Raw genomic sequence first — 57,671 nt, forward strand, 5'->3', positions numbered from 1 at the left:
TGGGAATTGTTTTAATCTACATTTTCTTGGTTATTGTAGGAATTTCTCAGTTTGTTACTAACGTAACACCATAGGACTTGACTTTATGCTTTTTCGTACTTACAGTTGAATTATTGTAGGCTCTATCACAGCGGTCAAACACAAAAGGCTTCCTTAATTATAGGAGGTCTTTTGTGTTAGCGGTAGAAGTAGCTAGACAACAACTGTATGATCTCCAAAATAAACATGGCTTTGGTCACGCTAGTGTACTCAAGCAATCAATGGTTCTGGGCGAGAAACTTGTGGTGAGGTCGCTCGCCCATTTATTGTAACACCTAGTCTTACTTAGGGGGATCTAATTCAGTCGTCTTACTTTTAAGGAAAGAGACATAAGTTGGTGAAATCTTCAATAGCTGCGCGTAGGTTTTCATGGAAGCACCGGGATATTGTTTCATGAGGTCTAACAGGAGCTTAACCATTTGTGCATCAGATACATTTTGAATATCTTCTGATGTAGAAGGTAGCTGATTTTCTGGGATTGGGTACCCTTTGAGGCCATTTGCACAGTAGATACATACATAAGATTTTTTGAAGCGAATGAGTTGTTTGTTTTCCCCGCATAGGAGACATGATTCACTTTCTGATCTACGCATAACAATAGCGCTTTCAGTTATGAAAAACTCCATTTCTGTATTCTTGTTGATACCCAATCGATTTCTTATTTCCACTGGGATTACAACTCTCCCTAGGCTATCTAAATTTCTTTTCATTGCCGCGTCATTCAAAGTATACACCCCTCCAAGACATATGATCCTTATTTTCATAAAGATAGAAATATATGCCTTTGATGAGAGAAATTTTATAAACGAAAGGATAAATGTGGTAGTATGGTACCTTAGTATGATTTTACATTTTATTCAAAATAATTATACAAATGATTCCTTATCTATGTTACGGTTGTGTTTAGTAATGAAAGAAGTGGTTAGCGAAAAGGTCTTTGATAACTACTCAAAAGCTGTTGAATCTGTAAATGAACAACTTAAAAGCGGGATTTTGCAAACAAAAAAACGGGGAACTTGTCGCAAATCCTAACTACAAAGAGATTGGTACGAATATGCATGGTAATTGGTACTGGTGGGGGGATGCATTAACTCTCTCGGATGCTGCGTACCATCGGTAATACTTAGTAGTGGAGTTTCGTTGGTGCTAAATCGGTTGAAGGCTAACGATAACGGAAGAGGTGTAACTATTAATTTTCACCCGGATACTTCGAAGTAACAAGTAACTAAGAACTGAGGATCATAATTTATGAATATATATTTGCTTGTCCTTTTTATTGCAATCATTGCTGGCAACATACTATTTAATATCTTTAAGAAAAGACAAGGAGAAGGTAGTAAAGCGCCTGATGTAGTAACAATTATAGGATTAGTGATCGGACTGGCGTTAGGCATCACTCCTGTCTTTCTCAGTGGCATACAAGAGTGGACTTGGCACTATACAGTCGTTGTGCTTGGTTCTGCTCTTGTTATTGGACGCATCCTGTATGGCTGGAGAAAAGGCAGAGATAATAAAACAAAAAAATAGCTATTACAACAAAAAGTGGCTAACAAAGGGCTCTGGAAGATATAGTTTAGTTATTTTCTTTCAAGGTGTTGGGACAGTATACAGTGAAAGTGTAACTGGCTCTCATTATGTAACAATAAATTAGTTTTTACTGGTGGCTTCTAACACATCTTTAAGGGCCACCAGTATTGTTTGTAGACTTTACTTCATATAATACATAGACAAATAATTTCAAGGAGGTCCTTCATGGAGCTTTCTTTTTTATCAATATTGACGTACAGCATACAAGCCATTGCGATTTTACTAATTATCTTCAAATTGTTGAGGAAAAACGAAAAAAAAATAGGTTGGGGATCACTTTCACTGCTTTTATCTCTTCTTGGCATGGCTGTTTCTTTTGAATTTGGCAATTACATATTCGGGGACCAGTTGCTTTCCTTCTTAGGATTGCCCGCATGGTCTAACAGTGTTGATAATACTGGGTTTCACTACACCATTTTTCTATCCAGTATTTTCTTTATTCCTAGTTTGATCATTGGATATAAAAATCCTAAAGAATTTGGAGCTATGATCGGAAAACTGATTTCTATTATATATCTAACTTTGATAATAATTTCGCTTTTACTTTTTATTATAAGCTAAAAATATACAGTTCACATCGTCTCTGGTCTTTGCTTTAATGGCGGCAGTGCCTGGATTACAAGGAACGACTTTGCCAGCCGCTATCATCGAAGCCAACAACCAGGGACGAGGTGTAACCCTCAATTTACATGTCGGTTACTACGATATTTCAAGTAACTAAGGGGTGATTTAATGAATATCTATTTGTTTGTGATCCTTGTTTTAATCCTTGCTGGCAGTTTACTGTTTAACATCTTTAAGAGATCTAGAGGAAAGGACAGCAAAGCTCCAGATATAGTAACCATTATAGGACTTGTTTTTGCAGTCGCTTTGGGTGTAACTCCTGTATTCCTTAGCGGACTACAGGCGTGGACATGGCATACAACAGTCCTTATTGTTGGATGTGCAGTCGTTATCGTTCGCATCCTGTATAGCTGGAGTAAAAATAGAAGTCACTCAAAAAATGGCTGAGGGATAGTTGACTTTGCTCGATAATCGTACTTACTGTGCATTGAAGGGGGATTTTAAAATGATAGATACTGTTGGGATCGAGTTTTTAGAATCTAACTTGGAAAATGAATAAGAAAACTATTTTAATCATTGTCGTAGCCATTTTAGCGATCTTTATTCTCTGTTTCTTTTTAAACCTATGGGTGGTCAATAACCTACACGTGCCTCCACAATAAAACGTTGAACTATTGTAAGTCCTATAGGAGCTGATATTATCTATAATTCATTCACCTCCATATTTTTTGCGGCGCTGACTGCAATCACCCTCATAATGCTGCCAAAATTAGAAGCTAGGGTGAGTAAGAGAACAATGTTGAAAGTGAGAATTTCCATAATAACAACAGTCCTGCTGATCGGAGTCGTGTTGTATATCATTGACCCTCAGTGGTGGATCATTGTAGCCTTTGCAATTTTGTTTGTAACCCTTCCAATCTTTTTATTGAAACGTTGGCGCGAAAAAAGCTGATTCAGAAAAAAAGCCTTCCTTGTTGATAGGAAGGCTTTCCACTTTATCCCTTAATCGCTCCCTCCGCAATGCCCTCCATGATGAATTTTTGGAAGAACGAATAGATCAGGATAACCGGGATGGAGGTCAGCACAAGTGCAGCCAGAATGAGCGACCATTCCTTGTTATACTCCCCGAACAGCATGTTTGTCGAAAGAATCAGGGTGTAGTGGTTCACATCCGTCAACATCAACAACGGAAGCAAAAAGTCGTTCCAAATCCACAGGAAATCCAAAATCGCAATGGTGACAGTGATCGGCAGCAGCAAAGGAAATATAATCCGGAAGAACGTTTGGAACTCATTACAGCCATCCATCTGCGCCGATTCCTCCAGCTCACGCGGGATGGATTTGACGAATCCATGATATAAAAAGATCGCCATATTCACACCCAAACCGATATAGATCAGTGCCAAACCATACGTACTCCCTTGGACAGACAAATCCTTCGCCATCCGTGTAAGCGGTATCATAATGGAGTGAAACGGTACCAGCATGGATGCGACAAACAGGAAGAAGATCGCACTGCTCATTTTCCCTCGTGTACGAGAGAGCTTGTAGCCCGCCAGCGCCGAACAGATCACGATGCCGCCTATTCCAATAAAAGAAATGATCGTGGAATTGAGGGCGCTGTTCAGCAAATGAGTCTGGTGAAAAGCCTGACTGTAATTTTCAAAATGAAGCTTTGTCGGCAGCGACGTAAAGGATGTGAACATCTCACCCTGCGTTTTAAAGGAATTAATCACCGCCATGTAGATCGGGAAGAAGGACACCACAGCGCCCACGCAGAGGAGCAGGGTAATCAACAAGGAGTTGGCTTTTTTCAGACTCATGCCTCCACCTCCCTCTTCTTCATCACACGTAACTGGATCAGCGTGAAGATCAGCACGATGGCGAACAAAATAACGGATTTGGCGCTTGCATAACCATAACGGAAGTTGTTGGAAAACGCCTCCTCATAAATGTTCATCGTAATCACCTGCGTACTGCGCCCCGGCCCTCCGCCAGTAAGTCCATAGACGACCTCGTAGACCTTGAAGGCACCGTTCAGCGTCAGGAAGAAACAGATGGTAATCGCATGGGTAATCATCGGCAGCGTCACACTTCTTAACGTCTGGAACGCGTTCGCCCCATCAATAATAGCGGCCTCCTTCAAGCTTTGCGGTACACCCTGAAGCGCAGCCAGATAAATGATCATCATATAGCCGACACCATTCCAGAGCGACACAATAATGATGGAAAAGAAAGATACCTTCGGATCGCCCAGCCACGATTGGCCCAAAAAGGCGATAGCTGTCTTTTCGGCAATCTGCGGCAGCACGGAGGAAAAAACAAACGTCCACATAAATGCGCTAATAATGGTACTGATCATATTGGGCATAAAAAATATCGTCCGAAAAAATCCTTTGGTACGTGTACGTGATTCAATCAGCACCGCCAGAGCTAACGCCAGCACATTTTGCAGTACAATCATGACCAGTACATATTTGAGCGTGAACCAGAGGGAATTGAGAAAATCCGGGTCTTCCTTCAGCGCCTCGACAAAGTTTCCCAAGCCGATAAAGCTGTAATTCGGATTCAATCCGTTCCAGTCTGTAAAGCTGTAGTACATACCGCTGATCGTTGGAATAAGCAGGAAGATGGCGTAAAAGATCAGCGCCGGGGCGGTAAACGCCAGCAGCATCACGTATTTTTTATAGATTTTAAAGGGCATGGAGTCTCCCCCCTCCTGATGTAATTCTATAGGTTTCCGTTACTTGTTTACTTTGTTATACGATTTCCATGCCTTATCCAGCGCCTTAATCACGTCATCCTGCGAGAGCTGGCCTGCATAATAGGATTGCAGCGATTTGCCTGCTTCATCCTTGACCGCTTGCGGGATGGACGGATCTTGATACGACTTGCCTGCTTTCACATACTCGGTAGCGTCATTGACCCAAGGATAGCTTTTGAACGTATGCACTTTAGAGATTGGGTTGAATTTCAATGATTCATAGAACGCGCTGGAATCCTTGTCGTCCAACACATAGTTTACAAAATCGAGTGCAACCTCCTTGTTCTTGCTTGTAGAGGATACAGCCAGCGAAGTCGAAGTGGACAGATTGATCAGTGTCGCATTCGGATCGTCGTTGATCGGCAGCGGGGCTACCCCAAAATCCATCTTCGGATCAGATTTCAAAATCGTTTCTGCAAACCATGGCCCTTGAATCCACATCGCTGCTTTCCCCGCAGCAAAGGCCGCCGATCCATCATCCCCGCCAATTTCCAGCGCCTTGTCTGTACCGTTGCTGTTCACCAGATCAATAATATCGAACATACTCTTCATTTCGGAAAAAGAGCCTTTGTCCTGATTCATCCGTTCGATAAAATCCTTGTTCTGTGTATTCATCATCGCACCCGCTGTCAGTGGCACGAACAACTGTGGAATCCAGGATTCCTTGTAGGACAGCAGGAACGGCTTCACATTATTCGCTTTCAGCTTCTCGACCACAGCCTTCATTTCGGTCAGCGTTCCCGGTGGCTTCAAGTCCAGGTCCTTAAATATCTTTTTATTGTACAAGTAGCCCCATGAAATCGTTTCCAAAGGAACTGCCACGACCTTGCCGTCTTTCGTCGTCACCGAAGGCTTCACACTATCCATCAATTTGCTGACAAATGGCTGCCCGGACAGGTCCTCCAAATAGCCCGCTTTATAAAACGGAGGGATTTCATTCACCGCATGCAGGGCGAACACATCCGGGGCATCGTTGGATGCAAGTCTCGTTTTCAAAATTTGTGCTGCATTGTCGGAAGGCGGCATCTCCAATTGGACCGTAACGTCGATATTTTTATCTTTCTTTTCCTTCGCTACGAATGCGTTAATATATTTATCGTAATGCTCCTTCAAACGGGGCTGTGCGATAAACATTTTGAGATTAACCGTTTTACCGTCTCCACCGGAACCGCTGCTGTCACTACCTGAAGAATTCGCTCCACACCCGGCCAACAACGTGCCAACCAGCATTGTGCTCAATACACCTTTCCACATCTTCATGCAAAATGACCTCCCCTAAGTTGAAAATAACTGTGACCCACTGGCTGCTAATTCCTTTGTGCTACTTGTTTTGTATACGCTTTCATTATAGGGTGGGAGGTCACTTCTGCCATTGGACACCATTAGCCTGTTGGGTTGGATTTTTTTAAACTACGGCTGTTATCATCTCTACATCAGTGCTCCTTCCTCATTTCACCGGGCGCCATGCCAAAATGCTTTTTAAACACCCGGTAGAAATACGATACGTCCTCATATCCCGCCATCTCCGCCACCGCTTTAATCGAAATCTGTTTATCTGCCAGCCACTCGCGCGCTTTTTCCATTCTCCGCTGCACGATATAGTCCGTTACATTTTGACCATACTCCTGCTTGAATACCTTGCTCATATACTCCTTGCTGACAAAAAAGTTTTTCGCCAGTTGCTCCAGTGTAATCGGCTCGGCAAAGTGGCTGTCCATATAGCACCGCACCTCCTCCAGATTCAGCTTGTTCTTATACTTCCGCTGCCGAATGAGCTGCTCCAGCTCCTGCACATACCATGTCGATACGAACTCCAGCGCACGATCCGCAGAGGATAGCGTGTCCTGCGAAAGCGGAAATCCAGCCTTGGCAGTGGGCGTATCCAGCCCGTTGGACGCTGCCAGCTCTTTAAGCTGGGAAAGAAGCTCCTGCACCAGCCTGCCCAGCATATGTGGACCGGGTTCCCCGTAGCTCTCCAGCTCCTGCAAGATTTGCTTGCAGGTCATTTGTACGCCTTCCCGGTTCAGCTCATTAAAATAAAGCCGCAGCAGTTGCTTATACCGGGACAGCTTGTGGAAGAACTCATAGTCCAGCTCCGCCGCCTCCTGCTGCTGTTCCGCTGCCTTGGCTTCCAGATCGTCTTTGCATTTAAGCAGCACCGCATTCAGCTCGACGGGATTGACGGGCTTCAGCAAGTAATCAACGGCCTTGTACCGAATGGCATGTTTGGCATACGCGAAGTCGTCATAGCCGCTCACGACAATGATCTTCATATCGGGAAAATGGTTATTCAGCGCTTGCAGCAGCTCCACTCCGTCCGCGCCCGGCATACGCATGTCGGTAATCACAATCTGCGGGGATAATTCTCCGGCCAGCCTGAACGCCTCATCCCCGTCCTCAGCCTCACCAACCACCGACATTCCAAGCCTTTCCCATGCGCCGAACGTCTTTAGAATATCCCGGTTCCACGGCTCATCGTCGACAATTAATACCCGGATCATCCTTTTCCCTCCCCTGCTGATGTGAATGGAATGCGGATGGTGACACGTGTACCGATCCCCGGCTCACTGTCTATCGTCACCCCGTAATTCACTCCAAAATTCATCCGTATCCGTGAAGCCACATTGCTTAATCCGATATGGCTACCCTGTGCCCAGATCGGCTCCTCCGATGCATGTTCCAGCCGTGCCCGTACTTCTTCCAGTCTGTCGGGTGCCATGCCGCTACCATTATCGCAGACTGTAATGCATAGGTCTTCTTTCATAATCTCCACCCGGATTCCTACCCGCCATGCTCCAGCCTTACGATCCAGACCATGCTGAAACGCATTTTCCAGCAACGGCTGAAGCGACAGCTTGGGCAGACGAACATCCAGCGCCTGTTCATCCGTCTCCACCTGAAACACCAGTCGTTGCGGAAACCGCCGCTGCTGGATGCGCATATAGTGGCCTACATGGTCAATTTCCGCGCGTAAGGAGGCCATATCCTGCGGCTCCCGTACCACGTAGCGGAACATCTCACTCAGCGACCGAATCACCTCATACGTGTCCTCCGGCTTTTGGGAAAATACCATGCTACCGATCATTTGCAGCGTATTTTGCAGAAAATGGGGGTGAATCTGCGCCTGGAGCGCTTTTAACTCAGCCGTCTTTTTTTGCAAATTCATACTGTATTCCGTCTGGATATGCTCGCGGATTCGTCCTGCCATGCCATGCAGACTTCTTTCCAGCAACCCAATCTCATCCGGGCGTGTACTGGGTTCTCCGGCAGGTCCCTTGATCATATCCAGCTCCTGCACCGAACGCGCCAAATGGACAATCGGACGTGCTGTACGCCATGCGATGAAAACAGCAATGCAGATCGAAACCAATATGGAGATCCCGCCTATAATAATCCCGTACAGCATGGTCGAAAAAGCGCTGTGGTTAATGGAGGAAGTAGGTACGATTTTGACCAGCCGCAGCCCTACCACATCCAAATCATTATAAAATACATAATTACCGGCTGTCTTGATCATTCCCGGACCCGGCCGAACATCACGCAGTGCTGTTAGTACCTCCGCAGGAGGCGACTGGTGAACCTGCGACGGATACATCACCTTTCCATCTGAACCTGTAATAAAAACCTGATGCTGGTCTCCCCGCCCCAGCAAACCCAGCGTCTGATCAAATTGGGACCACAGCACATCCAGCGAAATAGCTCCCGTCTGCTTCTGATCCTCAAAACGGCGAATACTGCGGGTCAGTGTAAATCGTTCCGGGGCAGCGTGGCTTGTGCGAATCGAATAATCCTTATTCGCTTTCCACATCTCGGCATACTGAGGGGGTACACCGTTCACTGTCGTAATGGCATTTTGCATTCCATTGAAGGTAAACAGCGTTTGCGGCTGCTTCAAATAGAGCTGGATACCGATGACATGGCTCCCGGCCGAATAATATACATTCGCCAGCGTATTGAGCATTTTTCGCTGCGCATTAAATTGGCTGGAAAGATTGCCCGGCTCACGCTCATTCAAATAATCGCTCAGATCGGGGCTGATCTGAATGCTGTAAATCAGGTGGTTCAGACGATCTAACTGGTCGCTGATATAGACTCCTGTCCATTTCATATTGGACATGTTCGTCTCGACCACTTCGGTTTCCATCGACGCTCTGCTTTTTTCCGCAGCCAGCACCGTGACGGCGATGACTGGCAGCACAGAAAGGACGATCATCGTCAAAATCAGCTTGAGCTGAATGCTGCGTCGATACGGGGCTGTCAGTGCCCGAAACCAGCGGACTACTCGGGTTGGCATAGTGATGCTCTCCTCTGTTCAGCCATATGCGAAAACGCCCCGCTATACGCAGGGGCGCTCATTTTCCGGGTATTCCCGGCTGGACACATATATGATTTCATTTATATGTCGATTTCAGCTCATTACTCATCATTTACGCTTCTTCGATAATTATAACACTCCAAGGCTCTAATTGAAGCGTTTGTCCTTGAGTAACTGTCTGCTGTCCAATCAGTTCCTTGCCGTCTCCATGCGGATACACAACTGAGCCTGCTTGTTCAGAATAGTTAAAATAGTACCGGATCGTCCGTTCCAGCTCATTCGTACCGGATTTAACAATGATCGGATACGACGCTTCTTGATCCACTCCCCACACTCCCGCCTGCTTCGCGACAGAACGGAATAGCTCACGAATGACCGCCGGGCTTACGACACAGCCGATGTAGGTCGCCGTTCCCTGACCATAGCGGTTTTGCGTAATTGCGGCATATTTGCCCCAATGCGGATGGTCGTAATAGGCCAACACCTCGGCAGTTGTCGGTGTAATCAACTCCATCCACGTATCTACCTGATTTTCCTCCGGTGTTACCTCAAAAGGATTATCTTTAAGCGTTACATTCTTCGGCTCCACGAACAGGCTGTAATGAATGCCGCAGGCTTCACTAATCACACCAGGCTGCCGGGAGGTTCTCACCTGCACATGCTCATTGGTAAACCCGCTTCGGAACGTGTATACCACATGACCGCCGTTTTCCACATAACGGTTCAGTTTTTCCAGTAACGCATTCGGTGCAGAGTAGAGAACGGGTACGATCAAGAGATCATAGTCGTCAAATGACTCCGTACCCGGATGAACGATATCCGTACCGATATTCAGCTTATACAGCTCGTCATACAAGCGACGTACAATGTCATTGTAATTCAACGGACTATTCATATTGAACTTGAACCAGTCAATCGACGTTAACGCTTCGTTACTGACGAGGATCGCTGTCTTGTTTTTCTTTTTCAGGTTTACCAGATGAGGGGATAATCTTGCAAAATCCTTCCCAATCGTCTGTGCTTCCTCATAGACAGGATTGGGTTCAAAATCATGACTCAGCAGACCCTTCCAGTAGGTTTCGAAGGAATTATGGATGGAATGCCAATGCCAGTAGGCCACCATATTGGCCCCGGAAGCCAGATGACTGAACGCTTGCAGCCGCAATTGTCCCGGATAAGGAACCCAATGGGTAAAAGCCTGCGCTTCCGTTTCCAGCACCAGATAATTATTATTCTTCGTGGAGCGCGCCACATCACCACCGAAGGAAATTTCAATCCCGGTCAAATCATCCTGTGTTGGATGGTAAATATCCACTCCCGTCACATCAAATGCTTGGGATGCCGCAAAATGATCCACATCCCGCTGAATGCCGAAGGAATGGCCTCTCCACTCAAAATCAAAGTTTTGCGTAACAAACTGATCTTCCCGCTTGTATTCATTCACGAGCGCGACCTGCCAGGCGAGGAAATCCGTGACCAGCTTGCGCTGGAATTGGGAAAATGCTGCGCCCAAGCTTCCATTAATCGTCCCGACCACGGAAGGGAAATCCTCCCAGCTATTGATCCGATTGCTCCAGTAATCAAGGCCAAATTTGTGGTTCAGCTCTTCCAGTGATTCAAATTGCTCACGCAAATGCTTAACGAATTGCAATTGCACATTCGGTCCGCTTGTGTTGTAATGCTTCGTTTCGTTATCTGTCTGAAAACCGATCACCGCCGGATGCTGACTCACCCGCCCAATCAGCTTGCGTATAATCCGCTCGGCATGGAACAGGTACACCGGGTTCGTAATGTCCATAATCTGACGGGCCCCGTATTTACCTGGTCCCTGAGGTGTTGTCGCCAATACGTCAGGATGCTCCTTGACCAGCCATGTCGGTACGGCATAGGTGGGCGTGCCTACAATGACCTCAATGCCCGCCTTATGCATTGCATCCAGCACCCGATCCACGGAGGTAAAATCAAACACTCCGTTTTGCGGTTCATGCGTACTCCAGGTGGATTCGGCAATTCGAACCACGTTGATACCCGCATCCTTCATCATTTGAATATCTTGGTCCAGACGGTCATAAGGCATATATTCATCATAATAAGCAACGCCGTACAGCAGCTTTTTCATCAAGTCGTCCTCCAATATGTTTGTAGTAGAGTGTCATGTGCTATGCGCATTATTTTTAAATGCCCTGGCTTTTATGCGGTTTTGACAGAGATTGAACGGCTATGGGTAATTGCCAGCCATGCGAACCTGTCCGCTCTGCGGTACATTCGGGATATAGCCTGCAAAAGCCAGCGCATGCCATATGCGGATTGATGTTGTTTCCATAGCTTCTCCTGATCGCAAAATGGTACCGCTTTCAATCAATCCTTATATAAGCACTCTCTTTTATATAAAAGCTTATATTATAGGATTTGTAAACGCTCTTTTATTATAGTTACATGTTAGGTACAATGAGATTGTCTAAGCGGTGTAAAATTTGCCCTAATCGAAGGTGATCTTATGATATTGAATTCTGAAGTTGATCCAGCTCTATTCGAAAATTGCCACTGGCTTCCTAACATTGACTGGAATGTAAAGTTTTTCGGCGCTCATATTCACCGGGTAAAAGCAAACTGGTGTATGCCAGAAGAGTCACATATCGGTTTTGAAATTGTACTGATTTTGGAGGGTCGTCAGGAGACGATCATGGAAAATAATGTGTATTCGGTTGGTGTCGGCGATATTCTGATCATCCCACCGGGATTCAAGCATGTGAGTCAATGTGCTTCCCCAGACGGGATGTATTATTTCAGCACCCATTTTAATATAGATGATCCGTTGTTCCGTCAGGAGATGATTAAGAGCAATCAGCTTTTTTTTCCGGCTGGTACTGAAACGAACATGAAGCTGCAAAAGATCGTGCACAGCTGGATTGGCATGATGCAGGAGAACGGAGAATATACGACAGCGGATCGTTTTCGCATGCAAATTGCCTTGTTTGAGCTGTTCGGAATATTCTCGCAAATGATATCTACCGGGATGGAGCCTACGCTTTCGCCCTCATCCGTTCAGTATGCCAAGGCCATTATGGAGGCCATTCAATCCAGATTCAAGCCTTATCGGGATGATGAATCTGCCGAGCCGACGTTCCGAATTGAGGATGTGGCAGCCTCCCTCGGGATCAGTCCCGGATACGCACAGGAGGTATTCCGCAAGGTATACGGCTATTCACCGCGTCATTACCTGTCGGAGACGAAGTTGCACGAGGCGAAAGTGTTGATCCAGCAACCCAATCTGCCGCTGAACAAGGTGGCCTCCCTGCTCGGATACTCCAGCTTGGCTCATTTCAGCAGACAATTCAAGCGCTGGACTGGCACCAGTCCGCTCAAATACCGCCAAACGCTGAGTCCGGTTACTGAGCAGGAACAAGGTAGCTAAATAGAGACACGGTAACAGAGACTTCGCTATTTTCATAGTGATAAAAAGAGCGTGACACCGAACATCCCGGTTGCCGCGCTCTTTCTATTTTATTGCTATCGACACGTGCTCCATCCAGGATTACTCCTTCAGGGTATTCGGGTCACAGCCTTACATCCCCTATATGCTGATGCACCACATACATCATCCCCATCAAGAACAAGGCCAGTCCCAAATAACCAATCCCGAATTTCCAGCGTGATGACGTGGGTACCTCGTAATATTTATCATTTTCAAACGGAATGTAATCAATCTCACACAACAATTTAAGCTGATACGCATCCGGTGTCGGTATATGCTCCACACCATTCAGCCTTACATCCTGGACAAGACACTGCTGTGGCAGCAAAAGTGTCTGCTCCACATCCAGACTTTCCATACACACCGTCACATATTGCTGCCCTTCCAGATCCGAGTAGGTATTAAAAGATAGTCGACGGGTATGCTCCGGTCCGGGTAGCGGGTATCCTTGCTCATACAGATGCTGTACGTTAATCAGCGGCTTTTGCAATAAAGATTGGACCTTGACCTCTCCTTTATTGCGTTTAACATATTTTTTGTACAAATCGTAGGCAAAGAGCGCCCATATCAGGAAAAATAAAAAGGATTTTAAATACACAATGACAACGATTCCACCCACCAAGCCGACTAGCCACAACCACCGCGATACTGCCGTGGAAATTCGTCCTCCGTCGAGCGGGTGAATTGGCAGCAGATTGAGCAGATTCAGGAAAAAACCGACATACGCCAGCGCGTACAATAGCGGACTGTCCGTCGCATAGGCTCCCGCGTATACCGCCATAGCCCCAACCGTGCCCAGTAACGGGCCGCCCATCGCCACATACGCCTCTGTTTGCGCATCCAAAGGATGCCGTTTCATCGTAATCAGCGCACCAAGAAAAGGGATAAACAACGGTGCCGATACGGGAAGTCCTTTCCGCTTGGCAGCCCATACATGCCCCAGTTCATGCACAAACAGCAAAAGCACAAAACCAACCGCAAATCCCCACGGGTACAGAAGCGCATAGAAGCCAATCGTCGTCGCCATAGATATCAGCGCACCGCCGAATTTACCGAATTTCAATAGTGCCAGCAACGACTTCCCTTTCAAAAGAAGCAGCGCCGCCGCACTGCCTAGATACCATTTGGATGAGCCGGATTTGGAATTAGCCTTTTTATCATCTTTTTGCAAAAGCGTCCGCCTCCTTTCTCTACACTTCCATTGTATCCTGCTATGTACAGCTTGTAAAAACTTCCTTGCTTCAATTAATGTACAGCGTCTGTTCGCTTCATCAATTCAACGTACTGAATTAGCTCTGCCTTTTGCTGCTCCAAGACATGAATCCTGTTCGCTAACCCGGCAAAAAAAGCTTCGATCTGGTCCCTGATCACATTAGCTGAATGCCCTCTCCATTCATGCAGACGACCATACAACACGCGCGCCGCCTGTTCATCCGTGCGAAGCTGAGCGAGCAGCCATGTCAGCTCCTTTTCCGCAAGCAATAACTCTTCCAGTTCGACCCGTATTTGTCCGTTCAAATCACTGTCCGCCTCCTATGTATTGAATGACGTTGCCATCCCCTTGTATCGTTAGTTCATTGTTATTAGCTGATGTCCGCCTGAATAAACTGCTCTACTTTGTATTCGAGGTAATAAAGAAACTCATTGGTGGTCTGCAAATGCCACTGGCTGAATTCGGTCATGGAGGAATCAAGCTGCGTTACAATCGGCTGTAGTCGTCGGCTCTGACTACTGTGCAAATAACGTGAAAGCCTTGCTCTGACACGCTGGAAATCTGCATCACATTGTTGCGCGTTTGCCTTCCATTTTTCGGCTACAGCGAGTAAATGCTCCGGCATAACCTGAATCGTACCCGCAGAGGCAGATGTAGCTGCCGTTATGAGTGCATTTTTTTGAAATTGAGTGAAGGTCTGCCCCAATTGATGCAGCCAGCCGTCCACCGTTGCCATCAGGTTGAAATCGGATGGAATACGCGGAGATTCCGCAATTCGTTCGCCTGTTGCCGGATCGTATAGCGGATTAGAGATATAGCCGTTCTCATCAAACTTATAATACTCAAGGGAGTGATAGTAAGGTCCGCCCAACGTGTTGTCAATTTGCTCTTTTAGCCCTATGCCGTCATTAGCCGTTTCATAATTACTGTTGATATGGTAAGAAGATCCTACGTGAAGATCGTATCCTCCCCCAATAAAGCTGGCTATCATATCACCTGGATGAAGGAAATTCGTAATTTGATGGTCAAATTCGCCTTTTTCTGCTTTATCCCTGTATTCTGGCGTCAAGCTGGAAATAACCGAAGGCGCACTGAATGTAACAGCACTTAACCCCGTGTAAGCTGCTGCATATTGCGCATTTCCTCCTCTCAGCGAATGTCCAGTTAGCGAGAAGCTATAGTTCTTGTATTTGCTTTGTAAATCCTTCGCATAGTCCTCTGCCTGATAGAACTGGTTTGAGCTACCGAACAAAGCCTTATCTACACTCTTTTCTTTTTCCCCCATCCAGTTGTTGAACGCCGTGAACCCTAACTCGTCGTCCATTTTCTTCATATTCTCGTTGTAAGCATCCGAATGAATATTTAAACTGCCATGAATTTTTCGGTTAATTTCAGGAAGTGCGAGGGTCGCATCGTTATACAAATCCTGTGGATCATCCGTTTCCGTCCCACGATAGGCAATGACAGCCTGATTCGTTTCATCGTTGTAAAATGTAGTGGCCGCTAATCCTGAGTCTTCACGATTAATGGAGTCCAGTACCCTCCAGCCTGGAAGCTCTTCTACTTTTCCACCTGCTTCCCGATCTTCATATGCTATTTTTGACATTGTTCTATAAGTTTTATCGTCTACACGAGTTGAAATACTCATTTATAAAAACTCCTGTCATCGCATCTTAAAACAAGATACATTAGTTACAAACTCTAGCTCAATTCATATCCTTTCTCTAATAAGACCTTCTCTAGCTCAGGGCTAATTATAAAATCAGAGGTTTCCTGTGTCTTATAATTTACTGAAATATCAAAGGTCTGTTCTTTTTGGCCCTTTACATTTCCTTTAAAGTTTATTGAATAAGCTACATACTTCGGTAACTTGTGTTCATAGGTGATCTCAACATCAATACCATAGGCCTCCTTCAAATATTGAACAGCCGTAGCCTTGGCTTTACTGATCAGTTCAGCATCTTCATCTTTACTCACCTTTTGGCATCCTCCTAATATTAAAATAAGAGCTATCAACACCATCATTCCTTTTAGATATCGGTGGCCGATTCTAATCATCCCTTTCATATGCACAACGTCCCATCTTATATCCACAAAATCCCTTTTATGAATTGTACCTTTTCTCAACGGAAACAAACAATACGCCTTTAGGCTTAAGATATGATTAAGTCCACAGCATCAAAAGGATGTAGAAAATTGACGTTCTTAGCTGAATAGTTTCAGTTCAACAATAAAATTATCCATATTTTTCAATAATAATTTCCATTGTGCCCTTATAATATTCGACTCCAACTATTAATTACTTGTCTAATGAATTTGTATTTGGATAGGTTCCATTTTCGATAAGGACTTTTTCTAATTCGGGACTTATAGCAAAATCCGAAGTTTCTTGAGTTTCGTAATTCACAGAAATGGTGAAATCCTCTTCCGCATGGCCTATTACATTACCATTTATATCGACCTTATTCGTTACATAAGTTGAAACTTTTTTTTGCATATGTGATTTCTACATTTAATTTATACTTATCCTTCAAATACTGGACGCCGTAGCCTAATCTCAGTCACCCTCTCTCAGCACGTAGATATCCTCGTTTACATCCAAAACGACGTCTATTTACATATGCGAATAATAATTATTCCCTTGATTTATATCCTTTTTCTATAAGGACATTCTTCAATTCAGGGTTGTATAGAAAGTTGGAAGTTTCTTGAGTTTTATAATCAACGGCAATATCAAAGGTCTGTTCTAGACTTCCTTTCACATTACCTTCGAAATCAATTTTACTGGAGACATACGATGGTAACTTATGTTCATAGGTAATTTCTACATCAAGACCATAGTTATCTTTCATATGCTTAATTGCTGTAGCCTTGGCTTTATGAATCAGTTCAGCATCTTCATCTGTATTTTCCTTTTGACATCCTCCCAGTACTAAAATGAGGACTACACACAACATCATTCCCTTTATAAATCTGCCATGACTAATTTTAATCACCTTTTCCACAATGAGGCGTCTTTATCTATATCCACGAAGCCCTTTCCCATTCCATAAATTGTATCGTTTGTTCCCCTGCCCATTCAATAAGCTTTTAGACATAATACTCATTTCGGCCTATAGTATTAAAATGGTAGAGTATTTCCACTCGCATGGTTTGTTAGTTTCAGTTTCTGCATAATATTATCCATATATTTCAATAACCATCCGCATGTGTCCACGATCACGCCTGTTCTGTTATCATAAAAGAAAACGGAATGACTCAGGAGAGGATTGCAAACCATGAGCTTTGAACTTACCCGGCGGGTCATTAGACAGCTATGCAGTCAAGCCGCTTATGACGACGGGGACGCCTATTATCGGGCCAAAAGAGTGGCCTTCACGCAAATAGATCATGATGATGGTGTGTATGAGGCTACGATCAAAGGAAGTCGCTTCTATGCCGTTGCAGCTATGATCCGCCCTAATGGCAGTATCCGCGCGGAATGCACCTGTAGCACATTTCAGACCACCGGACGGTATTGTAAGCATATTGCCGCTGTTCTCATTAATGTCCATGAAATGCTGAGCGGAAAAAGCCTGTCTGTGCGTTCTTATGCTTCCAAACTCCATTCGGACATGACCTCGGACTCAGTAGAAGGAACTGAAGCAGACGGAATCTATACCGCTACCGCTGCTCAGTATGATCACGCCCGGACCGCACGATTCTCCGGCATCACGCAGAGTGACCTCCAGTTGACCGACAGTATGTTAAAGTTGTTCAGCAGCAAGAAGCCACTTCGCAGCACTCCTACCCTGCTGGATACCCGCGCTGTTCTGGATTTTCAATTTGTGATCCGTCCTTTTGCCTACGGTTACCAGAAGTACATGTTTGGTATAGAGATGAAAGCCGGGCCCAAACGATTGTATATCGTCCAGAAAATCCGTCCATTTCTCGACAGCATTGATCGTGGCGACAGCTACATGTTTACGAGAAACTTTTCATACGAGCCTCAGTTGTACCGATTTCGACTCGAACATGACGCCATTCTTCAGCAGTTGGTTCAAGTTCGCCGTAATGAGCGGATGATCCGGGAAACCTCGGGTACGTATTCGTCCTCTGGCAGCCACATGAGTGGAGAACGGATGCTACTCATTCCACCTGCGGCCTGGGAAAAGCTGCTCCCCTTGCTGGCAGCAGCACAGGGCGTCCAGTTTGAAATTCACGGAAACACAACCGAGGGTATTCCTCAGTCGGACAACATGCTGCCGCTGCAATTCGAATTCGATAAAGCCGAGGCTGACACCGAGGGTTACCAGCTAAGCATTCAAGGGCTGGATGATCTAACCATTATGGAGGGCTACGGCATCGTCATTGCCGATGGCAAGCTCGTAAAGCAAAAGAATGATCCGCTGCAACGTCTGTCCGAGCTAAAACGGATGGTCGAAGTCCATCACAAGCGGAAGATTCAGATTGCAGCGGAACAGATGGAGTCCTTTATGGACAAGGTTGTTCCCGGGCTGATGAAGCTTGGACGTGTCCATATGACCCGTTCCGTATCTGAGCGGGTTACACAGCAGCCATTAAAGGCGAAACTATATCTGGATCGGGTAAGAGACAAGCTGCTGGCAGGACTGGAGTTCCAATACGGGGAAATCATCGTGAACCCACTGGAAACCGACGAGCGGAAGCCTGACAACGAGCGTATTCTGATACGGGATGGGGAGCAGGAACAACAAATTTTGGATCTGATGGAGCATAGCTCCTTCGCCAAGACAGACAGTGGATATGTTATGGAAGATGAGGATGCGGAATATGATTTTCTGTATCATACGGTGCCACAGCTGGAAAAGCTGGTAGAGGTGTATGCCACAGGTGCTGTTAAATCGAAAATAAACAACACTCTGCCTACCCCGAAGGTACGAGTAGAGCTGGACGAACGTACCGATTGGCTTGAATTTAAATTTGATATCGAAGGCATTCCGGAATCCGAAATCCGCCTGCTGCTAAAATCATTGGAGGAAAAGCGAAGATATCACCGCTTGCCGAATGGTGCTTTGCTGCCGCTGGAAACAGAGGAATACAAGGAACTGATCCGGTTCATGAACGAAACGGGAATTCGCAAAAGCGACCTGGATGCCGCACAAATTCGCATACCCGTTACGCAAGGACTGTATTTAATAGATCCCCATGATCAAGGGAAGAATCTGACGCTGGGCAAAACGTTTCGCCAACTGCTGGAGAATATTCGTAATCCAGATCATCTCGACTTTCCAGTACCCGACACACTCGCTCCAATCCTGAGGGATTATCAGGTTTACGGCTTTCAATGGCTCAAGACGCTGGCGCATTACCGTTTCGGGGGCATTTTGGCAGATGATATGGGACTGGGCAAAACGCTGCAAAGTATCGCCTTTCTCGTCTCTGTACTGCCGGAAATCCGTAGTCAGCAGCTTCCAGCCATGATCGTGTCTCCTGCGTCACTGGTATACAACTGGCGGAATGAGCTGGAGAAGTTTGCACCCCATATCCGCGTCGTTATTGCAGACGGCATCGCGGATGAGCGTAATCGAATCATTAGGGACGCAGCGCGGTATGATGTCATCATCACCTCCTATCCTCTGCTGCGTCGGGATGCAGACTTGTACGGCAAGCTATCGTTCCACACGCTGATTTTGGACGAGGCGCAGGCATTCAAGAACCATGCCACCCAAACGGCACAGAGTGTGAAGGATGTGAAAGCCCGTTACCGTTTTGCCCTTACCGGAACACCGGTGGAAAATACACTGGAGGAGCTATGGTCCATCTTCGATGTGGTATTTCCCGAGCTATTTCCCGGTGGAAAAAGAGCATTTCACAACCTCACCCGGGATGTGATCGCCAAGCGGGTACGTCCATTTCTGCTGCGCCGCCTCAAGAGTGACGTCCTGAAGGAGCTGCCGGAAAAAATCGAATCCGTTCAGGTGTCACGGCTCCTGCCGGATCAGAAGAAGCTGTATACCGCCTATCTGGCCAAGCTCCAGCATGAGACATTAAAGCATCTGAATGAGGAAGGCTTCCAGAAAAACAGGATCAAGATCCTTGCGGGTCTGACCCGGCTTCGCCAGCTCTGTTGTCATCCAGGCTTGTTCATCGAGGGCTACACCGGAAGCTCAGCCAAGTTTGAGCAGTTGCTTGAGATCGTTACGGAATGCCTTAGTTCGGGCAAGCGGATGCTCATCTTTTCACAATTCACGACGATGCTTCAATTGATCGGACGCGAGCTTGCTCAGGAAGGAGTGCCCTACTTTTACCTGGACGGGCAGACTCCCGCTTCGGAACGTGTGGAGCTATGCAGCCGTTTTAATGAAGGAGAACGTGATCTGTTCCTGATTTCTCTGAAAGCAGGAGGAACCGGCCTGAATCTCACCGGGGCAGATACCGTCATTTTGTATGATCTGTGGTGGAATCCCGCTGTAGAGGAACAGGCTGCCAATCGCGCCCACCGGATGGGCCAGAAAAAAGTCGTGCAGGTGATTCGTCTCGTCGCGCAAGGTACGGTAGAGGACAAAATGTATGAATTACAGCAAAAAAAGAAAAATCTCATCGACCAGGTCATCCAACCGGGACAAGAAACCCTTTCGGCACTGACCGAGCTGGAGATTCGTGAACTGTTAATGATCTAGGCAGGTTTAACCGCTATGAATCCAATTTAAAATAAACTTGCACATCGCCGTGTGGTTCACACGGCTGTGCAGGTTATTTTTTGTGATCAGACAAACCACCCGGTCAGTAATGACCGTCCCTCTTTCTTCACTAGCCCTCCAACCTGAAATGACTGGGGATGTTTTTCAATGTTCAAACCATAACCAGAGTCCGTTGAAATGGTACATTCCACGGACCTTGCATAGTTGAGTATAGTGGATTAATTTGAATGATGCAGTACATTAACAACGTGGGTTTGTAAATCCAATATTCCGATGAATCACCACATTAAGGAGGAACTTGCAATGAACCATCCTCTTCATGATTCTCACAGGAATAAAGCAGTGGAGCTTATTGAGTATGAGTTAACAACATTTATACGCCGCGCAGTATACATTGATCAGTCTGAGCACAAAATCGGCACTTTGGAGCGCGCCACGTATCTGCTATTGAGGCAGCTCATGGAGTATGGCCCCACTCGTGTAAAAACGCTCGCAGATATGTTTCTGCTCGATATTTCTACCGTCAGCAGACAAACGGCCGCATTGGAAACCAAGGGACTGATTCGCCGTCTATCCGACCCTTCGGACGGGCGCGTCAGCCTGTTTGAAATCTCGGAGCTGGGTAAGAAACTGTTGCTGGAAGACAAAAAAATGAGAGTAGCCCGGTATTGCGAAATGCTGGAGAACTGGACAGATGAGGAACAGGAAAAATTCGGGGAGCTGTTAGTACGGCTGAACAAAACCTACATTGAGGGATAATCCCATACGGATATCATAAGACAAGATGTCACTGAAAAAATCCAAAAGCGAAAAGGTCCAAATTGCCGTAGAAGCACCCCGCAATTGGACCTTTTGTTTACTTATCCTTATATGTCCTGATCCATCATGATTAATCCTGCTTCAATACTCTAACTTCAATGGGAACCAGATTAGACTCAATCAGGGAACGCTGAGGCTCAAACCACTCTGGCAGCATCAGCTTGTGCCCCAATTCGTTCAGCTCCTCATCCACGGTAAAGCCGGGTGGATCGGTCGCAATCTCGAACAAAATACCACCTTGCTCCCGGAAATATACAGCATTGAAGTATTGCCGATCCACAATACCGCTCGTCCCAAAGCCATGCTGGCGAACCGTTTCATTCCACACCTGATGTTCTGCATCGTCCTGGGCACGCCAGGCAATATGGTGAACCGTACCCGCACCACCGTTGCCCCACGGTACATCTTTGACCGGAATGTCGATCAGATTGCCCAAATCGCCAGTCGCCTGATAGCGGATGTAGCCTGCATCTGCATCTTCTCCGATGGGAGTCATTCCCAGAATGTTCTCCAGCACGCCTTGCGTATGCTTGGAATTAGCACTGAACAGCACTGCGCCGCCAAAGCCCTTGATCGCTTTATCCGCTGGCACGCCGCCGGCTGTCCACGTGTTCACAGGGCCATCTTCCCGCTCCACCAGCTCAAGATGCAAGCCCTCATTGTCTCGAAACTGGATGAATGACTCGCCAAAACGAGTGGCCTTCGTGAAAGATACCTTCAAGCTGTGCAGACGGTTTTCCCAGTATTCCAAAGCACCGGACGGCACGACATACGTTGTAATTCCTACCTGCCCGCCTCCGAGCTTGCCCTTGCGTGTACCCGGCGCCGGAAAAAAGGTAATAATCGTTCCGGGGCTGCCTTGTTCATTACCAAAATACAAATGATATACTTCAGGAGCATCAAAATTAATCGTCTTTTTAATTAATCTCAACCCAAGCACGCCTGCGTAAAAATCAACATTGCCCTGCGGATCTGCTGCAAAGGACGTGATATGATGAATTCCTGCGGTCTTCAATGACATCTCAGTCACTCCTTTTCCTCATCTAATCTGATTTTATTTATATATTTCAAAATCCGTTGTAGCTGACAAATTGCCCAACTGGCTTACGGTATCCACGTGCACGCTGACCAGATACATCTTCTTTACCCAAGGTAATCAGCATCACTGGCACAAAGTTTTCAGAAATATTCAATACTTCCCGTACCTTCTCCGGGTCAAAACCGATCATCGGGCAAGTGTCCCAGCCTTTGTCCTTGGCAATCAACATGAACTGCATGGCAGACAGGCTGGCATTGCGGATCGCTTCTTCCCTTTGGAAGACAGGTCCCCGCTCGCGATAAAACTGGGTCACCGATTCCACCTCTCTGTCATATTCCTGCTTGCTCAGAACGCCCAGGTTTAGAAAGCCTTCATTATATTCAGCTACTTTCGTATACGCCTCGGTATCCCCGAGCACCACAATTGCGGCCGAAGACGTTAATATTTTATACTGCTTACTTGCCTCGTCATGCAGTCTTTGTTTCGTATCTGTATCCTGTATCACGATATAATGCGCATGCTGTAAATTAAAAGCCGATGGAGCAAACTTTACTAGCTGGAATATCTCTTCCAGTTCTTTTTTATCTATTGTAACATCAGGAATAAATTTAGAAGCCGATCTTCTCTCTTGAATAATATTTACCAATTCGCTCATGTTCAGTTCCACTCCTCGATATTATTTTTAAATGAATTATCTTTAAATTAAGAATATATCTTTATGTGTTTTCTGTCAAGTAAAAATCTTAGTAAGAAGTATGTATTTAATTGATCCACGGACTATCTCAAAATTCGACGAGGAATGGAGTTTAAAGTAAGAGAACTCTTTATACTCCAAGGCGGCAAACCTATTGCCGCAAGACTGGAATCCATATGGAGATAAAGGGCCGGAACGATATATAGAGGTACAGATTTGGGATGATAAACCATTAACATCATACAAATTCTAATGAAATCATCATATAACACACCTTTCACAGATCGGTTGCCCGTATTCTCATCGTAATGGCTTCACGTTGCGCTTTGGTCAAGCTTTTGAAAACCAAATCGTACGAATGGTCGATCATGCTGTACAAATCCTCCAGCGGGAAAGTAGAATCGACCGTTACCGTGTTCCAATGCTTTTTATTTAAATGATATCCCGGCTTAATCGCCTCGTTTTGCTCACGCAGGTTTTCCGCAATAACCGGATCACATTTCAGAGAAACTTGGCAAATACCGTTCGCTTGCCTTAAGAGAGCAAATACTTTGCCTCCCACCTTCAGCACCTGTGGCTCAGGACCAAAAGGGTAATCCTCTATCGCTTCTTTTTTGCTTAGACCATATGCCACAATCTTCTCATACATCAGCCTTCTCTCCTCTGCTCAGTCTTCATCCTATGAATCTTTTTAAAGTCGTATTTGATCCTTATTATATCACCTCCGCACTCTTCAAATACACCAGGACCATGCTACAATTAGAGTATCTGTGCCAAAAGGAGACTCATTATGGATACCATTACACATACACTGTTCGGCTTGGCCTTATACGGCGCAGTCAAGAAGTCGGACATGACGCGCAAGCAAAAGGGCGCACTACTATTCACCACCGTTATTGGCTCGCAAATCCCTGATATAGATGTGATTTCTACGTTGTGGGATGTGTCAGGGCGATACCAGATGTGGCACAGAGGACTCACCCATTCACTGTTCCTCGTTCCCGTATGGGCGGCATTTATTGCCTTGCTGGTGCGCTTGTTCTTCCAACACTCCGGCTGGCGGTGGTTTGGAATAGCCCTGCTGGCTGTGTTCATTCACGATACGAGCGACCTGTTTAACGCTTGGGGTACGGGGTATTTTGAACCTTTCTCGCAGATGAGAGTGACCTTCGGGACGATTCCGATTGTGGACCTTGTTCTATGGGCGTTGATGCTGGCGGGGTTCCTCTATGTCCGCTTCCGGCGTTCTGCCCGAATTTCCTCGATGGCCGTCTACCGGATCGTATGGGCGCTGATGGCGCTGCATTTCACCGTCCAAACTGCCCAAGGCATGCTCATTCTGCACCAGCAAAAGACACAAGCGCCTTATGAGCAGGCAGCGTTATCTGCCGATTTTGTCCCCGGTATGTTCACGGTAATTAGCAAAAAGAACTCCGTGGTCACCTTGAGCAAAGGCTCCCTATGGACAGGCTTCCATACAGTAGCCGAGCTGCCATCCAAGGATCAGGCTAATCTGGATTTGCTGTTTGCCAGCAATCCCAAGTCACAAACGCTTGTACAATGGTCACCCTTCGTGGTCGTTGTAGACGATGGACAGCGTCTGGGCGTATACGACCCACGTTTCTATCGGGAGGGTCAATCCTTTCTGTACGAATTTATCGACCGTCCGTGACGCTGTACTTGTCCTGAAGACTTAGCGATATTTCATATACTGTATCTGCAAGCTGAACAGCCCTTTCACTTCCCATTAGGAAGCTGGAAGGGCTTGTTCTGTTCGTATTGCAGAGAAAGTTATGCAAGAACCCTATATTTTGATATACTTCCGTGAGAGGCTGTATCGACAACTTCGAACGGTACTCTAGTTTAGTGTAATTCAATATGTAGATGTGTGAGCCTATGGAGGTGAACTCGTTGGATTTTGCTCTGATCCGTAAGGACCGAGACAAAAGAACGGTCGCAAATTGACTCTTTTTTTGCCTTTCGGACCTTTTCGGCCATGTGCTGAAAGGTTTTTTGTGTGTTCTAAAACAAAGGTAGGGAAAGGATTGAATGTAACCATGGCAACTCCAAAGGCGCTTAATATTTTGCAATTAAAGAAAATGAAACGAGAAGGTTTACCTATAAGCATGATTACGGCGTATGATTATCCGTCTGCTCGTTTGGCTGAGAAAGCTGGTATAGTCCACCATGACATGCTACAATACTCCTCTCCGTACCGGGAGAAAATGTTCGTAAAAACATATTCGGATATAGGTACTCTGATCCCCGACAGCATCGGGCAATTTGTCGAAGACGTAAAGAATCGTTCTTTTCCGTGCGAAGAGCATGCTTTTAAGGCAGATGAGAACGTAGTAGAACGGCTGTATGGGAATGCAAAAGTAAAGGGAGGGACCCTATGATGCGATTTTTGATTGTAGGTGCAGGGGCTATTGGAGGCTACTTCGGGGGACGTCTTGTTCAAAAAGGAGAAGACGTGACCTTCTTCGTACGTCCTTCCAAAAAATCTCAGTTGGAAGAGAACGGTCTGATTGTTAAAAGTGTTCATGGGGATTTCCAGACGCCAATCCGTGCTATTACATATGGTGAAGCTGTCGAGCCGTTCGACTGCATTATCGTTGCGGTCAAAGCATATCATCTGCCCCAATTGCAATTCGATCTTGAGCCCTATATCGGTGATCATACCATGATTCTTCCGTTACTTAACGGTTACGAACATTTTGACTCTTTACGCAAGCAATTCGGTCCGGAAAAAGTGCTGGGCGGACTTTGTTATATCGAAACTACGCTAGATCATGATGGTTCTGTCGTTCAGACAAGTCCATTCCACCGTATCGTCTTCGGTGAATGGAACGGTGTGCAATCAGAGCGTACACAAATACTGCTGAATCATCTTGATCATGCAGGCTTCACAGTCACACGAAGTCAGGATATCCAGCGTGAAGTTTGGCAGAAATATATATTTGTTGCCAGCTTGAGCGGAATCACAACACTAATGGATACCTCTGTCGGGACTATACTTGCCACGGCAGAGTCACGTGCTATATACGAAAAGCTGCTGCATGAGATGGTCACACTTGCTCGCAACGCAGGGATGCCGATTGATTCAGAGATGGAAGCTCATACATTGAAAACGATGGAGTCCTTACGACCGGAGATGATGTCATCCATGCAACGTGATATGCATAAAAAGCTTCCGATTGAAGCGAGTCACCTGCATGGTTCACTTCTTGCATTGGCTTCTGGCAGTAATGATGCATATCCGATACTTGAAACGGTATATGCCCGATTAAAGGTATATGAGAGCTTATTGGATACTATCTAACATTTGATTAAGTTAAAAAGCAGATCCTTCCATGATGTGTTCATGAAGGTTCTGCTTTTGTTTTACTCTATACTGTCTATCTTGAGCAAGCTTGCTCAAGCCCTTGAAGTAATGCATGTAACTCCTGCCTGGTTTCAGAATCGGTAATTACGCCTTCCTGATTTAGCTTCAATGTGATATGCGGAATAATGACCTTTCCATTTTCCACAATCTCGGCATTGATCATTTGCAGTGTGAGCAACAGAGAGGCATGGGCCAGATTCCCACCCATAGGAGAAGGTGACGCGCTAATAACTGCTGTAGGTTTATTTACAAATTCGCCCGAAGAAACGATCCAATCCAATGCATTTTTCAAAGTACCCGGAACACCATTCCCATATTCCGGCGTACAGATCAATACCCCATCCACTTCTTTCAGTTGTTCCCGCAGCTCCTTGACGGAAGCCGGCCCGTCTTCTACATCCAGATCCGGGTTAAAATGAGGAAGCTCACCCAATCCGTTATACATCGTAAATATCATATTGTCTGGCGCTAACCCAATGGTAGCCTTTAATAAGGCTGTATTGGAGGACTTTTGACGAAGACTCCCCGATATAGCCAGTACCTTGATTTTCTGATCCACCCATATCATCTCGTTTCCTTATTTAACTGGCAACATCTTTTATACTCAGTGTACTACAGATAACCCAGAATTAAAAAATGCCTGCGGCTTCGCAGGCATTCGTCAAATCAGGTATCCTTCTCTTGCTTGCGCTGTACCCCGATCAGATCGAGGAAGAAGACGAACAGCGGAATACCGACAATCAACCCCCAAATCCCAATCAGATGCTCAGAGAAAATCAGGACGACAAAGGTAAAGAAAATCGGTAAATTGGTTTTGGATGACATCAGCTTCGGATTCAGGAAATAAGCTTCAATCGCATGGATCACCACGATCAGAATGATCAGGTAGATGACATAATGAATGCCTCCGACGCTAAAGGCGATCAGACCGAGCGGCAACAGTGAGATGAACACACCTGCCACCGGAACCAAACCCAATACGAAGATGATCAATGCAAGACCGAGCAGATTGGGAAAACCCATAATCCAGAGCGCAATCGTGGTCAATATACAGTTAATCAGTGAAATCAGCAGTTGAGCCTCCAGCACCTTCCCGAACGTATCCAGGAACATGCGGCCAAAGTGACCCACTTCTTCAAAAAACCACCCCAGCTTGCTATGCTTAAACGTAGCTGTAAAGCGTGTAATATAGGATTTTTCCATCAGGAAGAATAAGCTCAAAATAATCGACACCAGCAGTTGTGTGCCCAATTGGCTTACTTTCATGACTGCATTCAAGCCAGGCTCAAATAGCCGTTGAACATTAAGTGTATCCATAAATTCGATAATCGTTTCGTTCCATTGGTTACGATCCGGGTACATATACGCTTGCTGAATCATGAGATACACCTGCTTGACCTGCACGCTAATCAGCGGCACCATCCGGTAAACTCCCCATACGATGATCAGAATCAGCAACACATACACCAGTAGCAACACAATCGTAGGCGGCACATTGGCGAACCGCTTGATCAGCTTGGTCACTCCGTTATATATACTGCCGATCAGGATCGTAAGCAGCAGGGTTAACAAAATAATATTCATCATGCTCTTTAATAAAAACAACACCAAAATGATTATCGCAAGGACGGCTCCCCGCCTAACACCCGCATGATTCATCCAATTTCTTACCATTCGTCTTTATTCCCTCTCTCCTTCTTGACTGTCAACCTTGTAATCTGTCCTAACGATCAGCTTTCTCTTTTTAACAATTTACTGTTAGCGATCAATAGAGAACCTACCATGACCAGGATGGCAATGGACCACCAAAATGTATTCTTGGCATCATCGTGATCTACAATAATGAGCCTGATGACAGCCGTAATGCCAATATAGATGAAATAACGTAAAGGAAAATGGAAATTGGTTTTAAAGTACTTAACAATTAATGCGATGAACTCAAAATACAAAAAGAATACAAGCAGCTCTTCCGTGAATTCGTAGTAATTCTTATCCAACTCTGCAGACAAGAAAACATAGGAGAAAATGGACCATGTTTCTTTCAGCAGCAAGAAGCTTAAAATCAGTCCGACCAGAAACAACGAGATATTCAGGATCATTTGCAGAAAACCAGGTAATTTTTCAATATGCTTCATAAAAGCGTTCACTACAGATCCCCTCACTGGTTGTACAGTTTCTTTATTATATTATCGGCGGAATTCATGAAAAATGCTACATTACTTTTGGTGTAACCTTATTGAAAGTGTATATTCGCTCCGGTAATATAACCAATCGAGATAAAAATAAGGGTCCATACGAGAGAACCTGCGCTTGCGACCAGCATATATTTTCGAACAGGCATTGCGCTAATTCCAGACAAGTAGCTTGTCACATGCCTGACGCCCGGAATGAAATAACCGACCAGAATGGTCCACAGCCCGAAGCGTGCAAACCACCCCTTCACCCTTGCAAACCGCTTCGGTGTCAGCCCGAACCACTTGCCGTGCTTATCCACCAACGGCTGTCCCAGCTTTTTGCCCAGCGTGTAGCTGATCATCATGCCTGTCATGGCCCCCATAAAGCTGACCAGTACAGACATTGAATAATTCAGTACCATGATGGAGGACAGATAGCCGACAAAGACCATAATAATTTCATCAGGAACTGGAAGGCCGATAATCCCGAGAGCAAGAAGTGCAAAAATAGCAATATACCCGTATTGTGTAATTATGCTCATAGCCCATTCCATAGGGTGCTACCTCCTGATCGGTTTTTTTTTGAAGGACGGGAACGGAATACGGCTAATCATCAGGAAAGACAGCACTACCATGAGCCCAAGCAATAATTCGGGTCGCAAATGCTCACTCCATAAAAACATAAAGGACAAAATAACACCCGCAGCCGTAATTGGCATGCCTACGAAGCCTGTACTAAAAGCCATCAAGTTGAATCTTGCCAGCCTCACTGCACCGCATATCACAAACAAAACAGCCACAAGCGGCCCCATCCAATGTGTACCTCCCAGTTGGTAGAACAAGGTCAAGAAAGCAGGGGCAACGCCAAATGAGACCACATCCGCCAGCGAATCGAGCTGCTTGCCAAAATCACTGGAGCAATGCAGCAGCCTTGCCAGCAAACCGTCTAGCACATCCCACAAAGCAGCCACCATAATCAGAATAAAAGCGGTCGTATATTGTTCATGAATCGTGTAAAACAGGGATAGTACCCCTGCCCCCAGATTTGCCATCGTGCATAGTGAGGGCAACCAATTCCATTTCATACTGCTTGACTCCTTTGCCATAGCTTAACCTCCGAATATGACGACAAAACGAACGCCATTCCTGGTATTCTCCGCCATATAGCGAAAATCGTGCAAATCCAAAATCCGTTTGACGATCGACAGTCCCAGTCCGGTTCCCCCTGTCTGACGGCTGCGTGAAAGCTCGGCCCGGTAAAACCGCTCCCAAATTTGCTCCAGCTGATCGTCGGGAATCGTTTCTCCTTTATTTTGAATGGAAAAGGTATTGATTTCCCCGGAGCCTTCGATACGGATCGTAATCGAGCTTCCTTCCTCAGCATGCCTTATGGCATTGATGACGAAGTTGAAAATCACCTGCTCCAGCCATCCGGCATCGGCATGAATCGGCAGCTCATTAGCAGGGATAATGACCGCTTCCAGATGCTTTTCCTTTAGCAGATGGAACAGCTTGTCCACGACTTCCTCCACCAGCTCGCTCAGTATAAAGGTCGTTTTGCGAAGCTTGAGGGTACCGGATTCCAGCTTGGCGAGGTCCAGCATATCCTTGACCAGTCGCTCCATTTTGTCCGCTTCCTCCACAATCACCTTGATATAGTGGTCCTGCTTCCCGGCACTAACGCCATCCTGTAGCCCTTCGGCGAAGCCTTTAACAATACTAAGCGGGGTCTTCAGCTCATGAGAGGCGTTGGCAAAAAAGTCCTGCTGCACAGCCTCCATCCTCTGTTTCTGCTCCATATCCTCAACCAGTTGCTGGTTAGCCTCCTGAAGCTCGCGCAAAGCGGTGTCCAGGTTCTGGGACAGGGTATACATGCTGTAGGACAGGCTGCCCAGCTCATCATTTTGCCGAATCGGTGTATGGGCTGTAAAATCGAGCTTAGCCATCCGTTTGGCAGTATTGTTCAAGGCAATGAGCGGACGGGTCACCATTCGGGAATAGAACAAGGACAAAATCAAAATCAGCGCAAAGCCCCCGATGCCCAGGTACAGATAGAACCAGCGCAAAGCTTCATTCGTCTCGCTGATTTCCTGCAACGATGTCACTGTGAACAGCAGGTCGATCTCTCCGGTGCTTTGTCGTACAGGATGGACAATGACCGCATTACGCACACCCGTCCAAGGCTCCGTCCACTCTTCCTCCAGCACTTCAAAATTCTTGAGCTTCTCCAAATGGGTCTGCGATAAAGGAAACCATTCCTCCAGCGCACTAAACAGCAATCCTTGCCGCTGGCTCCAGGTTTTCAGATCCGGCAGCACAATTTCTGTCACTGTACCGGACAACCTTACACTACCCTCTGTGCTCGACTCTTCCGAGGTCGTTCCTATATGTTTGGAGCCAGGCTTTTGAATGCCCGACGGATAAATGAAATTGGCAGAAGAGATGCCGTCGGTTTCCAACACTTCACCTTCAACGGTTAACGTGTCACCCGGCTGAATCCGGGCCGCCCTCAGCTCATCTCCGAACTGGCTCATAAACAGAGACAACGATATTTTAACGATCTGCCCGTCTGCTTTTCGGAGATTGATGTGGAACGGGTCATCCAGCTTTACTTTGCCGTCCAGCGTGACAATCGCCAACTGGTTCTTATTCTGAAACATAAAACGGGCTGCTTCTCGTGAAACCCTATCGGAGCCCCAGGCTTCCTTGACATAGCTTTGACCGAAGCTTTGCAAACGGCTTTCCACACGCCCGATCTTCTGTTGCTGATAAAATTTTTCAAAAAAAAGCAATTGGCACAAAATCACCATGCCGTAAAAACAAAGAAAAAATGCAACGGTCATAATGAACAACTTAAAGGTAACTCCCCGTTTGTTCATTCTTCCTCCTCAAACCTGTAGCCTGTACCAAAAACGGTCCGGATATGGCGAGATTCACGGCCCAGCTTGCTTCTCAGCTTTTTGATATGCGTATCCACGACCCGCGTGTCTCCTTCAAAGTCGATCCCCCACACCCGGCTAAGTATCGCATCCCGTGAAATGACCATACCTTTGTTATGTATAAGCAGCCGCAGCAGCTCATACTCCTTGGGCGTCAGCTCGACTGCCGCCTGATCTACCTCAAGCCGATGAGCCATCGTATTGAGAATGGCCGTGCCGAACCGCAGGACATGCGACTCAGGCAGCACATGGCCCTCCACCCGTTTCATCAGCGCGTTCGCGCGGGCGATTAGCACCTTAGGGCTAAAAGGCTTGGTAACGTAGTCATCTGCTCCCAGCTCAAAGCCCAATATTTTATCATCATCACCGGATTTGGCGGTCAGCAAAATGATCGGCACCCCGGAACGGCTGCGAACCTGACGGCATACCTCCCAACCATCCAGCTCCGGCATCATAATATCGAGTATGATCAGGTCGGGCTGCACCGAATCAAACCAGATTAGCGCATCTTTTCCATTGCCTGCTTCATAGACTTCCCAATTATTCTGTTTAAAATAATCCGCAATGACTTCACGGATACGAATTTCATCCTCCACAAGAAGAACCCTTTTATTCAATCGACTTCCCTCTTTCGGTCATTCTAGGACATCAGCATACCAAAGAGATGTGTTCTTTATGTGTTCTTGGCACTTCCGATCAGCAGAATCTAGCTTGGATTAGGGCAAATTTGTCTTGGCTCAGACCATCTCATCTCCTATGATCCTACCCTATAATAAGAAGAGATACAAAAAGCGTTAACAGGAGGGTAATACATGACCAATCAGACCATTCAGTGGTTTTCCACTTCCAAAGCAAAAGCCTGGCAATCCCAATCTCATCATCTTAGCGAAACCCAAGAGCATGCCAACCTGACCATTACGGGGGAAACGCATCAGCTCGTCGAAGGCTTTGGCGGCTGTTTTAATGAACTGGGCTATGTGGCCTTGGACCATTTGGAGAGCAACGAACGGGAGCAGGTACTTCATTCTCTCTTCCACCCGGAGGGTGAGCATAAATTCACGATTTGCCGACTCCCTATTGGAGCCAGTGACTACGCGCTGGAATGGTACAGCCACAATGAAACGGATGGCGACGTGGAAATGAAGCACTTTTCCATCGAGCGTGATCAGCAGTATCTCATTCCTTTCATTCGGGAAGCATTGCAACTTAACCCGGACTTGAAGCTGTTCGCTTCACCCTGGAGCCCGCCGACATGGATGAAATCGCCCAAGGCTTACAATTATGGCACACTGCGCTGGGAAAAGGATATTTTGAAAGCGTATGCATTATACTTCGTCAAATTTGTGCAGGCTTACCGTGAGGCAGGCATTACGATTCATCAGATCCATGTTCAAAATGAAGTCATTGCCGATCAAAAATTCCCTTCCTGTGTATGGACCGGAGAACAGCTGCGTGAATTTATTCGCGATTACTTGGGCCCCGCCTTCGAGAAACACGGACTAGATACGGAAATTTGGCTAGGTACCATTAACGCCCCCGATCCGTGGGAAGAATTAATGAAGAAGACTTCGACCGGATTCGATGAATATGCCCATACCGTGCTGAGTGACCCGGAGGCCTACAAATATATTAAGGGCGTGGGCTATCAGTGGGCAGGCAAAAACGCCATCCAGCGCACCGTAGCCAGCTATCCCGAGCTTCGTTACATGCAGACAGAAAATGAGTGCGGGAACGGAGAAAATTCGTGGGACTACGCCAAATATGTATATAACCTGTACCAGCACTACTTTACCAATGGCGTGAATGCTTATATTTACTGGAACATGGTTTTGGAGCCGAAAGGCAAGAGCACATGGGGATGGGAGCAAAATTCGATGATCACCGTTGATCCGGCGGATCGTAAGCGTACCCTGAACCCGGAATATTACGTGATGAAGCACTTTTCTCATTTTGTATTGCCGGGTGCGAGACGCATTGGACTCCATGGATCATGGACGGGAAATGCCGTTGCTTTCCGCAATGCTGACGGACAAACGGTAGTGGTCATTGCCAATCCGTTCCACGAATCGCGTGTGCTGAATCTGTCCGCTGGAGAGGCTACACATCATTTCGAGCTGGAGCCGGAATCATTTAACACCATCGTCATTCCTTCTTAACCGTCGCAGGCTTCTCAGCTGTTCGTGCAGCATCACGTGTCACTGTCCGGTCCGTCCGTATCCAAAAGTATGGTTAGTTTCCAAAATGGATGTATCCACTTTTGCGTATAGTAGCCATAAATAGTATACTTGGAGTAACTACGGACAGGAGGTCGATGAACATCACTACTGTAAAAGACCGGATTGATTTGAAGCTGATTAATTGTGATAAGGAATTGACCCTCGCCGTCATCGGCGGGAAATGGAAGCTGATTATTTTGTGGCATCTCGGCTTGGAAGGCACCAAGCGGTTCGGTGAACTGAAAAAGCTGATCCCCCACATTACGCAAAAAATGCTGACCAACCAGCTGCGCGAGCTGGAGGAGGATAAACTCATTCTTCGTAAGGTCTATCCTGTCGTCCCTCCGCATGTGGAATACTCACTGACCGAGCATGGCGAAAGCCTGATTCCGGTACTGAGAGCGATGTACGATTGGGGATCAAACTATCGCGAGAACGTGATTTGGAAAGAAGAAGAAGCGATTCAGGACGTAACGCCCGTTTAATCAGCTTAACTATACATTTTCGTGATGAAGACAATCCTGGGATGGGATATCCGGGGTTGTCTTTTTTCATTCTTAATCTTTTTCTGAATGAGCAGCTCCACTTGCTTCTTCCAGAGAATGAATGAGAAGTCTATGATCGATCGGTGACGACATGACAATCAGGCTCGTGTAGGTTCCATACTTATCGCACTGGTTACTAAACTCTTCTAGGGTGCGCGTCGAGTTGGTCACTACTTTTAATAAATAACTGTGATCTCCGCTTATACGGTGGCACTCGGCAACATGTGGAGATGTATGGACAAAATCAAGAAATGCATGGCAATCTCTAGTCCGAAACAATATATAGGCTGCCGTATCCTTTCCTATTTTTTCAGGAGAGATGATAGTGCGATACTCCTTGATAATCCCCTTTTCTTCCATTCGTTTAACTCGTTCTGTTACAGCAGGTTGGGACAAACCCACGCATTTTCCTAGTTCCGTCATTGAAATTCTTGCCTGACTTTGAAGATAAAAGAGGATTTGTTTGTCTACATGATCCACTTTAAATGCCCTCCTTTAAATTTAATGTTTTTATGAGAAATTCATTTAATTACTTTGTTTCATCATCATAATGTATTGATTGTGCTATGTAAAATGAATGATTTAGATTATATAATAAAACTCACATCGATAAGGTGAAACATGAAAAGATAGAAAGGATGGCTGCCCTTGAGTAAATATGTTTTAAATAAGGCAGGAACAGTAGCAGATTTAGAAGTACATATTGAAGAGGCTATTGATCGTACAATTGACGAAAAAAGGCTGGTTGGTGCTGGTGTACAAGTTGCGCTTAATGAGGCGCAATATTATAGTTGCGCTGCCGGATGTCCAGACCGTGAACAAAAGTCTGGGGGGACCTCTCAGTGAGCCTATCCTTCTCCTGCAAAAATATAATTGCATTGGCTGCTATATGTTTGTCCGCATTGATGTTCGGCCTCGAAATTTCCAGTGTGCCAGTGATACTGCCAACTCTGGAAAAAGTATTGCATGGCGATCTTAAGGATATGCAATGGATTATGAACGCTTACACCATTGCATGTGCCACAGTTCTGATGGCTGTTGGAACGCTGGCTGACCGGTATGGAAGGAGGCGTATTTTCATTATCAGCCTCGTCTTGTTCGGTATTACATCCTTGATTTGTGGCTTGGCGCAAAGCACATCGGTTCTGATCATCAGTCGGTTTCTTCAAGGGGTGGGGGCTGGTGCGATGCAGATTTGCCAGATAGCAATTCTTTCACATCGGTTTCAGGAAGGACAAGAACGCAGCAAGGCCTTTGGCATATGGGGGATTGTGTTCGGTATCGGCCTCGGTTTTGGACCTATCATCGGCGGCATGATCGTGGCCGTGTTGAACTGGCATTGGGTTTTCCTGGTCCACGTTCCGTTGACCATCCTCACTTTGATTCTTGTTTTCCGTGGCATAGAGGAGTCCAGAGATCCGCAGGTGAAAAAGCTGGACATTATCGGCATCATCACGCTTTCGTTGACAGTTTTTGGCCTTGCATACTTTATCACGCAAGGGCCGGAACTCGGCTTTACCAGCAGAGCATCCATCAGCATCCTTATTGCAGTAGCAATAAGTTTCATTATTTTTCTATTTGCGGAAAAGCTCAGCGCCCATCCGATGTTTGACTTTTCCGTATTCAAGATACGTAATTTCTCTGGCGCTCTCCTTGGCTCCATCGGCATGAACTTCAGTTTCTGGCCGTTCATGATCTATCTGCCGATCTATTTCCAGAGTGGCCTGGGTTACGGCATCGTAGCCGCCGGGCTGTCTCTCTTGGCTTATGCGCTGCCCACCTTGGTAATTCCGCCTCTGGCAGAGCGTTTTTCGCTCCGCTATCAGCCGCGCATAGTCATTCCATCAGGTCTGTTCATCCTCGGCATGGGCTTCATTTTGATGAAATATGGCAGCAGCAGCGATCACGCCAGTTGGTTGACCATGCTCCCTGGCTCCTTGTTGGCTGGTATTGGGCTTGGCTTAACCAACACGCCTGTGACCAACACGACCACCGGCTCTGTTCCGAGTGCCCGTGCAGGCATGGCTTCCGGTATAGATATGAGTGCCAGATTGATCAGTCTAGCCATCAACATCGCTGTGATGGGATTCATCTTGCAGGAAGGTATTCTGTCTTATTTGAAGGGTGCCCTTTCCGGGACTCTCAATGCAGTGCAATTGCGGTCTGTAGCCGAAAAAATAGCCGCCGGAAATACTGTATCTCTCAAGCAGAGTTTGCCAGAACTCTCCTCTCTGGATGCGTCTGGAGCCGTCGTCCATGCAGCGCTTGTGCACGGCTTTGGCTTGATAATGCTCTACGGCGGTATTGGTGTCTGGGTTCTAGCCGCGATCAGTTTTATGATTTTTGGACCTAAGAGAGCATAAAGACAATCCCGGGGATATCCGGGGTTGTCTTTTTGTCAATTTAAAGGACTATCGGCAAGATAATAAAAGAAACGGAGGCAAGTATCCGCTTTCATGAGTATTAAAAGTCGGTTTTCGTTACTCATCCTCATTTTAAGCCCTTGTTTGTGATTATGAGCTGCCTGAAATCAAGGAAGCTTCGACCTCGTCCGATGGGCTTCCGTGTTCACCTTGCTCAAGGGTCTATCCTTTACCGAGGCTCACCAATATATTCAGTACCACGCTGACAACTGGGGACATGTCAAAGCAGTGCTGGCTCTGTCCGCCTTATCCGACCTGACCACCCACGTGAACCTGCAAAGTCTCTCTCCTGCAACGCCCATCGTAAAACCACGGATTAGCCGTTCTTATCTGATCGAGCATGGTCTGGTCTACTATTCATTCTAAATCCCGCTCACAGATTAATCCCTACCCTTCTCCAATTAGCACAAAAAAGCCTGAGACTGCTTATCACAGACCCAGGCTTTACACCCATCAGCAAATGTTTGATTATGCTTGCAGCTTACCTGCACGAATATCGTCTGTCATACCTGCGTATGGCGCTTGAGAAATCAATTTTTCGTTGTTTACACCCGCATTTTCAATGAATGTAATATCTGCAAATTCAGGGACAACATATTTAGGATAGGTTTCGTATTTTTCACGCGATTCTTCCATCAGCGGAATAAAATCGTTCTGATAGCGTACAGTGATTTCCGGATGCTCATGAACCCATTTAGGGAAGAAAATAATGCCGTGCATCCGTTTTTCCTCTGGCATAAAGTTCAGGGATACGTCTGTACCTGTCGGTTCAGTCCAAGATACTTTGTACACATTCTCCACCAGCTTCACCAAGTTGACCTTCTGGTCACGAACCCAACGTCCGCCTACCATGCCGCTATGAATGCGATAGTCGATGGTATCTTCATTTTTAATATATATTTCGTATTCCCAACCATTCTCGTAGGTGTAAATCATGTGACTGCCGATAAACTTGTCCATCTTGCATCCTTCTTTCTGTATTATGAGTTTTCATGAATTGAACATCATGCTGAAAATAATAAGTATTGAATTTTAAACATGTAAACTTAAACATGTTTTTGATTACATATAAATTGTAGCACTGTGGTATACTAATGTCAAATACCGCATTGCGAGGAGAGCTACGTTGAAACGTACATTAAAATATGCCATTCTGGGCCTAATTCACAAAGAGGAAATGAGCGGCTACGATATTACGAGCCAATTCAAGAAGGAAATCGGGCAATTTTGGAGCGCCAAGCACAGTCAGATTTATCCTGAGCTCAAAAGGCTGACCGAAGAGGAGTTAATCGAATATCGCACCTCGATTACAGGAGCCAAGCTGGAAAAGAAGCTGTACTGCATCACGCCCAAGGGAACCCGGGAGCTGACCGAATGGCTGCTGAGTCCCAAAGATTTACCGGAAACGGAAAAGGATGAATTCATGCTTATGCTGTATTTTTCATCAGCGATCTCGAAGGAAGAAAACAAACGATTGTTCGAGGACCAGATTACCAAACGTAAAGAGAAGCTGGAGTATTTATACCAAAGTAAGACCGCACTCCGACTGCTGGACGAAAACCTTCAATCTCCCGGCTCTGAACAATTCGGACATTATCTGGTGCTGAGCCGTGCCATTAATCGGGAAGAAAGCTATGTTTCGTGGCTGGAAGATACGCTCCCGTTGTTTGATTAGGCTTCAATATGAAAAAGTGACATGAAATATAAAAGCCTTTAACACCACGAAAATGGATGGTGTTAAAGGCTTTTTGGTAACACATCAAAATGATATTTTTAGTCTGCCGTGGTATTGGAGGCTCCATAATCCTCAATTTGAATATCCGTGCTGAAGGTTACCGGAATGGTACTAAAGGTCTTGTCCCAATCTCCTTTGACCTTACGCCATACCTGAGGATTCTGAATCCGCAGTGCTTCTCCGAAACCTCCGACATCTGCCTGTAGCCTATGCATTTTCGTCAATGTTTTTTCGGCTGTGGTATTGGCTTCTTCCTGCAAGATATTCTCTACTCGTGAAAATAGACGGTTTTTTGAAAAATCCTGACCCGGATTGAGGTTTTCCGAAATACGACCTGTCGATGTCATGTGAACATGAAAAGAGATGTCGTTGCCATGAACGGTAGCCTTGATCCGGCTTTTGACAGAATTGATCTCATACACGATACTTCTCCCTGTTTTAGGGTTTATGTATTTCAGGGTACCTCCATCCACTTCACCTTTCATCCACATCAGACCTTCAACCTCAGACTCGTTTAGAAGACCGATGTATTTTTGCGTCTTTCCCTGAATGACTCCCGCACCCGCAAGCTTTACTTCTTTCTCTGTGGTAATCACATTGGGTAATAAAAAGCTGCTGTGGGACTTCATCGGCCCAATGACTTTAACCAGAGACATGGGCTTGATCATTCGCGCATTCCGTTTACGGTTGATAAAAACATCCTTCAATATAAAGGCTGGTGTCTCTCCGGGGATTTTTTCCTCAAGCGCATCACCCGCTTTCTCTGTACTGATCAGCAGTTGAACGCTCGGCCTGATATCATTATCCCCTGCAAAAAAGTCCAGCAGCTCGTACATAGGAAGCTTTTGTAGCAGACTGGAACTGATAATGATCGTCTTCAAGTGAAACCCGATGGCAGGACGATTGGAACGTAATGAAACTTCACGCAGCATTTCAAGAAGAGAATCCCCCGTTTCAGTCATGTTGTAAAAGGTTTTATTTTGTGCAGGGGCACCTCCAGAGCCTTTACCTCTTTCAGGGAGCAGAAATTGAAAAGTTCCTTTAATTAGAATTTTCTTCGGATAGTATCCTCCTTCCCGTTCAATATACGCTTCCTGCGGAGATACTTGTCCTACATCCAGCGCGATGCCCGTCTCCAGATTCAAATCCTCCACCGGTCTACTGCTCCAACAGCCAGTTAGCAAACAACATATCAGAAGAAATGCTATTCCGAAAAAAACGATGCGCAAATTCTTCATCATCAGAGTCTCCTCCAGCGTGAAATAAGCAGTAGCAGCAAGGGTAACAAACCGTATAAAAGGATAGCCGCGTCACCGATCATCGTGCCTAGCGAAAACAACTCATTAATATTTTTGGGAATTCGGGACAGAACGTATACAATTGCGAGAACAATGAGTAGCATTTTGGTATACGATGTATTAAAAATTTGGGAGAGGCCAAGCGTACCACAGTAGAAGGCGATACTGAACGTAGCAAAAATCTGCATGATCCAGATGGACAGTAACAGGGACTCAAAACGTTCAAATACAAGAAAATCCACTTCAAAGCTGCGGGCCAGGTCCAGAAATGGCCACGTCCGAGTCACCACACCTTCCACCGAAAAAGCACCGATACACATGATCACAGCAGTCGTATAAAACAGCACCGTGATCCCGAAGCCCCAACCAATCACCCTCATTGCTTTCTCGGGCTTTTCCATACAACAAATAATGATGAGCAGGCACTCACTACCTGTAAACGTCAGACTTGTAGACTTTATGGCTTTGATGACTGGTTTTAGCCCTTCCGACAATACAGGGCGCAAATTGTTTAGTTCAAAAATATTAAAGCTCAGCAGACAGATGATCAAAAAGATAAACGCTGTAATGGGTAAAATAATTTGGCACACCTTACCTATCGCTCCTATGCGGCCCATGCACAGATATAGCGACACCCACATAAACGGTGCTGAAATAGCCCATGCGGGCGTTCCCTCAAGCAGAAAAAACGATGTTACTTCTTCCACAGAGCGAATTTCAAATGCACACAAAGCTACAAAATAAATCACGACTAGCATACCAATGATTTTGCCGATCGCTTTCCCCGTAATCTGCTGTACATACTGGTAGAAGGTTTTTTGGGGAAAGGTCTGACTCAATTTCACGATAATCCAGCCAGCCAGAAAAGCTACGCATCCTCCCAGGATCACGGAGATCCATACATCAGGAGTCTTGGAAGCCTTAACTGCCACCCGAGGAAGCGTAAGCAGACCTGCTGCCATGGTAAAGCCGACAAGAATCCCTGTCGTCTGCAACGTTGTAAGTTTATCCTCCCCCAGTTTTTTCATATCGTTGTGGCTCCCTCCTTTCCTAAATAACTAGCCTTTCCGCTTGGGTTGTTTGGGATTTAGCAGACGGGGTCTGCGTTTCATAAAATGTAACGGCGCCCGAATCATGTAATCCTTCCAGTCCCTCAACGAACGCGGAGATGTCAAACTAAGATAAGACAATCCAAAGCTTTTTAACTTAGCCATATGGATAACCAACAGCAGGAAAAACAGAATTACACCATACAAACCGAATATGGATGCAACAAACATCCCCGCAAAGCGAAGCATACGCATCGAAATCCCGGAACTGTACACAGGTGTGGCAAACGAAGAAATCGCCGTAACTGCCACAACAATGACTAAAATGGGACTTACAATTCCGGCATTAACCGCAGCCTGTCCAATAATCAGACCGCCGACAATACCCATAGCAGGCCCAATAGGTTTGGGCAGACGCAATCCTGCTTCACGCAGAATTTCAATGGAGGTTTCCATAATCAGCGCCTCGATCAATGTAGAGAAGGGTACACCTTGTCTTGCGCTGACGATAGAAATGACCAGCATGGTGGGAATAAGCCCGGGATGAAACGAGATAAAGGAAATATAGAGAGCAGGCGCGAACAGGGAGATAGCAGTTGCCATAAAACGCAGCAACCGAATCAGGGAACCCGATAGCCATCGCTCATAGTAATCCTCAGGCGACTGGAGCATCATATCGTAGGTTACAGGCATAAGGAGGGCGAACGGAGTACCATCCAACATCACAGCTACACGTCCCTCCAACAGAGCTGCCATCACCCTGTCAGGTCTCTCCGTATTTTGAATTTGCATAAAAGGACTAAGAAAATTGTCCTCAATGAGCTGCTCCACATAGCCTGACTCCATGACTTCATCTACATCAATGGTTTTGATCCGCCGTTTAACCTCCTCTACCAGCTCAAAATTAGCAATGTCCCTGAAATAGGCAACCATCAGTTGCTTTTGCACCCTTTTACCGACCTTGAAGGAGTGCATGGCCAGTTCGGTACTTTCTCCGTGTCTGCGCAATAACGCCGTATTATCGCTGAGCACCTCTGTGAAGCCAATCCGTGGACCTCGCAATACCGATTCTGATAATGGTTCCTCCACTCCGCGAGTTTTACCCTTGGATGAACCCAGAATAAGTACACCTGAAGTACCCTCGATCAAGAGTACGATAGAGCCGAACAAAACCTTCTGCAAAGAATATTTCACATCCTGCGTATGCTCTGTCTCCACTACAAGCATAACTTGACGGATAACCATATCCCGGAGTGCATCGCCTTGCGGTATTTCTTCCTCTTGGTCTGAGCTTCCCCAATCCAGCAGTGGCTTGATTATATTTTGGTCCATGCTGGTCTTGTCCGTTAAGCCATCTACACAAAACAGACTTACCCTGACCTGTAAATGATCCAGAAAAATAGACTTTTGATTAACATCCGCCATATCCATTATGGCTTGTCTCATCTTCGTTACATTCGCCTCATAATCCTCAGAATAGCTTTCGTCCTCATTCTTACTAACATTCGGATCCTTGCTTTCAGAAGGATCGCGAGCATCTTGCTCTGCAGGGTCGCGTTCTTCAAGCAGCTCTATTCGTTCCTTGCGTCTGCTTTCTCTGCCGTCGACCGTTTTAATTTGTCGAACCGCCAACAAGATGAGTAAAGGTACAATGGACAAAAAGATAGCCTGTACTAACACTGTCCATTTGGGCATATGAGTTACAATTGCCTGCCACATGTCCCTTCCCCCTTCGCCTTCATCCGATTTGTATATATATTTACCGGGATTAGAAAAAAAATGCATGAGCATTGATCCGCACCTCACCATCAGATGCACATTCGAGACATAACAAGGGATATTCCCTTTAAGGAATACTTACTTGGTGGGATAAAATTATTGTCTAATAAAAGGAATAAAACGGTTAATTTGATGGTTATCTAGCGATGTCAAAAGCCAAAATTCATGATAGTATCATTTCAGTCCGTGACTAATCTCACAAATTCGTTGGATTTGTTGTCCATTATTTGAATCTGAAAAGGGGTTGTAGGTATGAAGAAACATTTTTGGAAAAAAGCAGCTGTATTGAGTTTGTTAGCGGTCATTTTGTTAGGGGGAACGGCCATCAGTCCCAAACAGGCACACGCAGGGTATGAGCCTTATATTGGGGAAGTTACGATGTATCCTTACATGTTCGCTCCTAGGGGATGGTTAAAATGCGAGGGTCAGCTCTTGAGCATTAGTCAGAATACTGCATTATTCAGTCTGCTGGGCACTAATTTTGGCGGCGATGGAATGAACACATTTGCATTACCCGACTTGCGCGGGGCTTCCCCAATGCCGAATGTAGACTACTATATCGCAACCGAAGGGGTGTACCCATCCCGCCCTTAATGAATGTGTTCATCGATGGGCTAATTAATGAAGAAGAGGTGATGGCGTGCTCGAAGGCAATAACTTCACACGCAACAAATTGAAACCCTATCGCTTGCTGGTTCCATTGCTGCCTTTCCTCGGCGGAGCAGCTTTGCTCATTGGGACGAATGAAGCCAATGCTGCTGGTTGGGAAAATGTAGTACTTAACAAACCAGCCACATCAAGCGGCTATAGTCAGCCATATGAACCCGGCAAAGCAGTCGACGGTTCCTATGAACCGACAAGTCGCTGGTATCAAGCAAGCAACGGTGAAAAATGGATTCAGGTAGATCTGAGAGACTGGTATATCGTAGATCGATATGGTGTAGCAGGTATGGGAATCCTTTATGGGTGGCAAGATCAACGTGATCCATATAGTTTCCGATTGCAAACGAGCAGTGACGGAAGTAATTGGGTGACTGTTGATGCCGTTCAGAATAATGGGAGCTCTAATTTTGAAAAGAGCATTGCTCCTGTAACTACACGGTACTTGCGATTATATATTGATCAAGGAAATGCGAGAAACAATCAATGGGCTTCCATCATGGAATTCGCAGCTTATGGGGAGCGATTCCCCGTTCCACAGGCTCCGGGTCATTTTACAGGAACCAAAAATGGAAATACAGTGGAGTTAAGCTGGGATGCCGTTCCTTATGCAACTTCATACAAAGTCATACGAGATAGTGTGACGCTCTATACAGGTAACTTAACCCAATTCATAGACACTTCAGCATTGCCGCCAGGTGAAGCCCTTTACACTGTTCAGGCTGTAAATGCTAAGGGGGAGAGCACTCCCTCAGAGGTTAAAGTGAACATACTTACCGATGCCGAGAGAGTTGCACAGGCAAAAGCCGCTCTTGCTTTAGGCTTCGCACCTGGAGATACAGCTGATTTGGTATCCCAAAAGCTGACGCTGCCACTCGCTGGGTTGAATGATACGACAGTGGGCTGGAGTTCAGATACCCCTGATGTCATCACCAATGAGGGGGCTGTCACACGCCCGCGCTACGATTCGGGTGATCGGAAAGTAAAGCTGACCGCGACGATTACAAAGGGAACTGCTTCGGATACCCAAACTTTTGAGGTTACCGTATTGAAGGTAGCCGCACAAGATACACTGGATCAGGCAGCAGATAGCCTGTCACTGGGCGATTTGTCTGCGGTGAAAGAAAATTTGTCTCTTCCTCTGTCCGGCTATGGTGGTGGCCAGATCGAATGGTCCTCTGCCAATCCACTTGTTATCGCACCAGATGGAACACTTAGCAGACCCTCCTATATTAATGGAAATACAGATGTTACCCTGACGGCTGTCCTGCATCTCGAAGGCTTAACGAAAACAAAGAATTTCACTGCACATGTGCTCAGTCTGCCGATGAACGATATTGAAGCCGTAAACGCAGCTTACACGGCACTTGATGTACCTGTAACCACCGTAACCGGGGACGTATATTTGCCGAAAGAAGGTTTGAACGGCGTTCAGGTGTCATGGACTTCGAATCACCCCGAGTTCCTGGATCACACCGGTCATGTCACGTTCCCGAGCTATGTACAGGGTGATCAGACTATTACGCTGGAAGCTGTTCTGGCAAGAGGCGGAGCGGAGCTTCGCAAAACATTTAGCCTGCTCGTGCCTTCACTGCCCGTAAGCGCTGATGAAGCTGTGAATTTGGCAGCAGATACTCTGAAACTGGATTACCCGCAGGGGATTAAGGATTCCATCACTCTGCCCAATGCAGGAGCATTTGACACACGTATTGATTGGTCCTCGGATCAACCGGACGTTCTCAGCAACACGGGTCAGGTGAATCGGCCGAAGTTTATAGACGGTGATGTAAATGTACAATTAATAGCAACTATATCCAAAGGCCCAACCTCTGTACAAAGAACATTCATAATCACAGTATTGAAGGCGTTACCGAATACACCCTATGTACGTTTGAACGGCAACAACCCGATCATTCTGGAAGCTGGCAGCACCTTCACCGATCCGGGAGCCAGCGTGCTGGACAGCGTATATGGTAATATTCTGGTATCGGATCTGTCAGGTATCGGCAACGTGGATACGAATGCGCCTAGTGTATATGTATTGAACTATGCTTATAGCGATCAATCTGGTTGGTCGGCTGAGCCAGCCGAACGTCACATAAACGTGCTCCCCCGTGCTATTGAAGCCGCAGCAGGCAATGACGCTACCGCCTCGGTGATCGTTACAGGCGCTTGGCCGGGCGCACGGCTTGAACTGTACAATGCCCAGCAGGAGCTGATTGCGCAAGGAACCGCTTCTGGAGAAGGGAAATATGTATTTACACCTGTTCCTGAAGGAGTCAGCTACTACGTGCTACAGATCGTGAATAGTATGGAAAGTGCTCCCTCCAGATTAGTGTATGCACAGGGATTAACCGCCCAACGTGTAGCCGATTCCATCACAAGCCTGGCAGCACCTGCCGCCAGTAATACCCTGCTCAAGCTGCCTGCTGTGCCCGAGGGCTTCCGCCTGACCATCAGCAGTAGTAGCCAGCCGGATATTATCCGTACAGATGGAGCTATCTTCCCGGCAGCAACCCAAACGACGGTTGCTGTAATACTGGAGGTCACCAAGGTAAGCGACGGTTCTCACGCCCTGACACAACAAATCGAAGTAACCGTTCCTGCTAAGGTCATTGTAGACACGGGCAATTCTAATAAAAAAGACCGAGACGAGGACTACAACAACTCTCTTATTCAACTGCAACCCGGATTTTCCGAACAGGGAAAAGCCATCATCTATACTCCTTCTGCGGCGTTTCTGGATGGACAAATCACTCAGGCCCGCATGGAAGGCAAGGCTTACGCAGATATACAACTAGAGCAGGAAAAGGATACCAGCCGTGTTGTTCTTCCCTATTCTTCGCTGAATAAATGGGATAAAGTCGGGGCCGCGGTCATATCCCAATATGGAACACTGATGCTATCCAGTGATGCCTTAACCCGTATGTTCTCGGGTCAGCAGGACGTTGCATTGTCATTCCAGCAGGCAGATGCACAGCGTACACAGCAGATCCGCGATTGGGCCGGACAACAATCCAATCTGAAGCTGATCGGTGCGTCTGTGGAAATCAAGGCTAACGTTACAGGCACATCGCATATCGTTCTGCCACTGGATGCCGAATCCATCCGTGAATTGCAGGGCAAAGAACCCCAGTTTTCTATTCTCGTTATTCATGACAATGGAGAGCAGGAGATTCTGAAAGGTACGGCAGTGAGGGATTCCAAAGGAAATCTGTCGGCTGTGGGTTTCGATACGACCCGGTTTAGTACCTTTGCGATTGCTGTCTCTACTGATACAAAGTCTCCATCCGATAATACAAACGCTCAGGACAGCACAACAAATTCAGCGGATTCGCAAGACACAGCTCCGGTATGGCCGGATGTCCAAGGCCATTGGGCGGCGAAGTCCCTGCAATCGCTGGCAGCCAAAGGCTGGATACAAGGCTACAAAGATGGCAACATGCGTCCAGAGCGTGCGGTAAGCCGCGCAGAATTTGTATCCATACTGACCCGAGCGTTGGGAACCACTGTACATGAGAGTGTGTCTACCTCATTTACAGATATGAATGGGCACTGGGCTGCATCAGCCGTGGATGCCGCTCATCGCCAGGGATGGATCGAAGGGTTAAATGCTCAGACATTCGGCCCCGATGAACGTCTTACCCGTGAACAGGCGATGGTGATCCTGTCACATGCGATAGCGGATAAGGCATCGGCTTCAGGCACGGCCAAATTGCAATCCTATAAGGATGAGCAGCAGATCGCTTCCTGGGCTTCCTCCGCCTTCGAAAAGGCTGTTTCCTCCGGTTGGATCAGCGGATATCCTGATGGAACGCTCAAACCAAAGGCAGCTATCAGCCGAGGCGAAATGGCTGAACTGCTGGTACGTATTTTCAAATAAGACTGATTAAGTACCTAATGAATTTAGATATATTAGTGGAGTATAAGCCAATACAGCGCGGTTTCCGAGTTATTCGGAGACCGCGCTTTGTTTATGAATGATATGGACTAACCTTGCGTATCAATTAAGATTTTAGATTGACGCTTGTCTGAAATTAAAAGCTCCAAACCATCCTCTACGATACGATCCAGCGTTATTTTTTGAGTAATGACCTTCTTAATATCCAGTCTGCCTGCCGCAATCATAGCAATGACTTCAGGGAAGATATGCCGATAGGCGATTGAGGTTCGAATGGATACTTCTTTGATCAGGATGCTGTTCACATCCAAAGTCACCGGTTTCGCGTATGCTGCGACAACGACCAATTGTCCTCCTTTTTTCAGCACCTCCAACCCGCTCGTAAACGTAGCCTGTACGCCTGCCGCTTCATAAGCAATATCAACCCCGTATTCATGCAAGGAGAGTATTTGGGCAGTCACATCTTCATTGGCACTGTTAATCACAACGGTTGCCCCTACCTCAAGTGCCTTCTCCAGTCTTTCCGAGGAAATATCCACGGCTATAATTTCCGCAGCACCCGCCGATTTGGCGGCAATAATCGTTAGAATACCGATGGGGCCGGCTCCAAAGACAACCACGCTATTCCCGATCTTCAACTGACTTTCCCGAACGGCATGAACTGCTACAGCAGTTGGCTCAATAAGGGCTCCTTCCTCAAGAGACACGGAGTCAGGAAGCTTATGCGCCTGATGCGCTTCAACCAGAGCGAACTCAGCAAAGCCTCCGTCACCTTGAAGACCTATAAATCCGAAATTATTTGCCAGGTTATACTTCCCTTGCTGTACATAATAATCATCCTGTGAGTACACAATCGGCTCAACCGCCACCCGATCTCCGGGCAAAAGATGGGCTACGCCTTCTCCCACCTCAGTAATCACTCCAGCAAATTCGTGCCCCAGCACCAGTGGAAGTCCGCGCTTGGTAAGAGGATGTGGTGTTTCAGATACACCTACCCCGTGATGATACGCATGGAGATCACTTCCACAAATTCCGGCCCATTCAACTTTGACCTTGACCTTGCCAGGCTGTATGCCAGGCTCTTGGACCTCTTCAACACGTACATCCTTGGTTCCATAAATTACGGCTGCTTTCATGATGTCACTCCTTTAAGCGCTTTCAAATTTTATGTCATTGTTATTTTACTCTTCTTGAGAAGTTAATTAAAATTAATTATAATTACTTTTAATTAAGTAACACTTATATGTGGGGTGAATGTTGTTTTGAACTTGGAACAATTAACTTATGTTGTAGAGGTCGATAAAGTAAAATCACTCTCCGAGGCAGCTCTACGTCTGCATGTGTCTCAATCCGCCATCAGTCAGGCCATAACCGCTCTCGAAAAAGAACTTGGACTCAAGCTGTTCATCCGTTCAAGATCCGGTACAACCTCCACGGAAGAAGGCCAGCTATTTATTAAGAAAGCTTTTGAAGCAACGAAAATCATTCAAGAAATGCTGCTGGAATCGGAAAATCGGAAGCACGCCTTAAGTGGTTTACTGCGTTTGGGCACTATGCCTGCGGAAATGGCGACACTGGTCAACGTTATTGTCTCACTAAAGAAGGAGCATCCGGAAGTTCACATTGAGATCACGGAGCAAGGCTCTCTAAAGACCCTTCAACTGGTGCGGCAAGGTAAAATTGATCTGGGCATGATTGCTCTACCCGAGGATTTACTACAGCAGGAGGCTCTACCCTTCGATACTCTCTACCAAGGCAAAATGATGGTTGTTGCCGGACGGAACTCTCCGCTGGCTTCACAGAAATCTATTACCCCTGAGGAAATGAGAGCCTATTCCTTTGTTTTATATAAGGATGACTATATCGATATGTTTATCAGAGACTTTACCGAGCAGTTTGGTGACGTGAATATTTTGTTCAAGACGAACTCGGATAGTGCAATTCAGAGCGCTATATTAGAAGGACTGGCTATTTCGATAGGTCACGATTATTCCTTTCAAAAGGCGACCATGGAGCGGGGCCAATCCGTCCATCTATTGGAAATTGAGCGCTTTGCGCAGCAGCCTGTTCATTTTGGTTGGATCAGATCGGCTAACAGCTCGCGTTCCGCAATTAACGAATATTTTATACAGCGTTACAAGTTGGAAGCCCGGTTTGGAAATACAGAAAATCGATATTAAAGCTTATGTACAAGCCTCCAATAATAATTCTTGTGTGGTGATTCACCCTTTTCGCTTCAGTAAATATATTGTTAATATCTGCGAAACGGGGCGATGATCCACCTGTCACCTCTACAGTAGGGAGAAATGTGAAGGAGGAGATATTTGAACATGAAACACAGAAAACCGTTCAGGTTCAGTGGTGCTTCAAAAAAAGACGAGGACTGCAAACCACCTAAAATTAGCAGAGAAACGGAAGAACTTCTCAAACTGATTAAGGAATTAGTCGCCATCATCCCGCTCGTTTTCGCAAACCCGTCTGTGGCTAATGTAACTTCATTGCAACAGATTTTACAGCGATTATTAGCTCTCGCAAATAAATTGAGACTTAGAGGCTCGGCTAAGACAGATTTATTAGCGGCGTTGGAACTGGCTATCGTGGCGTCGGAAGCCACTCTTTTCTCCCCGATCGGTGTTGGAACGACACTGCAACAACTGCTGGAAGTCTTATTGTCTATTATTTTGCAGGAACCCCTTGATCCTGCTCTTAAAGACAGTTTGATCAGTGCAATCAGAAATGCCGAAACGGCTATCAGTATTGCGTTGGGTGGCACGGCAGGAACCCCCGGTCCACAAGGGCCCGCTGGGCCTGCTGGTCCGGGCGGTGCTCCAGGACCTGTCGGTGGACCAGGGCCGGTGGGTGCGGCAGGACCAGCAGGTCCAGTTGGACCTGCTGGTCCTGTCGGACCTGTCGGGGCTGCCGGACCTGTTGGAGCCGCCGGACCTATCGGCGCCGCTGGGCCAGTAGGCGCCGCCGGGGCTGCTGGAGCCACCGGGGCTACAGGCGCGGCAGGACCTGCCGGGGGTGCTACCGGGGCCACGGGCGCCGTTGGAGCCACAGGCGCTACGGGCGCAGCGGGGGTCGCTGGGGCTACAGGAACTACGGGCACGGCGGGCGCTGTCGGAGCTACCGGGGCCACGGGCACGGCGGGGGCCATTGGAGCTACCGGGGCCACAGGCACGGCGGGGGCCGTCGGAGCTACCGGGGCCACAGGCACGGCGGGCGCTGTCGGAGCTACCGGGGCCACGGGTACAGCAGGGGTTACTGGAGCCACCGGTTCGGGGGCAATCATTCCATTTGCTTCGGGTGGACCAGCAATTTTGACAACCATTGTCGGCGGGCTGGTTGGAACCACAAGTTTGATCGGCTTCGGAAGCTCGGCAACAGGCATTAGCCTTGTGGGTGGAACCATTGACCTGACAGGCACACTTGCAGGGCCACTGATTAACTTTGCTTTTTCTGTACCACGGGATGGCGTAATTACATCCATCGCTGGATATTTCAGTACAACAGCTGCGCTAACTCTCGTTGGATCAACCGCGACGATTACTGCCCAGTTGTTTAGTTCGACTACACCTGATAACACCTTTACAGCGGTCCCTGGGGCTACCGTTACATTAGCTCCACCACTGACTGGCATCATTGCCTTGGGTACCATTTCCAATGGCATCACTACCGGATTGGCTATACCAGTAACCGCGCAGACTCGTCTGCTCCTTGTCTTCTCTGCAACAGCTACGGGACTCTCCCTCGTAAACACCGTCGTGGGTTATGCGAGCGCAGGCATTACCATCACCTGATCCAAGACGAAAAGGGCTCAGCAGGACTTGTTCCTGCCGAGCCCTTTTCTTATTTGCATTAAAGTGATATTTTCACTTCTTCTCCATCTTCCCGAATGGTGAATGTTTTAATTTGTCCGTGATCAGGCTCTTGAACGATACCCGTCTCCAAATCAATCTTCCAATCACATAGCGGGTCATAAATGTAATGACCGGATACCATCGCTTCGGTAAGCGGCCCCCCTTTAGGATGCGGGCTGGAATTTTCAACAGCGTAAAGCTTGTTCTCCGAAGTGCGGAAAACTGCGATTTCGTTATCATCCAACCGGATCGTCCGCCCAATTCTATTTGGAAAATCCTTACTGTGACCGACGATAAGCCACTCAGCATGTTTGATCATTCGCTTGATTGCTCCCTTCTCCAGGCATGATTTAAATACATTCACACAACAGACGGTGTAACTACTTCAAATAAATTTTTGCGCGAATCGGCATCGTTGATGATCTTTCTCCATGGGTCTTCAACCTGTTGCAGTGCAAATTCGATCCGTTCTATTAAAGCTTTGCGATGATCTACATCGTGAACGACAGCCTTCCGAATCTCTTCAAGGCCGGTCCGTTCCACCCATTCCGAAGTACGCTCCAGATATTGGCCTGTTTCCCGGTACAGTTGCATCACGCTTCCCACAATCTCAATCAGTTCATCGTCCGTTTTCACTTTGCAGAGCGAATCAGCCAACCGCGCTTTTATACCACCGTTTCCACCGATAAAAATCTCCCAGCCTCCATCATTGCCCACAATCCCGATATCCTTTGTACATGATTCCGCACAGTTGCGCGGACATCCGTTGACCGCTAATTTAAATTTTGCCGGAAAATCCAATCTTTCAAATTTCCGTTCCAGCAATTCTCCCATTCCCATAGAATCCTGTGTACCAAAACGGCAAAATTGTGATCCAACACAGGTTTTAACTGTACGAAGGGATTTGGCATAGGCATATCCCGACGGCATATCGAGTTCTTCCCACACTTTAGGCAAATCCTCTTTACGGACACCAATCAAATCCAGCCGCTGTCCTCCTGTTACTTTAACTACTTTAACGTTGTATTTAAGAGAAACATCAGCTATTTTCTTCAAATCCTCCGGAGTTGTTACACCACCGTACATTCTTGGCACAACTGTAAATGTTCCATCCTTTTGAATATTCGCGTGCAGTCGCTCGTTCACAAACCGGGAATCTTCCTCATTTTCATAGGTATCCGGGTTAATCATTCCCAAATAATAATTCAGCGCCGGGCGGCATTTGGAGCATCCTTCATCATTCTGCCAACCTAGTACATTCATAACTTCACGTGTCGTTGTAAGCCCCTTGGTTTTGATAGCAGCAACAATTTCATCCCGGCTCCATGTTGTGCAGCCACATATTCCTTGCTTGGCAGCCGTCTTGAAGCTGTCTCCAAGAACATACTGGAGAATTTGTTCAACGACCGGCTTGCACCCTCCGCAGGACCGCGTTGCCCCGGTACATGCCTTAATTTCGTCGACTGTGGTCAATCCATTTTCATGGATCGCATCAACAATCGCCTTTTTAGTCACACCGTTGCAGCCGCAGACAATTTCGTCATCAGCCATCGTTTCAGCGGATAAGGTTTTAGCCCCGTCTTTACTGCATCCGGTACCCATGAGTTGTCCATATATCTCATCTGTCATCAACGTTTGCTGCCGCACATATTTTTGAAGGCTGGCGGATTCGCTCACATCTCCGAACAGTACAGTTCCGACAATCCTGTTTTCATGAAGCAGTATTTTTTTGTAAGTGCGCTTCCACTCATCCTTGGCTACAATCACCGTATGCTCAGAAGCAGTTATGAATTCACCAGCCGAGAAAACATCCACTCCTGAAATTTTGAGCTTGGTGGAAACCACCGATCCCATATAGCCTTCGGTATCCGCACCTGCCAAATGTTTGGCAATTACACTTCCCTGTTCGAACAGCGGAGCAACCAGGCCGTAACAGATCCCGCGGTGTTCAACACACTCCCCTACAGCATATACATCCGGCATGGAGGTCCTCATCCAATCATCGACCACAATTCCACGGTTCGTTTCCATACCACTTTGCACAGCCACCTGAATATTAGGCTTAATCCCAACGGCCATAACGACCAAATCCGCTGCCAGTTCGCTTCCGTCCGAAAACCGCAGTCCCTGTACCCGATCTTGACCGTACACCTCTGCAGTTTGCATTTGCATAGCAAACTTGATCCCCTGACGTTCTAGTTCTGCCCTCAGCATCGTAGAAGCTTCCGGGTCCAGCTGACGCTCCATCAGATCCTCCATCAAATGAATGACCGTTACGTCCATGCCGAGATTGACCAAGCCTTTAGCCGCTTCCAGTCCCAACAGCCCTCCACCAATGACTGCTGCCTTTTTATAAGTTTTCGCCGCCTCAAGCATTGCCGAGCAATCGGCGATATCTCGAAAACCGATGACGCCTGGTAACTCTTTTCCCGGAATAGGCAAGATAAACGATTGAGAGCCAGTAGCCACCAAAGCTACATCGTAATCAATTTCAAGTCCGTCCTCAGTGTGAATCCTCTTTCTTTCTCCGTCGATGCTTCGCACCGTTTTCCCAGTATATAAAGTAATACCTTGGTCCTCGTACCATTGCAAATCGTTCAGAATGATGTCCTCAATGGTTTTACTCCCTTCCAAAACATAAGAGAGCATGATCCTGTTATAGTTCGGATGGGGCTCATTTCCAAGGACCGTAATTTCATATTTATCCGTTAATTTTAGAATTTGTTCGACCGTATTGATACCAGCCATCCCGTTCCCTATAACAACAAGCTTCTGTTTACTGTTTGCCATATGCCGGTTCCTCCATTCATTCGACGACATTGCCTGCGTTCTTATGAATATTGCTTATGCTTCTATTCTAATGTCGGGAGTTGCGTTATGTGTGATTACAATCACAATATAATTAAAACCTTAAATGTTGAGGGATTTCCCTATTCGGATTCAAGGGATTAAGGTAAGAAACTGAAATTGAAATTGAAATTGAGTTATTATGATGATTTTTGAAAAGTGGATGCTCCTATTTGACTCTTCTCAATATTTGATTTAAAATTCAATTAAATGATACAAAAAACTATCAATTAATAATATATGATATCAAATAAATAAGGAGTTCCCATGAAGAAAGACATGACAACGATCAAGCAAGTGAGGCTTAACAGCCTTTTGGATGTAGCTACCATGCTACTTATTGAAAAGCCAAACGCCTCCATGAATGAGATTGCTGATTATGCAGGAATTGGTATTGCCACATTGCATCGATATGTTGAAAGCAGAGAGCAACTGATGATTTATCTGGGATTTCGGGCCATCGAAGTCGTAAGTGAAACCATGAAAGGGATTTCCTTGGACGAGGAAAACTATGAAAATTACATTCCAGAGTTGATTGAGACACTTATTCCGTTAGGAGACAAAATTTATTTTCTTGCTCATGATGCATCCGTCAACTTCAACAAGGAAATTGAAGGAGCGGATCAGAAGCTAAGGGAACCCATCCTGCATGTGATTGAAATATTGCAACAAAAGGGTTATTTTCACCCGCATGTCGATAAAGATTGGATCATGAATGTCCTCTACTCGCTGCTATTCCTAACATGGCAGCAAGTAAGGAACGGCAATATTGCGAAAAATTCTGCGGCGGCACTGGTTGTAAATACTTTTTACCATGGATTCAAAGCAACTGATTACTGATCACACTGGATTATGAAGAGGCGAACCACGCGAGGAGGAATCTACATGTTAATTCAAAACGTATTGGGGAGTATTGCGATTTCCAAAGATGCTATTTCTAAAATCATTGGCAAGACAGCAACGGCAACAATGGGAATTGCATCGATGTCAACAGGAGTCGTCGAAGGAATCACTAACAAGTTAAGTGGGAAAAGCCTGCAAAATGGCATTGAGCTTCATGTGACAGAATCAGGACTGGATGTCGATTTAAGCATTGTCGTTCATTACGGGACAAGAATGTACGATGTAGGCAGAGAATTACAGAAGAATGTTCGGGAAGCCATTGAGAAATATACGGGCCTATCCATTGGCATGATAAACGTCAAAGTACAAGGGATATCCCTATCCGTTAAATAATCGACAAAGAAACCGTCCTCTGGAAGAATGGAACTACCATTCAACATGCTCCGGAAGCGGTTTCTTTGCTTAATGAATTATTGACTTTGACTCAAATTGATGAAATATTCAGCAGCTTGCCGTGCAGCCCGGGATGAACCCCGACCGCGATTTTTTCCGTCTGTGTACTATGAACCATAAGAAATTTGTTTTTCTTCGTAAGCAATGGATTCCCCCGGCTGCTTTCTCCAGATACAAGCGGCATATTAGTTCCTTCCGGGAGAAGCACTATTGTCAAATACCCTTCACTGTCAACTTTGCAAGGAGCATAATGAAGTGTCGTAGAATATAGCTCGACCACCGTGTTTTTGGGTTGGAAAAAAGCCTGAACATTTCCGCTGCCAAAGGAATTATTTTCAATGTCCTGCACTCTGCCGACAAGGTGAATACAGTCCGTCGCGGCAATCACCACCTCGCTGCCCTGATGATATTCCAGCCCGGTCAGGCCCGTATTCTGCCCTGTGCAAAAGCCAGCCTGAATCGGGAGTTGGCCGTATACCTCATCTTGAATCTGACGAATTACGCCAAAGGCTTCGAGTTCTGCCACCGAGGGTACATAATGATTTCCCTGATTGGGAACGCTAGTGGTTTCTTTTGCATACTTGGTGAGCTCTGCGGTATTAAAATGAGTCAGCAGCCTCCCATACGTACGGAACGCTTTACTCATTACCTCATAAATGACCAAAGGTGCATTGACTTGATTTAGTCTTTCAATAGTCTTCATAGCTTGACCTCCAGCAATGAATCTCCCGTGTGTACTCGGTTATTTCCCAGCATCTTAACATCCGAGTATTCAGCTGTATTGGTCACAATAATCGGTGTAGTAATGTCATAGCCCAGAGCTTTAATTTCCTCAATATCGAACTCGACCAGCAATTGACCTTTGGTTACCCGATCACCCTCAGCGATATGCGTTTTAAAATGTAGTCCTTTCAATTTGACGGTGTCCATGCCGATGTGAACCAGAATCTCTGTTCCTCCATCCGACACAATGCCAATCGCATGGCCTGTACGGAAGGCATTAGCTATCGTTCCGTTGAATGGCGAGAGCAGCTTGCCCTCCTCAGGTACAATAGCAACGCCTTTACCCATGGCTCCCGTGGAGAACACTTCATCAGATATCTCGGATAACGGTTTGACGACACCTGTCAGCGGGCTGGAAATGGTCTCATTCGTCAGCACAGGAGCTGGTTCAGTTTCTTTTTTCTCTTCATGGACTGCAACCATTTCTTTTTCCATGGAATCATTAAATCCAAAGAAATATGTGGTAATGGCTGTGAATACATAAGCTACCGTAATAGCAATTACGAATCCGGCGAATCCTGTACCGAAGAAAATCGGCAGGGATGCCAAGCCCGGGATACCTGGAGCAATGGCCACGGAACCCGAAGCACCCGTGATCGCCCCGGCGATAGCACCACCGATAATAGCCCATACGAATGGTTTTTTGTAGCGAATACTAATCCCGTAGATGATCGGTTCCGTGATGCCGAACAAACCGGTTATTGCCGCAGGGCCTGCAATCGCTTTAACTTTTGGATTTCTAGTTTTAAGGAATACACCCAGTGCCGCACCTGCTTGTGCAAAGTTAGAAGGTGCCATTAATGGTTTCATGGTATCATAACCGTATACCGCAATGTTATTGTACATAATAGGCACAAACGCCCAGTGAAGACCCATAACTACCAGCAGCTGCCACCCAGCACCCAAAATGATTCCTGCTACAATCGGACTCAAATTATATAAGAAAGTGTAACCCTTAGCCAGTCCCAAGCTCGCATATATTCCAATCGGTCCAACCGCGATCAGAGTCAAGGGAACAATGACCATAAGACAGATAAGTGGCGTTATAAAGTTTTTCACGCTATCATGAATAACTCTATTCAGGAATTTCTCCAGAATGGATAGTAACCAAACCGCGATAATCACTGGAATAACCGAAGAAGTATAACTCATAAGAACAACAGGAATATTGAAGAACGTAATATCCGCTTTATCGTTATACAAAGTAATAATATTCGGGTATACCAGAGCTCCCGCTAATGCAAGCGCTACAAATGTATTCGCTCCAAACTTTCTCGAAGAAGTGACTGCAATCGCCAGCGGCAGGAAATAAAAGATACTGTCTGCAGCAGCGAACCAGATCGAATAGACACCACCTGTTTTGGTGAGCCATCCCAACGAGGCAAGCATTAATAAAAGCCCTTTCAAGATCCCGGAAGCTGCTAGTGCCCCCAAAAATGGTGTGAAAATACCGGAAATAATGTCCACCGTTTTGTTGAACCAGTTGCCTTCAGGAGCAGCGGCTGCATCCGATTTGTCGTCATCTCCAATGCTGCTGATCTTTAAAATTTCTTTATATACGTCGCCTACCGTATTTCCAATGACCACTTGATATTGTCCACCGTTTTCAA

The 57,671-nt window shown here is 46.3% G+C and carries 54 protein-coding genes (1 of these 54 only partly in view); 21 read left to right on the plus strand and 33 right to left on the minus strand.

Annotated features, from left to right (window positions below; all coding sequences use genetic code 11):
- Positions 1-320: 320 nt before the first annotated feature.
- Positions 321-764 carry an AbrB/MazE/SpoVT family DNA-binding domain-containing protein gene (locus ABH897_RS15790; RefSeq protein WP_044645313.1) on the minus strand — a complete coding sequence of 148 codons (444 nt, stop codon included), beginning with the start codon at positions 762-764 and terminating at the stop codon, positions 321-323.
- Between the two features lie 523 nt (positions 765-1,287).
- Between ABH897_RS15790 and ABH897_RS15795 the strand changes: the two genes are divergently transcribed.
- The 3 genes from ABH897_RS15795 (at position 1,288) to ABH897_RS15805 (ending at position 2,637) form a co-directional block, all read left to right on the plus strand.
- Entirely contained in the window at positions 1,288-1,566 is a 279-nt protein-coding gene (locus tag ABH897_RS15795) for a hypothetical protein (protein WP_044645315.1), read from the plus strand.
- A 225-nt stretch (positions 1,567-1,791) separates the two neighbouring features.
- On the plus strand, positions 1,792-2,187 hold the full coding sequence (locus ABH897_RS15800; protein ID WP_283654590.1) for a hypothetical protein: 396 nt from the start codon (positions 1,792-1,794) through the stop codon (positions 2,185-2,187).
- 171 nt (positions 2,188-2,358) lie between these two features.
- Positions 2,359-2,637, plus strand: a complete 279-nt coding sequence (locus ABH897_RS15805; RefSeq protein WP_283654589.1) for a hypothetical protein — start codon at positions 2,359-2,361, stop codon at positions 2,635-2,637.
- A gap of 548 nt (positions 2,638-3,185) precedes the next feature.
- Here the strand turns inward: ABH897_RS15805 and ABH897_RS15810 are convergent.
- The 6 genes from ABH897_RS15810 to ABH897_RS15835 all read right to left on the minus strand — a co-directional run bounded on the left by ABH897_RS15810 (position 3,186) and on the right by ABH897_RS15835 (position 11,388).
- Positions 3,186-4,013, minus strand: coding sequence for a carbohydrate ABC transporter permease (locus ABH897_RS15810; RefSeq protein ID WP_404592377.1), 828 nt, complete (start codon positions 4,011-4,013; stop codon positions 3,186-3,188).
- Entirely contained in the window at positions 4,010-4,894 is an 885-nt protein-coding gene (locus ABH897_RS15815; RefSeq protein ID WP_044645320.1) for a carbohydrate ABC transporter permease, read from the minus strand. The genes ABH897_RS15810 and ABH897_RS15815 overlap by 4 nt, the downstream gene beginning before the upstream one ends.
- A 39-nt stretch (positions 4,895-4,933) precedes the next feature.
- The gene (locus ABH897_RS15820) at positions 4,934-6,214 is read right to left on the minus strand and encodes an ABC transporter substrate-binding protein (protein ID WP_283654587.1); all 1,281 of its coding nucleotides are present in this window, start codon (positions 6,212-6,214) and stop codon (positions 4,934-4,936) included.
- Between the two features lie 173 nt (positions 6,215-6,387).
- Positions 6,388-7,455 carry a response regulator transcription factor gene (locus tag ABH897_RS15825; RefSeq protein WP_283654586.1) on the minus strand — a complete coding sequence of 356 codons (1,068 nt, stop codon included), beginning with the start codon at positions 7,453-7,455 and terminating at the stop codon, positions 6,388-6,390.
- The gene (locus ABH897_RS15830) at positions 7,452-9,248 is read right to left on the minus strand and encodes a sensor histidine kinase (protein ID WP_283654585.1); all 1,797 of its coding nucleotides are present in this window, start codon (positions 9,246-9,248) and stop codon (positions 7,452-7,454) included. Before ABH897_RS15830 ends, ABH897_RS15825 begins: the two co-directional genes overlap by 4 nt.
- A gap of 133 nt (positions 9,249-9,381) precedes the next feature.
- On the minus strand, positions 9,382-11,388 hold the full coding sequence (locus tag ABH897_RS15835; protein ID WP_283654584.1) for a beta-galactosidase: 2,007 nt from the start codon (positions 11,386-11,388) through the stop codon (positions 9,382-9,384).
- A 378-nt stretch (positions 11,389-11,766) separates the two neighbouring features.
- Between ABH897_RS15835 and ABH897_RS15840 the strand changes: the two genes are divergently transcribed.
- Entirely contained in the window at positions 11,767-12,684 is a 918-nt protein-coding gene (locus tag ABH897_RS15840; RefSeq protein WP_283654583.1) for an AraC family transcriptional regulator, read from the plus strand.
- 142 nt (positions 12,685-12,826) lie between these two features.
- Here the strand turns inward: ABH897_RS15840 and ABH897_RS15845 are convergent, their stop codons facing one another.
- The 6 genes from ABH897_RS15845 to ABH897_RS15870 form a co-directional block, all read right to left on the minus strand.
- Positions 12,827-13,915, minus strand: coding sequence for a site-2 protease family protein (locus ABH897_RS15845; RefSeq protein ID WP_404581325.1), 1,089 nt, complete (start codon positions 13,913-13,915; stop codon positions 12,827-12,829).
- 74 nt (positions 13,916-13,989) lie between these two features.
- Positions 13,990-14,262, minus strand: coding sequence for a hypothetical protein (locus ABH897_RS15850; protein ID WP_404519719.1), 273 nt, complete (start codon positions 14,260-14,262; stop codon positions 13,990-13,992).
- A gap of 65 nt (positions 14,263-14,327) precedes the next feature.
- Positions 14,328-15,605, minus strand: coding sequence for a Tle-like phospholipase domain-containing protein (locus ABH897_RS15855; protein WP_404581324.1), 1,278 nt, complete (start codon positions 15,603-15,605; stop codon positions 14,328-14,330).
- A 53-nt stretch (positions 15,606-15,658) separates the two neighbouring features.
- Positions 15,659-15,934: a hypothetical protein gene (locus tag ABH897_RS15860; protein ID WP_404519720.1), complete on the minus strand. Its 276-nt coding sequence runs from the start codon at positions 15,932-15,934 to the stop codon at positions 15,659-15,661.
- A 322-nt stretch (positions 15,935-16,256) separates the two neighbouring features.
- The gene (locus ABH897_RS15865; RefSeq protein ID WP_283654578.1) at positions 16,257-16,454 is read right to left on the minus strand and encodes a hypothetical protein; all 198 of its coding nucleotides are present in this window, start codon (positions 16,452-16,454) and stop codon (positions 16,257-16,259) included.
- Positions 16,455-16,590: 136 nt separating this feature from the next.
- Positions 16,591-16,962, minus strand: a complete 372-nt coding sequence (locus tag ABH897_RS15870) for a hypothetical protein (RefSeq protein ID WP_283654577.1) — start codon at positions 16,960-16,962, stop codon at positions 16,591-16,593.
- Between the two features lie 273 nt (positions 16,963-17,235).
- Here ABH897_RS15870 and ABH897_RS15875 point away from each other — a divergent pair, with 273 nt between their 5' ends.
- Both ABH897_RS15875 and ABH897_RS15880 read left to right on the plus strand, forming a co-directional pair.
- Positions 17,236-20,598 (plus strand): DEAD/DEAH box helicase, encoded by a 3,363-nt coding sequence (locus ABH897_RS15875; RefSeq protein WP_404592378.1) that lies wholly within the window; start codon positions 17,236-17,238, stop codon positions 20,596-20,598.
- A gap of 324 nt (positions 20,599-20,922) precedes the next feature.
- Positions 20,923-21,378: a MarR family winged helix-turn-helix transcriptional regulator gene (locus tag ABH897_RS15880; RefSeq protein ID WP_283654575.1), complete on the plus strand. Its 456-nt coding sequence runs from the start codon at positions 20,923-20,925 to the stop codon at positions 21,376-21,378.
- A gap of 130 nt (positions 21,379-21,508) precedes the next feature.
- Here ABH897_RS15880 and ABH897_RS15885 read toward each other — a convergent pair whose 3' ends face one another.
- The 3 genes from ABH897_RS15885 to ABH897_RS15895 form a co-directional block, all read right to left on the minus strand.
- Positions 21,509-22,459 (minus strand): ring-cleaving dioxygenase, encoded by a 951-nt coding sequence (locus ABH897_RS15885; protein ID WP_283654574.1) that lies wholly within the window; start codon positions 22,457-22,459, stop codon positions 21,509-21,511.
- Positions 22,460-22,505: 46 nt separating this feature from the next.
- Positions 22,506-23,132, minus strand: a complete 627-nt coding sequence (locus tag ABH897_RS15890; RefSeq protein ID WP_404519723.1) for a nitroreductase family protein — start codon at positions 23,130-23,132, stop codon at positions 22,506-22,508.
- Between the two features lie 316 nt (positions 23,133-23,448).
- Entirely contained in the window at positions 23,449-23,820 is a 372-nt protein-coding gene (locus ABH897_RS15895) for an MmcQ/YjbR family DNA-binding protein (RefSeq protein ID WP_283654572.1), read from the minus strand.
- A gap of 141 nt (positions 23,821-23,961) precedes the next feature.
- Between ABH897_RS15895 and ABH897_RS15900 the strand changes: the two genes are divergently transcribed.
- The 3 genes from ABH897_RS15900 (at position 23,962) to ABH897_RS15910 (ending at position 26,493) form a co-directional block, all read left to right on the plus strand.
- A complete protein-coding gene (locus ABH897_RS15900) occupies positions 23,962-24,843 on the plus strand; it encodes a metal-dependent hydrolase (RefSeq protein WP_404519725.1) in 882 nt (293 codons plus the stop codon).
- 385 nt (positions 24,844-25,228) lie between these two features.
- Positions 25,229-25,570 carry a 3-methyl-2-oxobutanoate hydroxymethyltransferase gene (locus ABH897_RS15905; protein WP_283654570.1) on the plus strand — a complete coding sequence of 114 codons (342 nt, stop codon included), beginning with the start codon at positions 25,229-25,231 and terminating at the stop codon, positions 25,568-25,570.
- Entirely contained in the window at positions 25,570-26,493 is a 924-nt protein-coding gene (locus ABH897_RS15910; RefSeq protein ID WP_349362255.1) for a ketopantoate reductase family protein, read from the plus strand. Before ABH897_RS15905 ends, ABH897_RS15910 begins: the two co-directional genes overlap by 1 nt.
- Positions 26,494-26,569: 76 nt before the next feature.
- Here ABH897_RS15910 and ABH897_RS15915 read toward each other — a convergent pair whose 3' ends face one another.
- The 7 genes from ABH897_RS15915 to ABH897_RS15945 form a co-directional block, all read right to left on the minus strand.
- Entirely contained in the window at positions 26,570-27,124 is a 555-nt protein-coding gene (locus ABH897_RS15915) for an NADPH-dependent FMN reductase (protein WP_283654568.1), read from the minus strand.
- A gap of 98 nt (positions 27,125-27,222) precedes the next feature.
- Positions 27,223-28,230, minus strand: coding sequence for an AI-2E family transporter (locus tag ABH897_RS15920; protein ID WP_283654567.1), 1,008 nt, complete (start codon positions 28,228-28,230; stop codon positions 27,223-27,225).
- 56 nt (positions 28,231-28,286) lie between these two features.
- Positions 28,287-28,703, minus strand: coding sequence for a phosphate-starvation-inducible protein PsiE (gene psiE / locus ABH897_RS15925; protein WP_283654566.1), 417 nt, complete (start codon positions 28,701-28,703; stop codon positions 28,287-28,289).
- Positions 28,704-28,789: 86 nt separating this feature from the next.
- Positions 28,790-29,284: a DedA family protein gene (locus tag ABH897_RS15930; protein ID WP_283654565.1), complete on the minus strand. Its 495-nt coding sequence runs from the start codon at positions 29,282-29,284 to the stop codon at positions 28,790-28,792.
- A gap of 6 nt (positions 29,285-29,290) precedes the next feature.
- Complete coding sequence (pssA, locus tag ABH897_RS15935) at positions 29,291-29,815, minus strand: CDP-diacylglycerol--serine O-phosphatidyltransferase (RefSeq protein ID WP_044645397.1); 525 nt, start codon at positions 29,813-29,815, stop codon at positions 29,291-29,293.
- A gap of 24 nt (positions 29,816-29,839) precedes the next feature.
- A complete protein-coding gene (locus ABH897_RS15940; RefSeq protein ID WP_404592379.1) occupies positions 29,840-31,609 on the minus strand; it encodes a sensor histidine kinase in 1,770 nt (589 codons plus the stop codon).
- On the minus strand, positions 31,606-32,286 hold the full coding sequence (locus tag ABH897_RS15945; protein ID WP_283654563.1) for a response regulator transcription factor: 681 nt from the start codon (positions 32,284-32,286) through the stop codon (positions 31,606-31,608). Before ABH897_RS15945 ends, ABH897_RS15940 begins: the two co-directional genes overlap by 4 nt.
- A 195-nt stretch (positions 32,287-32,481) precedes the next feature.
- On the opposite strand from ABH897_RS15945, the gene ABH897_RS15950 reads away from it, so the two are divergent.
- Positions 32,482-33,825 carry a glycoside hydrolase family 30 protein gene (locus ABH897_RS15950; RefSeq protein ID WP_283654562.1) on the plus strand — a complete coding sequence of 448 codons (1,344 nt, stop codon included), beginning with the start codon at positions 32,482-32,484 and terminating at the stop codon, positions 33,823-33,825.
- 155 nt (positions 33,826-33,980) lie between these two features.
- Complete coding sequence (locus ABH897_RS15955) at positions 33,981-34,370, plus strand: winged helix-turn-helix transcriptional regulator (RefSeq protein WP_014279676.1); 390 nt, start codon at positions 33,981-33,983, stop codon at positions 34,368-34,370.
- Between the two features lie 72 nt (positions 34,371-34,442).
- On the opposite strand, the gene ABH897_RS15960 is transcribed toward ABH897_RS15955, so the two are convergent.
- Positions 34,443-34,910 (minus strand): Lrp/AsnC family transcriptional regulator, encoded by a 468-nt coding sequence (locus tag ABH897_RS15960; protein WP_283654561.1) that lies wholly within the window; start codon positions 34,908-34,910, stop codon positions 34,443-34,445.
- Positions 34,911-35,078: 168 nt separating this feature from the next.
- On the opposite strand from ABH897_RS15960, the gene ABH897_RS15965 reads away from it, so the two are divergent.
- The 3 genes from ABH897_RS15965 (at position 35,079) to ABH897_RS15975 (ending at position 37,219) form a co-directional block, all read left to right on the plus strand.
- Positions 35,079-35,276, plus strand: a complete 198-nt coding sequence (locus tag ABH897_RS15965; RefSeq protein WP_283657591.1) for a hypothetical protein — start codon at positions 35,079-35,081, stop codon at positions 35,274-35,276.
- Positions 35,273-36,793: an MFS transporter gene (locus tag ABH897_RS15970; RefSeq protein WP_283657590.1), complete on the plus strand. Its 1,521-nt coding sequence runs from the start codon at positions 35,273-35,275 to the stop codon at positions 36,791-36,793. The genes ABH897_RS15965 and ABH897_RS15970 overlap by 4 nt, the downstream gene beginning before the upstream one ends.
- A gap of 210 nt (positions 36,794-37,003) precedes the next feature.
- Entirely contained in the window at positions 37,004-37,219 is a 216-nt protein-coding gene (locus tag ABH897_RS15975) for a hypothetical protein (protein ID WP_404529640.1), read from the plus strand.
- A gap of 102 nt (positions 37,220-37,321) precedes the next feature.
- On the opposite strand, the gene ABH897_RS15980 is transcribed toward ABH897_RS15975, so the two are convergent.
- Positions 37,322-37,813: a phenolic acid decarboxylase gene (locus tag ABH897_RS15980; RefSeq protein WP_014279672.1), complete on the minus strand. Its 492-nt coding sequence runs from the start codon at positions 37,811-37,813 to the stop codon at positions 37,322-37,324.
- Positions 37,814-37,979: 166 nt separating this feature from the next.
- Between ABH897_RS15980 and ABH897_RS15985 the strand changes: the two genes are divergently transcribed.
- Complete coding sequence (locus ABH897_RS15985; RefSeq protein ID WP_283654558.1) at positions 37,980-38,528, plus strand: PadR family transcriptional regulator; 549 nt, start codon at positions 37,980-37,982, stop codon at positions 38,526-38,528.
- 98 nt (positions 38,529-38,626) lie between these two features.
- Here ABH897_RS15985 and ABH897_RS15990 read toward each other — a convergent pair whose 3' ends face one another.
- Genes ABH897_RS15990 through ABH897_RS16000 form a run of 3 tightly spaced genes read right to left on the minus strand, consistent with a single transcriptional unit; the run spans position 38,627 to position 42,654 of the window.
- Positions 38,627-39,826, minus strand: a complete 1,200-nt coding sequence (locus ABH897_RS15990; protein WP_283656185.1) for a Ger(x)C family spore germination protein — start codon at positions 39,824-39,826, stop codon at positions 38,627-38,629.
- A 2-nt stretch (positions 39,827-39,828) separates the two neighbouring features.
- Positions 39,829-40,914, minus strand: a complete 1,086-nt coding sequence (locus tag ABH897_RS15995; RefSeq protein ID WP_283654557.1) for a GerAB/ArcD/ProY family transporter — start codon at positions 40,912-40,914, stop codon at positions 39,829-39,831.
- Positions 40,915-40,944: 30 nt separating this feature from the next.
- Positions 40,945-42,654, minus strand: a complete 1,710-nt coding sequence (locus ABH897_RS16000; RefSeq protein ID WP_283654556.1) for a spore germination protein — start codon at positions 42,652-42,654, stop codon at positions 40,945-40,947.
- Between the two features lie 312 nt (positions 42,655-42,966).
- Between ABH897_RS16000 and ABH897_RS16005 the strand changes: the two genes are divergently transcribed.
- Both ABH897_RS16005 and ABH897_RS16010 read left to right on the plus strand, forming a co-directional pair.
- Positions 42,967-43,308, plus strand: a complete 342-nt coding sequence (locus tag ABH897_RS16005; RefSeq protein WP_283654555.1) for a tail fiber protein — start codon at positions 42,967-42,969, stop codon at positions 43,306-43,308.
- A gap of 46 nt (positions 43,309-43,354) precedes the next feature.
- Positions 43,355-47,257 (plus strand): immunoglobulin-like domain-containing protein, encoded by a 3,903-nt coding sequence (locus ABH897_RS16010; RefSeq protein ID WP_404592380.1) that lies wholly within the window; start codon positions 43,355-43,357, stop codon positions 47,255-47,257.
- Positions 47,258-47,364: 107 nt separating this feature from the next.
- Here ABH897_RS16010 and ABH897_RS16015 read toward each other — a convergent pair whose 3' ends face one another.
- Entirely contained in the window at positions 47,365-48,411 is a 1,047-nt protein-coding gene (locus ABH897_RS16015) for a 2,3-butanediol dehydrogenase (RefSeq protein ID WP_283654553.1), read from the minus strand.
- A 126-nt stretch (positions 48,412-48,537) separates the two neighbouring features.
- On the opposite strand from ABH897_RS16015, the gene ABH897_RS16020 reads away from it, so the two are divergent.
- Positions 48,538-49,455 carry a LysR family transcriptional regulator gene (locus tag ABH897_RS16020; protein WP_283654552.1) on the plus strand — a complete coding sequence of 306 codons (918 nt, stop codon included), beginning with the start codon at positions 48,538-48,540 and terminating at the stop codon, positions 49,453-49,455.
- A 150-nt stretch (positions 49,456-49,605) separates the two neighbouring features.
- Positions 49,606-51,075 carry an exosporium glycoprotein BclB-related protein gene (locus ABH897_RS16025; RefSeq protein WP_404592381.1) on the plus strand — a complete coding sequence of 490 codons (1,470 nt, stop codon included), beginning with the start codon at positions 49,606-49,608 and terminating at the stop codon, positions 51,073-51,075.
- 58 nt (positions 51,076-51,133) lie between these two features.
- Here the strand turns inward: ABH897_RS16025 and nirD are convergent, their stop codons facing one another.
- Both nirD and nirB read right to left on the minus strand, forming a co-directional pair.
- A complete protein-coding gene (nirD, locus tag ABH897_RS16030) occupies positions 51,134-51,454 on the minus strand; it encodes a nitrite reductase small subunit NirD (RefSeq protein WP_404581175.1) in 321 nt (106 codons plus the stop codon).
- 41 nt (positions 51,455-51,495) lie between these two features.
- Complete coding sequence (gene nirB, locus ABH897_RS16035) at positions 51,496-53,925, minus strand: nitrite reductase large subunit NirB (protein ID WP_404592382.1); 2,430 nt, start codon at positions 53,923-53,925, stop codon at positions 51,496-51,498.
- Between the two features lie 324 nt (positions 53,926-54,249).
- On the opposite strand from nirB, the gene ABH897_RS16040 reads away from it, so the two are divergent.
- Positions 54,250-54,822 carry a TetR/AcrR family transcriptional regulator gene (locus ABH897_RS16040; RefSeq protein WP_283654548.1) on the plus strand — a complete coding sequence of 191 codons (573 nt, stop codon included), beginning with the start codon at positions 54,250-54,252 and terminating at the stop codon, positions 54,820-54,822.
- A 45-nt stretch (positions 54,823-54,867) separates the two neighbouring features.
- On the plus strand, positions 54,868-55,218 hold the full coding sequence (locus tag ABH897_RS16045; protein ID WP_404581173.1) for an Asp23/Gls24 family envelope stress response protein: 351 nt from the start codon (positions 54,868-54,870) through the stop codon (positions 55,216-55,218).
- 91 nt (positions 55,219-55,309) lie between these two features.
- Here ABH897_RS16045 and ABH897_RS16050 read toward each other — a convergent pair whose 3' ends face one another.
- Together ABH897_RS16050 and ABH897_RS16055 are read right to left on the minus strand one after the other, a co-directional pair.
- On the minus strand, positions 55,310-55,981 hold the full coding sequence (locus tag ABH897_RS16050; protein ID WP_404581172.1) for a DUF4867 family protein: 672 nt from the start codon (positions 55,979-55,981) through the stop codon (positions 55,310-55,312).
- Positions 55,978-57,671: the 3' portion of a beta-glucoside-specific PTS transporter subunit IIABC gene (locus ABH897_RS16055; RefSeq protein ID WP_283654545.1), read on the minus strand. 163 nt of this gene lie beyond the right edge of the window; only the last 1,694 of its 1,857 coding nucleotides appear in the window; its start codon lies beyond the right edge, outside the window; its stop codon occupies positions 55,978-55,980. Before ABH897_RS16055 ends, ABH897_RS16050 begins: the two co-directional genes overlap by 4 nt.

It is taken from the genome of Paenibacillus sp. RC73 (genome assembly GCF_044908085.1).
GTDB lineage: Bacteria > Bacillota > Bacilli > Paenibacillales > Paenibacillaceae > Paenibacillus > Paenibacillus terrae_A.

Coding starts and splice junctions, on each gene's coding strand:
- ABH897_RS15795 (WP_044645315.1), top strand. CDS start 1,288: ATGAATATATATTTGCTTGTCCTTTTTATTGCAATCATTGCTGGCAAC.
- ABH897_RS15800 (WP_283654590.1), top strand. CDS start 1,792: ATGGAGCTTTCTTTTTTATCAATATTGACGTACAGCATACAAGCCATT.
- ABH897_RS15805 (WP_283654589.1), top strand. CDS start 2,359: ATGAATATCTATTTGTTTGTGATCCTTGTTTTAATCCTTGCTGGCAGT.
- ABH897_RS15810 (WP_404592377.1), bottom strand. CDS start 4,013: ATGAGTCTGAAAAAAGCCAACTCCTTGTTGATTACCCTGCTCCTCTGC.
- ABH897_RS15815 (WP_044645320.1), bottom strand. CDS start 4,894: ATGCCCTTTAAAATCTATAAAAAATACGTGATGCTGCTGGCGTTTACC.
- ABH897_RS15820 (WP_283654587.1), bottom strand. CDS start 6,214: ATGAAGATGTGGAAAGGTGTATTGAGCACAATGCTGGTTGGCACGTTG.
- ABH897_RS15825 (WP_283654586.1), bottom strand. CDS start 7,455: ATGATCCGGGTATTAATTGTCGACGATGAGCCGTGGAACCGGGATATT.
- ABH897_RS15830 (WP_283654585.1), bottom strand. CDS start 9,248: ATGCCAACCCGAGTAGTCCGCTGGTTTCGGGCACTGACAGCCCCGTAT.
- ABH897_RS15835 (WP_283654584.1), bottom strand. CDS start 11,388: ATGAAAAAGCTGCTGTACGGCGTTGCTTATTATGATGAATATATGCCT.
- ABH897_RS15840 (WP_283654583.1), top strand. CDS start 11,767: ATGATATTGAATTCTGAAGTTGATCCAGCTCTATTCGAAAATTGCCAC.
- ABH897_RS15855 (WP_404581324.1), bottom strand. CDS start 15,605: ATGAGTATTTCAACTCGTGTAGACGATAAAACTTATAGAACAATGTCA.
- ABH897_RS15865 (WP_283654578.1), bottom strand. CDS start 16,454: ATGCAAAAAAAAGTTTCAACTTATGTAACGAATAAGGTCGATATAAAT.
- ABH897_RS15875 (WP_404592378.1), top strand. CDS start 17,236: ATGAGCTTTGAACTTACCCGGCGGGTCATTAGACAGCTATGCAGTCAA.
- ABH897_RS15880 (WP_283654575.1), top strand. CDS start 20,923: ATGAACCATCCTCTTCATGATTCTCACAGGAATAAAGCAGTGGAGCTT.
- ABH897_RS15885 (WP_283654574.1), bottom strand. CDS start 22,459: ATGTCATTGAAGACCGCAGGAATTCATCATATCACGTCCTTTGCAGCA.
- ABH897_RS15890 (WP_404519723.1), bottom strand. CDS start 23,132: ATGAGCGAATTGGTAAATATTATTCAAGAGAGAAGATCGGCTTCTAAA.
- ABH897_RS15895 (WP_283654572.1), bottom strand. CDS start 23,820: ATGTATGAGAAGATTGTGGCATATGGTCTAAGCAAAAAAGAAGCGATA.
- ABH897_RS15900 (WP_404519725.1), top strand. CDS start 23,962: ATGGATACCATTACACATACACTGTTCGGCTTGGCCTTATACGGCGCA.
- ABH897_RS15905 (WP_283654570.1), top strand. CDS start 25,229: ATGGCAACTCCAAAGGCGCTTAATATTTTGCAATTAAAGAAAATGAAA.
- ABH897_RS15910 (WP_349362255.1), top strand. CDS start 25,570: ATGCGATTTTTGATTGTAGGTGCAGGGGCTATTGGAGGCTACTTCGGG.
- ABH897_RS15915 (WP_283654568.1), bottom strand. CDS start 27,124: ATGATATGGGTGGATCAGAAAATCAAGGTACTGGCTATATCGGGGAGT.
- ABH897_RS15920 (WP_283654567.1), bottom strand. CDS start 28,230: ATGGTAAGAAATTGGATGAATCATGCGGGTGTTAGGCGGGGAGCCGTC.
- ABH897_RS15930 (WP_283654565.1), bottom strand. CDS start 29,284: ATGGAATGGGCTATGAGCATAATTACACAATACGGGTATATTGCTATT.
- pssA (WP_044645397.1), bottom strand. CDS start 29,815: ATGAAATGGAATTGGTTGCCCTCACTATGCACGATGGCAAATCTGGGG.
- ABH897_RS15940 (WP_404592379.1), bottom strand. CDS start 31,609: ATGAACAAACGGGGAGTTACCTTTAAGTTGTTCATTATGACCGTTGCA.
- ABH897_RS15950 (WP_283654562.1), top strand. CDS start 32,482: ATGACCAATCAGACCATTCAGTGGTTTTCCACTTCCAAAGCAAAAGCC.
- ABH897_RS15955 (WP_014279676.1), top strand. CDS start 33,981: ATGAACATCACTACTGTAAAAGACCGGATTGATTTGAAGCTGATTAAT.
- ABH897_RS15980 (WP_014279672.1), bottom strand. CDS start 37,813: ATGGACAAGTTTATCGGCAGTCACATGATTTACACCTACGAGAATGGT.
- ABH897_RS15990 (WP_283656185.1), bottom strand. CDS start 39,826: ATGAAGAATTTGCGCATCGTTTTTTTCGGAATAGCATTTCTTCTGATA.
- ABH897_RS15995 (WP_283654557.1), bottom strand. CDS start 40,914: ATGAAAAAACTGGGGGAGGATAAACTTACAACGTTGCAGACGACAGGG.
- ABH897_RS16000 (WP_283654556.1), bottom strand. CDS start 42,654: ATGTGGCAGGCAATTGTAACTCATATGCCCAAATGGACAGTGTTAGTA.
- ABH897_RS16005 (WP_283654555.1), top strand. CDS start 42,967: ATGAAGAAACATTTTTGGAAAAAAGCAGCTGTATTGAGTTTGTTAGCG.
- ABH897_RS16015 (WP_283654553.1), bottom strand. CDS start 48,411: ATGAAAGCAGCCGTAATTTATGGAACCAAGGATGTACGTGTTGAAGAG.
- ABH897_RS16025 (WP_404592381.1), top strand. CDS start 49,606: ATGAAACACAGAAAACCGTTCAGGTTCAGTGGTGCTTCAAAAAAAGAC.
- nirD (WP_404581175.1), bottom strand. CDS start 51,454: ATGATCAAACATGCTGAGTGGCTTATCGTCGGTCACAGTAAGGATTTT.
- nirB (WP_404592382.1), bottom strand. CDS start 53,925: ATGGCAAACAGTAAACAGAAGCTTGTTGTTATAGGGAACGGGATGGCT.
- ABH897_RS16040 (WP_283654548.1), top strand. CDS start 54,250: ATGAAGAAAGACATGACAACGATCAAGCAAGTGAGGCTTAACAGCCTT.
- ABH897_RS16045 (WP_404581173.1), top strand. CDS start 54,868: ATGTTAATTCAAAACGTATTGGGGAGTATTGCGATTTCCAAAGATGCT.
- ABH897_RS16050 (WP_404581172.1), bottom strand. CDS start 55,981: ATGAAGACTATTGAAAGACTAAATCAAGTCAATGCACCTTTGGTCATT.